57 protein-coding genes and 1 pseudogene (1 of these 58 only partly in view) are annotated in these 56,371 nt (G+C 70.3%); 40 read left to right on the plus strand and 18 right to left on the minus strand.

The window, feature by feature from the left end; genetic code table 11:
• Both AC069I_RS34915 and AC069I_RS34920 read right to left on the minus strand, forming a co-directional pair.
• Window positions 1–267, minus strand: the beginning of a protein-coding gene (locus AC069I_RS34915) for a TetR/AcrR family transcriptional regulator (RefSeq protein ID WP_478227911.1). The gene continues 414 nt to the left of window position 1, outside the view; only the first 267 of its 681 coding nucleotides appear in the window; the start codon lies at window positions 265–267; its stop codon lies beyond the left edge, outside the window.
• A 17-nt stretch (window positions 268–284) separates the two neighbouring features.
• Window positions 285–707: a hypothetical protein gene (locus AC069I_RS34920; protein WP_478233814.1), complete on the minus strand. Its 423-nt coding sequence runs from the start codon at window positions 705–707 to the stop codon at window positions 285–287.
• Window positions 708–846: 139 nt separating this feature from the next.
• Here AC069I_RS34920 and AC069I_RS34925 point away from each other — a divergent pair, with 139 nt between their 5' ends.
• Window positions 847–2,046, plus strand: a complete 1,200-nt coding sequence (locus AC069I_RS34925; protein WP_478267303.1) for an endonuclease/exonuclease/phosphatase family protein — start codon at window positions 847–849, stop codon at window positions 2,044–2,046.
• A 3-nt stretch (window positions 2,047–2,049) separates the two neighbouring features.
• On the opposite strand, the gene AC069I_RS34930 is transcribed toward AC069I_RS34925, so the two are convergent.
• Window positions 2,050–2,679 carry a maleylpyruvate isomerase family mycothiol-dependent enzyme gene (locus AC069I_RS34930; RefSeq protein ID WP_478267304.1) on the minus strand — a complete coding sequence of 210 codons (630 nt, stop codon included), beginning with the start codon at window positions 2,677–2,679 and terminating at the stop codon, window positions 2,050–2,052.
• Window positions 2,680–2,915: 236 nt separating this feature from the next.
• Between AC069I_RS34930 and AC069I_RS34935 the strand changes: the two genes are divergently transcribed.
• Window positions 2,916–3,857: a D-2-hydroxyacid dehydrogenase family protein gene (locus AC069I_RS34935; RefSeq protein ID WP_478227915.1), complete on the plus strand. Its 942-nt coding sequence runs from the start codon at window positions 2,916–2,918 to the stop codon at window positions 3,855–3,857.
• Here the strand turns inward: AC069I_RS34935 and AC069I_RS34940 are convergent.
• From AC069I_RS34940 to AC069I_RS34975, 8 genes are all read right to left on the minus strand, one after another.
• Window positions 3,847–6,237, minus strand: a complete 2,391-nt coding sequence (locus tag AC069I_RS34940) for an AMP-binding protein (RefSeq protein ID WP_478267305.1) — start codon at window positions 6,235–6,237, stop codon at window positions 3,847–3,849. The two genes, AC069I_RS34935 and AC069I_RS34940, sit on opposite strands and share 11 nt — an antisense overlap.
• Entirely contained in the window at window positions 6,234–7,250 is a 1,017-nt protein-coding gene (locus tag AC069I_RS34945; protein WP_478267306.1) for an ABC transporter ATP-binding protein, read from the minus strand. The genes AC069I_RS34940 and AC069I_RS34945 overlap by 4 nt, the downstream gene beginning before the upstream one ends.
• Complete coding sequence (locus tag AC069I_RS34950; protein WP_478267307.1) at window positions 7,247–8,686, minus strand: ABC transporter permease; 1,440 nt, start codon at window positions 8,684–8,686, stop codon at window positions 7,247–7,249. Before AC069I_RS34950 ends, AC069I_RS34945 begins: the two co-directional genes overlap by 4 nt.
• A 62-nt stretch (window positions 8,687–8,748) precedes the next feature.
• Window positions 8,749–9,768, minus strand: coding sequence for an iron ABC transporter substrate-binding protein (locus AC069I_RS34955; protein ID WP_478267308.1), 1,020 nt, complete (start codon window positions 9,766–9,768; stop codon window positions 8,749–8,751).
• A 479-nt stretch (window positions 9,769–10,247) separates the two neighbouring features.
• The gene (locus tag AC069I_RS34960) at window positions 10,248–11,072 is read right to left on the minus strand and encodes a serine hydrolase domain-containing protein (protein ID WP_478233821.1); all 825 of its coding nucleotides are present in this window, start codon (window positions 11,070–11,072) and stop codon (window positions 10,248–10,250) included.
• A gap of 236 nt (window positions 11,073–11,308) precedes the next feature.
• A complete protein-coding gene (locus AC069I_RS34965) occupies window positions 11,309–11,575 on the minus strand; it encodes an HPr family phosphocarrier protein (RefSeq protein ID WP_007031200.1) in 267 nt (88 codons plus the stop codon).
• Between the two features lie 40 nt (window positions 11,576–11,615).
• A complete protein-coding gene (locus AC069I_RS34970) occupies window positions 11,616–12,872 on the minus strand; it encodes a PTS transporter subunit EIIC (RefSeq protein ID WP_340683155.1) in 1,257 nt (418 codons plus the stop codon).
• The gene (locus tag AC069I_RS34975) at window positions 12,869–13,657 is read right to left on the minus strand and encodes a GntR family transcriptional regulator (protein ID WP_192745282.1); all 789 of its coding nucleotides are present in this window, start codon (window positions 13,655–13,657) and stop codon (window positions 12,869–12,871) included. The genes AC069I_RS34970 and AC069I_RS34975 overlap by 4 nt, the downstream gene beginning before the upstream one ends.
• 224 nt (window positions 13,658–13,881) lie before the next feature.
• Between AC069I_RS34975 and AC069I_RS34980 the strand changes: the two are divergent.
• Together AC069I_RS34980 and AC069I_RS34985 are read left to right on the plus strand one after the other, a co-directional pair.
• Window positions 13,882–14,127: pseudogene (locus AC069I_RS34980) on the plus strand (PTS sugar transporter subunit IIB); the annotation flags it as partial.
• The gene (locus tag AC069I_RS34985; RefSeq protein WP_016333082.1) at window positions 14,124–14,579 is read left to right on the plus strand and encodes a PTS sugar transporter subunit IIA; all 456 of its coding nucleotides are present in this window, start codon (window positions 14,124–14,126) and stop codon (window positions 14,577–14,579) included. The pseudogene AC069I_RS34980 and the gene AC069I_RS34985, both read left to right, overlap by 4 nt.
• Window positions 14,580–14,644: 65 nt before the next feature.
• Here the strand turns inward: AC069I_RS34985 and AC069I_RS34990 are convergent, their stop codons facing one another.
• A complete protein-coding gene (locus AC069I_RS34990; RefSeq protein WP_478267309.1) occupies window positions 14,645–15,088 on the minus strand; it encodes a QcrA and Rieske domain-containing protein in 444 nt (147 codons plus the stop codon).
• Window positions 15,089–15,219: 131 nt separating this feature from the next.
• Here AC069I_RS34990 and AC069I_RS34995 point away from each other — a divergent pair, with 131 nt between their 5' ends.
• From AC069I_RS34995 to AC069I_RS35045, 11 genes are all read left to right on the plus strand, one after another.
• Window positions 15,220–15,588, plus strand: coding sequence for a hypothetical protein (locus tag AC069I_RS34995; protein WP_478227922.1), 369 nt, complete (start codon window positions 15,220–15,222; stop codon window positions 15,586–15,588).
• Complete coding sequence (locus tag AC069I_RS35000) at window positions 15,585–16,097, plus strand: sigma-70 family RNA polymerase sigma factor (RefSeq protein ID WP_125675061.1); 513 nt, start codon at window positions 15,585–15,587, stop codon at window positions 16,095–16,097. The genes AC069I_RS34995 and AC069I_RS35000 overlap by 4 nt, the downstream gene beginning before the upstream one ends.
• A complete protein-coding gene (locus tag AC069I_RS35005) occupies window positions 16,094–16,723 on the plus strand; it encodes an anti-sigma factor family protein (RefSeq protein ID WP_478227923.1) in 630 nt (209 codons plus the stop codon). Before AC069I_RS35000 ends, AC069I_RS35005 begins: the two co-directional genes overlap by 4 nt.
• Window positions 16,724–17,401: 678 nt before the next feature.
• On the plus strand, window positions 17,402–18,013 hold the full coding sequence (locus AC069I_RS35010) for a prepilin peptidase (RefSeq protein ID WP_478227486.1): 612 nt from the start codon (window positions 17,402–17,404) through the stop codon (window positions 18,011–18,013).
• A gap of 47 nt (window positions 18,014–18,060) precedes the next feature.
• Window positions 18,061–19,248 carry a chorismate synthase gene (gene aroC, locus AC069I_RS35015; RefSeq protein WP_478227487.1) on the plus strand — a complete coding sequence of 396 codons (1,188 nt, stop codon included), beginning with the start codon at window positions 18,061–18,063 and terminating at the stop codon, window positions 19,246–19,248.
• Complete coding sequence (locus AC069I_RS35020; protein WP_478233823.1) at window positions 19,245–19,769, plus strand: shikimate kinase; 525 nt, start codon at window positions 19,245–19,247, stop codon at window positions 19,767–19,769. Before aroC ends, AC069I_RS35020 begins: the two co-directional genes overlap by 4 nt.
• Window positions 19,766–20,173 (plus strand): hypothetical protein, encoded by a 408-nt coding sequence (locus AC069I_RS35025; protein ID WP_478227489.1) that lies wholly within the window; start codon window positions 19,766–19,768, stop codon window positions 20,171–20,173. The genes AC069I_RS35020 and AC069I_RS35025 overlap by 4 nt, the downstream gene beginning before the upstream one ends.
• 9 nt (window positions 20,174–20,182) lie before the next feature.
• Window positions 20,183–21,292, plus strand: a complete 1,110-nt coding sequence (aroB, locus tag AC069I_RS35030; protein WP_478227490.1) for a 3-dehydroquinate synthase — start codon at window positions 20,183–20,185, stop codon at window positions 21,290–21,292.
• Window positions 21,289–21,720 carry a type II 3-dehydroquinate dehydratase gene (gene aroQ / locus AC069I_RS35035; protein ID WP_478233826.1) on the plus strand — a complete coding sequence of 144 codons (432 nt, stop codon included), beginning with the start codon at window positions 21,289–21,291 and terminating at the stop codon, window positions 21,718–21,720. The genes aroB and aroQ overlap by 4 nt, the downstream gene beginning before the upstream one ends.
• Window positions 21,717–22,643, plus strand: a complete 927-nt coding sequence (locus AC069I_RS35040; protein ID WP_478227492.1) for a GNAT family N-acetyltransferase — start codon at window positions 21,717–21,719, stop codon at window positions 22,641–22,643. Before aroQ ends, AC069I_RS35040 begins: the two co-directional genes overlap by 4 nt.
• 60 nt (window positions 22,644–22,703) lie before the next feature.
• Entirely contained in the window at window positions 22,704–24,188 is a 1,485-nt protein-coding gene (locus AC069I_RS35045) for a glycoside hydrolase family protein (protein ID WP_478227608.1), read from the plus strand.
• Here AC069I_RS35045 and AC069I_RS35050 read toward each other — a convergent pair.
• Complete coding sequence (locus AC069I_RS35050; protein WP_192745269.1) at window positions 24,143–24,580, minus strand: B-4DMT family transporter; 438 nt, start codon at window positions 24,578–24,580, stop codon at window positions 24,143–24,145. The genes AC069I_RS35045 and AC069I_RS35050 overlap by 46 nt on opposite strands.
• 194 nt (window positions 24,581–24,774) lie before the next feature.
• Between AC069I_RS35050 and AC069I_RS35055 the strand changes: the two genes are divergently transcribed.
• Genes AC069I_RS35055 through nusB form a run of 3 tightly spaced genes read left to right on the plus strand, consistent with a single transcriptional unit; the run spans window position 24,775 to window position 26,932 of the window.
• Window positions 24,775–25,866 carry a M24 family metallopeptidase gene (locus tag AC069I_RS35055; protein WP_478227493.1) on the plus strand — a complete coding sequence of 364 codons (1,092 nt, stop codon included), beginning with the start codon at window positions 24,775–24,777 and terminating at the stop codon, window positions 25,864–25,866.
• A gap of 38 nt (window positions 25,867–25,904) precedes the next feature.
• Complete coding sequence (gene efp / locus AC069I_RS35060) at window positions 25,905–26,468, plus strand: elongation factor P (RefSeq protein WP_005152384.1); 564 nt, start codon at window positions 25,905–25,907, stop codon at window positions 26,466–26,468.
• Window positions 26,468–26,932: a transcription antitermination factor NusB gene (nusB, locus tag AC069I_RS35065; protein WP_005152382.1), complete on the plus strand. Its 465-nt coding sequence runs from the start codon at window positions 26,468–26,470 to the stop codon at window positions 26,930–26,932. Before efp ends, nusB begins: the two co-directional genes overlap by 1 nt.
• A 109-nt stretch (window positions 26,933–27,041) precedes the next feature.
• Here nusB and bldD read toward each other — a convergent pair whose 3' ends face one another.
• Window positions 27,042–27,530: a transcriptional regulator BldD gene (gene bldD / locus AC069I_RS35070; protein ID WP_003096372.1), complete on the minus strand. Its 489-nt coding sequence runs from the start codon at window positions 27,528–27,530 to the stop codon at window positions 27,042–27,044.
• A 260-nt stretch (window positions 27,531–27,790) separates the two neighbouring features.
• On the opposite strand from bldD, the gene pyrR reads away from it, so the two are divergent.
• The 13 genes from pyrR to AC069I_RS35135 all read left to right on the plus strand — a co-directional run bounded on the left by pyrR (window position 27,791) and on the right by AC069I_RS35135 (window position 42,707).
• Complete coding sequence (pyrR, locus tag AC069I_RS35075) at window positions 27,791–28,387, plus strand: bifunctional pyr operon transcriptional regulator/uracil phosphoribosyltransferase PyrR (RefSeq protein ID WP_478227494.1); 597 nt, start codon at window positions 27,791–27,793, stop codon at window positions 28,385–28,387.
• Complete coding sequence (locus AC069I_RS35080; protein WP_478227495.1) at window positions 28,384–29,316, plus strand: aspartate carbamoyltransferase catalytic subunit; 933 nt, start codon at window positions 28,384–28,386, stop codon at window positions 29,314–29,316. The genes pyrR and AC069I_RS35080 overlap by 4 nt, the downstream gene beginning before the upstream one ends.
• An 82-nt stretch (window positions 29,317–29,398) precedes the next feature.
• The gene (locus tag AC069I_RS35085; protein WP_478267310.1) at window positions 29,399–30,691 is read left to right on the plus strand and encodes a dihydroorotase; all 1,293 of its coding nucleotides are present in this window, start codon (window positions 29,399–29,401) and stop codon (window positions 30,689–30,691) included.
• On the plus strand, window positions 30,688–31,197 hold the full coding sequence (locus AC069I_RS35090; RefSeq protein WP_478227497.1) for a PH-like domain-containing protein: 510 nt from the start codon (window positions 30,688–30,690) through the stop codon (window positions 31,195–31,197). The genes AC069I_RS35085 and AC069I_RS35090 overlap by 4 nt, the downstream gene beginning before the upstream one ends.
• A complete protein-coding gene (carA, locus tag AC069I_RS35095) occupies window positions 31,197–32,330 on the plus strand; it encodes a glutamine-hydrolyzing carbamoyl-phosphate synthase small subunit (RefSeq protein ID WP_478267311.1) in 1,134 nt (377 codons plus the stop codon). Before AC069I_RS35090 ends, carA begins: the two co-directional genes overlap by 1 nt.
• Window positions 32,330–35,644, plus strand: a complete 3,315-nt coding sequence (carB, locus tag AC069I_RS35100; RefSeq protein WP_478267312.1) for a carbamoyl-phosphate synthase large subunit — start codon at window positions 32,330–32,332, stop codon at window positions 35,642–35,644. Before carA ends, carB begins: the two co-directional genes overlap by 1 nt.
• The gene (pyrF, locus tag AC069I_RS35105) at window positions 35,641–36,480 is read left to right on the plus strand and encodes an orotidine-5'-phosphate decarboxylase (protein ID WP_478233833.1); all 840 of its coding nucleotides are present in this window, start codon (window positions 35,641–35,643) and stop codon (window positions 36,478–36,480) included. The genes carB and pyrF overlap by 4 nt, the downstream gene beginning before the upstream one ends.
• 107 nt (window positions 36,481–36,587) lie before the next feature.
• The gene (gene mihF / locus AC069I_RS35110; RefSeq protein WP_003096398.1) at window positions 36,588–36,905 is read left to right on the plus strand and encodes an integration host factor, actinobacterial type; all 318 of its coding nucleotides are present in this window, start codon (window positions 36,588–36,590) and stop codon (window positions 36,903–36,905) included.
• Window positions 36,902–37,531: a guanylate kinase gene (gene gmk / locus AC069I_RS35115; protein ID WP_478227501.1), complete on the plus strand. Its 630-nt coding sequence runs from the start codon at window positions 36,902–36,904 to the stop codon at window positions 37,529–37,531. The genes mihF and gmk overlap by 4 nt, the downstream gene beginning before the upstream one ends.
• A 23-nt stretch (window positions 37,532–37,554) precedes the next feature.
• Window positions 37,555–37,824 (plus strand): DNA-directed RNA polymerase subunit omega, encoded by a 270-nt coding sequence (gene rpoZ / locus AC069I_RS35120; protein WP_005152353.1) that lies wholly within the window; start codon window positions 37,555–37,557, stop codon window positions 37,822–37,824.
• A 59-nt stretch (window positions 37,825–37,883) separates the two neighbouring features.
• Window positions 37,884–39,104 carry a bifunctional phosphopantothenoylcysteine decarboxylase/phosphopantothenate--cysteine ligase CoaBC gene (gene coaBC, locus AC069I_RS35125; protein WP_478267313.1) on the plus strand — a complete coding sequence of 407 codons (1,221 nt, stop codon included), beginning with the start codon at window positions 37,884–37,886 and terminating at the stop codon, window positions 39,102–39,104.
• Between the two features lie 96 nt (window positions 39,105–39,200).
• The gene (metK, locus tag AC069I_RS35130) at window positions 39,201–40,403 is read left to right on the plus strand and encodes a methionine adenosyltransferase (RefSeq protein ID WP_478267320.1); all 1,203 of its coding nucleotides are present in this window, start codon (window positions 39,201–39,203) and stop codon (window positions 40,401–40,403) included.
• A gap of 213 nt (window positions 40,404–40,616) precedes the next feature.
• Window positions 40,617–42,707 (plus strand): primosomal protein N', encoded by a 2,091-nt coding sequence (locus tag AC069I_RS35135; RefSeq protein ID WP_478267314.1) that lies wholly within the window; start codon window positions 40,617–40,619, stop codon window positions 42,705–42,707.
• A gap of 73 nt (window positions 42,708–42,780) precedes the next feature.
• Here AC069I_RS35135 and AC069I_RS35140 read toward each other — a convergent pair whose 3' ends face one another.
• A complete protein-coding gene (locus tag AC069I_RS35140; protein ID WP_478267315.1) occupies window positions 42,781–44,160 on the minus strand; it encodes a hypothetical protein in 1,380 nt (459 codons plus the stop codon).
• Between the two features lie 97 nt (window positions 44,161–44,257).
• Here AC069I_RS35140 and ggt point away from each other — a divergent pair, with 97 nt between their 5' ends.
• The 4 genes from ggt to AC069I_RS35160 all read left to right on the plus strand — a co-directional run bounded on the left by ggt (window position 44,258) and on the right by AC069I_RS35160 (window position 49,137).
• On the plus strand, window positions 44,258–46,069 hold the full coding sequence (gene ggt, locus AC069I_RS35145; protein ID WP_478267316.1) for a gamma-glutamyltransferase: 1,812 nt from the start codon (window positions 44,258–44,260) through the stop codon (window positions 46,067–46,069).
• Window positions 46,070–46,274: 205 nt separating this feature from the next.
• A complete protein-coding gene (gene fmt, locus AC069I_RS35150; RefSeq protein WP_478227506.1) occupies window positions 46,275–47,201 on the plus strand; it encodes a methionyl-tRNA formyltransferase in 927 nt (308 codons plus the stop codon).
• Window positions 47,198–48,634, plus strand: a complete 1,437-nt coding sequence (locus tag AC069I_RS35155; protein WP_478227507.1) for an RsmB/NOP family class I SAM-dependent RNA methyltransferase — start codon at window positions 47,198–47,200, stop codon at window positions 48,632–48,634. Before fmt ends, AC069I_RS35155 begins: the two co-directional genes overlap by 4 nt.
• Window positions 48,631–49,137 carry a flavoprotein gene (locus AC069I_RS35160; protein WP_478267317.1) on the plus strand — a complete coding sequence of 169 codons (507 nt, stop codon included), beginning with the start codon at window positions 48,631–48,633 and terminating at the stop codon, window positions 49,135–49,137. The genes AC069I_RS35155 and AC069I_RS35160 overlap by 4 nt, the downstream gene beginning before the upstream one ends.
• Here the strand turns inward: AC069I_RS35160 and AC069I_RS35165 are convergent.
• The 3 genes from AC069I_RS35165 to AC069I_RS35175 form a co-directional block, all read right to left on the minus strand.
• A complete protein-coding gene (locus AC069I_RS35165; RefSeq protein WP_478227509.1) occupies window positions 49,134–50,258 on the minus strand; it encodes a serine hydrolase domain-containing protein in 1,125 nt (374 codons plus the stop codon). The two genes, AC069I_RS35160 and AC069I_RS35165, sit on opposite strands and share 4 nt — an antisense overlap.
• A 198-nt stretch (window positions 50,259–50,456) precedes the next feature.
• Window positions 50,457–51,116, minus strand: coding sequence for a response regulator transcription factor (locus AC069I_RS35170; protein ID WP_478227510.1), 660 nt, complete (start codon window positions 51,114–51,116; stop codon window positions 50,457–50,459).
• A complete protein-coding gene (locus AC069I_RS35175) occupies window positions 51,113–52,348 on the minus strand; it encodes a sensor histidine kinase (protein ID WP_478227511.1) in 1,236 nt (411 codons plus the stop codon). The genes AC069I_RS35170 and AC069I_RS35175 overlap by 4 nt, the downstream gene beginning before the upstream one ends.
• A gap of 145 nt (window positions 52,349–52,493) precedes the next feature.
• On the opposite strand from AC069I_RS35175, the gene rpe reads away from it, so the two are divergent.
• The 5 genes from rpe (at window position 52,494) to AC069I_RS35200 (ending at window position 56,191) form a co-directional block, all read left to right on the plus strand.
• Window positions 52,494–53,162, plus strand: a complete 669-nt coding sequence (gene rpe, locus AC069I_RS35180) for a ribulose-phosphate 3-epimerase (protein ID WP_478227610.1) — start codon at window positions 52,494–52,496, stop codon at window positions 53,160–53,162.
• A gap of 113 nt (window positions 53,163–53,275) precedes the next feature.
• Window positions 53,276–53,899, plus strand: a complete 624-nt coding sequence (locus AC069I_RS35185; RefSeq protein ID WP_016333119.1) for a riboflavin synthase — start codon at window positions 53,276–53,278, stop codon at window positions 53,897–53,899.
• Between the two features lie 53 nt (window positions 53,900–53,952).
• On the plus strand, window positions 53,953–55,227 hold the full coding sequence (locus tag AC069I_RS35190; protein ID WP_185927029.1) for a bifunctional 3,4-dihydroxy-2-butanone-4-phosphate synthase/GTP cyclohydrolase II: 1,275 nt from the start codon (window positions 53,953–53,955) through the stop codon (window positions 55,225–55,227).
• Window positions 55,224–55,730, plus strand: a complete 507-nt coding sequence (gene ribH / locus AC069I_RS35195; protein ID WP_340683130.1) for a 6,7-dimethyl-8-ribityllumazine synthase — start codon at window positions 55,224–55,226, stop codon at window positions 55,728–55,730. The genes AC069I_RS35190 and ribH overlap by 4 nt, the downstream gene beginning before the upstream one ends.
• A gap of 17 nt (window positions 55,731–55,747) precedes the next feature.
• A complete protein-coding gene (locus AC069I_RS35200) occupies window positions 55,748–56,191 on the plus strand; it encodes a PH domain-containing protein (RefSeq protein ID WP_125674999.1) in 444 nt (147 codons plus the stop codon).
• Window positions 56,192–56,371: the final 180 nt, after the last annotated feature.

Below are 56,371 nucleotides of genomic sequence, written 5' to 3' on the forward strand. Positions count from 1 at the left end.
GGTGAGCAGGACGGTCCTGAGCCGGGCACTGAAGTCCCGCTCACCTTCGATCGACTCGCGCGCGCTCGTCAGGTGCGCGTTGGCGATCTCGTCGTAGAAACCTTGGATCAGCTGGTCTTTCGAGGCGAAGTAGTAGTAGGCGTTTCCGACCGACACGCCCGCTTCGGCGGCGATGGCCCGCATGGTCGTGCGGTCGTAGCCGTTCTCGGCGAACAACCGCAACGCGGTCGCCACGATCAGTGACTTGGTTTCCTCACTCTTCGCCACCACTGCACGGTATCCGGTCAGGGCGCGGGGTGTGGAGCGGGCGCCGGGTAGCCGGGGTAGGGCGGCGGCACCGGCGCCGGCCGCGCGGTGGCGTGGTTGAGGTGCTTGCGCCGGATGCCGTTGAACACCAGCACGTTCCCGACGTGCATCACGCCGAGCACGAGCGCCACGGTGCCGACCTTGACCGACAGCATCTCGAAGACGTCGCGCGCGTCGAGGACGGTGTCGTCACTGGTCAGGAACAGGGTCACGAAACCCAGGCTCACCAGGTAGAACCCGACGACGAGCAACTGGTTGACCGAATGCGCCAGTGCTTGTTCGTCCTGGAAGACGTCTTCCAGGAACGTCTTGCCGTGTCTGCTCAGCGTGCGGGCGACCAGCACGGTCAGGGGGACGGTGATGGCCAGGTAGAGCGCGTAGGCCACGACTACGGGTTGCATGGGGACCTCCTTTTGAACGTGTTCAAGAAGAACGGTAGCCCAGATTTTGAACGCGTTCAAGAGACGCTGTTCACCTGAAGCTCACCCGTGCGGCCGCGCGGAGTGCGTAAGGTCGCACCGGACTCTGGGAGGTAAGACCGTGAAACGCATAGCCGCCGTGCTCACATCGGGCGCCTTGCTGGCCGGGACGCTGCTGGCCGCCACACCGGCGGAAGCGACCGTCGGGCAGAACATCCGCTTCGCGACGTACAACGCTTCGCTCAATCGCGGAGCCGCCGGTCAGCTGGTGACCGATCTGTCGCAGCCGGGCAACGCGCAGGCCGGCGAGGTCGCCGAGGTGATCCAGCGCAACCGGCCGGACGTGCTCCTGATCAACGAGTTCGACTACGTGCCCGGCAACCGCGCCGCGGACCTGTTCCGCGAGAACTACCTCGCGCGCGGCCAGAACGGCGCGGCGCCGATCGACTACCCGTACGCGTTCACCGCGCCGTCGAACACCGGTGTCGCGACCGGTTTCGACCTCGACCGCGACGGCCAGGTCGGCGGCGGCAACGACGCGCACGGCTTCGGCCTCTTCGAGGGCCAGTACGGCATGCTCGTGCTGTCCAAGTACCCGATCGACACCAAGAACGCGCGGACCTTCCAGAAGTTCCTCTGGAAGGACATGCCGGGCGCGCTGCTCCCGGACGACCCGGCCACCGGGGCGCCGAACGACTGGTACTCGCCGCAGGCGCTCGACGTGCTGCGCCTGTCGTCGAAGTCCCATTGGGACATTCCGATCCGAGCCGGCCGCTCGACCGTGCACTTCCTGGCCTCGCACCCGACGCCGCCCACCTTCGACGGCCCCGAAGACCGCAACGGCACCCGTAACCACGACGAGATCCGCTTCTGGGCGGACTACGTGACTCCGGGCAAGGGCCGCTACATCCACGACGACAACGGCCGCCGCGGCGGGCTGGGCGCGCACGAGAAGTTCGTCATCGCCGGCGACCAGAACTCCGACCCGCTCGACGGCGACAGCGTTCCCGGCGCCATCTCGCGTCTGCTGAACGCCCCGCGCGTCATCGAAACCCGGCCGGGCAGTGAAGGCGGCGTGCGGGCCGCGCAGGATCAGGCAGGCGCCAACATCGGCCAGAAGGGCGACCCGTACTTCGACACCGGCGACTTCAACGACAACGCGCCGGGGAACCTGCGGATCGACTACGTCCTGCCGTCGAAGGGCCTGTTCCCCTGGCGTGCCGAGGTCTTCTGGCCGCTGCCCGATTCACCGCTGGCCCGGCTCAACGACGCTTCGGACCACCACCTGGTGCGCGTCGACGTGTTAGTCCCGCGCCGGTAGGCCTCACCGGGCGCCGAGCAGCGCGACGCCCGGTCCGGTGAGCGTGGCCAGCCCGGTGCTTCGCCCGCTCACCGACAGGAGCAGGTCGACGAGCGGGCCCCGTACCTCTTCGGTGCCCGCTCCGCCGGCCCATTCGGCGTCGGTGGCGATCAGCCTGAGGTCCCGGCAGCGTTTCTTGGCGCCCCAGAACGGGCTGACGAGAAGGTGCTCCAGAGCCGCGATCGCCGGCTTCTCCGGCATGGGCCGGTCGATGCCGAGCGGGCGGGCGACGTCCTGGCCGTGGATGAGGACGTCGGCGAGCGGGTCGACCGGTTTGGCGCCGGGCGAGCGGCGGGCCGATCCGGCGTCCTCGCGGATCTGGGCGACGAGTTCGGCCGGGGTGAACCGCGCGGCGTAGGCGACGGCCTGGTCGACGTTCATCCGGTCCCAGTTCCCCTTGGCCTTCACTATGCCGACGAGGGTGTCCTTGAGCCGGTTCCTGGTGGTCTGCGCGAGATGGCCCGCCATCGCGTGGACCGTCCACTCCGTACACAGGGTCTTCGCCGACCAGTCCCGCTCGGCGAGGCTCTCCAGCAAATCCGCGAAGCTCAGTCGTTCGGCCTCGGTCCAGGCCAGGATCTCGCCCTCGTGCATACCTGCTCCTCGTCTCCGGTCATCGTCGTCCGAGCGCCTTGACCGCTCTCGATCCGCGAGACGATCGCCTCGCGACGACCCGCGGCCCCGCGCGCTCCAGCAGGGGACGGACTCTTCGGTCATCACACGGAGGAATTCCTCGCTCGTCCCCGGCTTCAGCCGGTAGGGTGCGGAAACTCCAGGATCACGGTGGCCTCCCCAGGCATGGCTTCGGCGCCGACTCTAGCCTGGGGAGCATGAAGATCGCGATTCTCGACGACTACCAGGAAGTGGCGCTCGGCTTCGGGGACTGGGACTCCCTCGACGCGGAGATCGAGGTGTTCACGAAGCCGTTCGCGGACCCCGCCGACGTGGTCGCCCGCCTCCGTGACTTCGAGGTCGTGGTCGCGATGCGCGAGCGCACCCGCTTCCCCGCCGAAGTCCTCGACCGGCTGCCCGCGCTCAAGCTGCTGGTGAGCACCGGCCACCGCAACGCCGCGATCGACGTGGCCGCCGCCCGGCGCAACGGCGTGGTCGTCTGCTCCACCGGGTACATCGCGGCCCCGGCGGCCGAGCACACCTGGGCGCTGATCCTCGCCGCCGCGCGGAACGTGCCGGTGGAGTCGCGGAACATGCGCGAGGGCGGCTGGCAGACCACCGTCGGCACGATCCTGTCCGGCAAGACCCTCGGACTGCTCGGGCTCGGCAGGCTCGGCGCCGGCGCGGCCAAGATCGGGCAGGCGTTCGGCATGGAGACCATCGCCTGGAGCCAGAACCTGACCCAGGAGAAGGCCGGCCCCCACGGTGTCACGGCGGTGTCGAAGGACGAACTGTTCGCCCGCGCGGACGTCCTTTCGGTCCACCTGGTGCTCAGCGACCGAAGCCGCGGGCTGGTCGGTGAGGCCGAACTCGCCGCGATGAAGCCGACGGCGATGCTGGTCAACACCTCGCGCGGCCCGATCGTGGACGAAGTCGCGCTGGTGGACGCCTTGCGCCGCAAGGAGATCGCGGTCGCCGCGCTGGACGTGTACGACGTCGAGCCGCTGCCCGCGGAGCATCCGCTACGGACGCTGGACAACGTCGTGCTCACCCCGCACATCGGCTACGTCACCCGTGAGGCCTACGAGATCTTCTACCGCGACGCGGTCGAGGACATCGCGGCCTTCCAGGCGGGCTCACCGATCCGGGTCATGGAGTGAGCCTGCGCGTGGCGAGCTGCACGGCCCACCACACGGCCGTGCCCGCCGCCACGCTGAGCACCAGCACGAGTGGTGCCGGAAGGTGTGGGAGCAGGGCGGGGAAGACCGTCCAGTGCGTCAGATAGATGTAGAGCGACGCGCTCGCGACCAGCCCGAGGACGCCGACCGCCGCCCTCGGCACCGGGACATGGACCTGGAGCAGCACCAGCACCAGCCCGCCCAGCACCACGGCCTCCCACAACGGGTCGCCGACCATCCCCGGGACCAGCAGGAAACCGAACGCCGGCACGATCGCCCGCTGCGTGCCCGTCCGCGCCTTGTGGGCCAGCCATCCGAGCGCGAAGAACCAGACCGTGCCGAGCGTCGTCCAGTGCAGTTCGGGGAACGACGGCGCCTCGCCGAGGCTCACCCGGAGCAGGAGACCGGCGCCGAGCGCCACCAAGGCCGTGGCGAATCCGTGTTCCCGCTCGGCGCGACGCACGGCCGGGATCGCGAACACCAGTGACAACGCCAGGAACGCGTGCACGAGGACCTCGACGAACCAGTACCCGTAGGCGCCGGTGAGGGTGAAGTTGTTGATCAGCAGCACGTTCGTCCACGACACGTCGTCGGTGACGGCGAGCCGGTAGCCGAGCCAGGCGATCGCGGGCACGGCGATGGGGAGCGCCGCGCGGGCGATCCGTGACGCCGGGCCGGGCAGCACGAACCGGGCGAAGTTCCAGCCCGCCACGATGAGCAGCAGATGCGCCCCGCCGTGGACGGTGAACAACTCCATGTGCGTGCTCACGATGAGGATGATCGCCAGCGCGCGCAGGAGGACGTTGGTCTCCAGCGTCGCCCACCGCGAGGGTCTCGTGCGCAGGCGCTCGAGTGCCGAGACCGGCATGGCCGGCCAGTCGTCGGGAAGCCGTCCGAGCACGCGTTCCAGCGCGATCGACATCCTGACGTAGGAGAGCGAATCACCGCCGAGCCCGACGAAGGTCGCGTCGCCGGGAATGTCCCGGCGGCCGAAGACGGTGGCGAACGCCCGGCGCACGGAACCCGGTTCCGCATCGTCCGGTTCCCCCGCGGCGGCGATCGCCGGATAGTCGGGCTTTCCGTTGGGCAGCAAGGGGAATTCACGCATGCGGCGGACGACGACGCTCGACGGTGGCAAACCGAACCGGGTGCGGACGAGGGCGGTAGCCCGTTCGGAGGACCGGTGGACGGCGATCACCACCCGCGTGTCGTCGCCCGCGCATACCGCCTCGATCCCGGCCTCGGCGAGGACGCGTTCCACCCGGTCGAGATCGACGCGCAGCCCGAACGGCTTGACGAACCGGCTCTTGCGGCCGGTCACCTCGTACAGCCCGGCGGGGTTGCGGCGTCCGAGGTCGCCGGTCGGGAGTTCGTGGACGGTCCTGCCCGAAGCCAGGTCCGCGGTGGTGTGCGCGTAGCCGAGCATCACGTTCGGGCCGCGATAGATCAGCTCGCCGTCTTCGGCGAGGCCGAAATCGCCGCCCCGGACGGGCACGCCGATCGCGGCGGGGTGGGCGGCCGCCAGGTCCGGCGGCAGATAGGCCATCCGCGCGGTGGCCTCGGTCTGGCCGTACATCACGAAGAACCGCCAGCCGCGCCGCCGTCCGAGTTCGGCGTACTCGGTCACCTTCGCGGGATCGAGCCGTCCGCCCGCCTGCGTGACGTAGCGGAGATCGGGGAGGTCGAGCCGATCGAACCCGACCTGGTCGAGCAGGGCGAAAGTGTGCGGGACGCCGTGCAGGCTCGTCGCGCGCCGCTCCTTCACCAGCGTCCAGAACGCGGGCTCGAGGACCGAGTGTTCGGTCAGCAGCAGGCACGCGCCGCGCAGGAGGTTGCTGTTCACCACGGAAAGCCCGTAGCAGTACGGCAACGGCAGCGAGGCGACGGCGCGGTCGGTGGCCCGGATTTCGAGGTACTCGGCGATGGCCGAGGCATTGGCCCGCAGGCCGTCGGCGGACAGGCGCACCAGCTTGGGGGAAGCGGTCGACCCCGAGGTCGAAAGCAGCAGCGCCAGTTCGGGATGCAGATCGTGTGCGGTACCCGGCCGCCGCTCGGTCAGGACGCCGTCGATGACGACGTCCGGGTCGTAACTTTCGGTCAGCGCGCCCGCCTGGCCACGGGGGACCAGCAGCACCGGATGCCCGCCGCGGAGCGCCGCCAGGTAGGCGACCAGGGAGCCGGTGTCGTTGGCGGCGGCCAGCAGGACCAGCCTGCGCACCGGGCCGAGCCGATCGGCCACAGTGGACACTCGCTGGTCCAGTTCCCGGTAGCTCAGCGCGGAGCCGTCCGGGGCGACCAGCGCGGTCCGGTCGCCGTGGACCGCCAGATCGCCGAGGAAGCCGAGGTCGGCGGCCCTGGTCATGCCGGTTTCCCGGCGAAGAACAGGGCGGGGCCGGACACGCGCACGCGAACCCCGTCACCACGGGAAACCCCGAGCGGACCTTGGACGCGTTGGCGCACCTGCCCACCGTCGGCGAGCCGCAGCAGCACCGTCGCGTCGTGCCCGTGGAACAGGACATCCTCCACGGTGGCCGGTACGCCGTCGGCGTCCACGTGCAGTTGTTCCGGGCGCAGCAGGACGGTGCCGGTCCCGCTGCCCTGGACGGGAAGCCTGCCCAGGGGCGTGTCCACCGTCCCGTTTTCCGCGTCACCGGGAAAAGTGACCGCCTCGCCGACGAAGAGCGCGACCCCGAGATCGGCGGGCCTGCCGTAGATCTCTTGCGGTGTCCCGAGTTGCGCGACGACACCGCCACGCAGCACCGCGACCAGGTCGGCCATGCCGAGCGCCTCCTCCTGGTCGTGCGTCACGAGCAACGCCGTCGCGCCGAACGCGCGCAGCGCCGCGCGGACGTCCACGCGGAGTTCTTCGCGCAGACTCGCGTCGAGCGAGGAGAACGGCTCGTCCATCAGCACGACACCCGGTCGTGGCGCGAGCGTGCGGGCGAGCGCGACCCGGCGTTGCTGCCCACCGGACAGCTCACCGGGTTTCCTTGCCTCGTAACCGGAAAGCCCGACCAGATCGAGGAGCTCGCCGATCCGGCCGTCGCGTCGTCCGGCGCGCGACAACCCGAAACCCACGTTGCCCGCGACGCTCAGATGCGGGAACAGCGCGCCTTCCTGCGGCACGATCCCGATGCCGCGGCGTTCCGGCGGCACGTGCGTGGATCCGCCGGCGAGCAGCCTGCCGCCGAGGCGCACCTCGCCGTCACGGACCGGATGGAACCCGGCGAGCACCCGCAGCAGAGTCGTCTTCCCGCAGCCGGACGGCCCGAGCACCGCCACGAGCCCGCCTTCGGGAACCCGCAGATCCAGCCCGCGCAGTACCGGTTCCGGTCCGTATCCGGCGATCAGGCCCTTCACGTCCAAGCCGCTCATCGCGTCACTCCTCGCAGAAACCGGTCGAGGACGACGGCCGGGATGGCCGCCACCACCAGCAGGACCGCCGCGTAGGGCGCGGCCGCGGCGTAGGCGCCGATCTCGGTCTTCGTCCACAGTTCGGTGGCCAGCGTGTCCACCCCGGTCGGCCGGAGCAGCAGGGTCGCGGGCAGTTCCTTGGCGCAGGTGAGGAAGACGAGCGCCGCGCCCGCCAAGATGCCCGGAGCGGCCAGCGGCACGGTCACCAGCAGCCGCGTGGCCGTGCGGCCCTTCCCGAGCGACCGCGACACGTCCTCCAGCACCGGTGGGGCATGCGCGACGGCGGTCCGCACGGCGCTCACCGCCAGCGGAAGGAAGAGCACCGCGTAGGCGAAGGCCAGCATCGACGTCGTCTGATAGAGCTCCGGCAGCACGCGGATCCCGAAGAACACCAGCGCGAGCCCGACCGTGATACCCGGCAGGGCGTGCCCGGCGAAGCTCGCCAGTTCCATCCCGCGGACGAGCGGTCCCCGGTGCCGCGCCGCGAGGATGCCGACCGGCAGGGCGAACAAAACGGTGAGGAGCGCGCCGGAGGCCGCCACCGCAACGGTGTTCCCGGTCGTCGAGAGCAGGTTGCCGCCCGCCGCCGAACTGCCCGCGACCAGCCACCGGACGAGGCTCGCCACCGGCACGCCGAGGGCGAGCAGGAGTACCACCGCCGTCCCGGTCACCGCCAGGATCTTCGCCCCGCCGAGGGGAACGCGGACGGGCTCGCGTTCCCCTCGGCCGCCGGCCGCGCCTCGCGCGCGCCGTTCGCCGATGGTCAGCAGGATCGCGAGGACGACCAGGACGCAGCCGAGGATGGCGGCGGGCGTCCGGTCGAAGGTCCCGCGATAGCTGGTGTAGATGCCGAGGGTGAACGCCTCGAACCGCATCAGCGACACCGCGCCGAAGTCACTCAGCACGTACAGCGCGACCAGGAGTCCGCCCGCGGTGGCCGCGGGCCGGATCTGCCGCAGGGTCACCGAGAAGAACGTCCGCGTGCTCGTACGGCCCAGCGACCGCGCGACCTCTTCGACCGCCGGGTCCGCGGTGCGCAGCGCCGCCGCGACGGGAAGCAGGACGTACGGGTACGACACCAGCGTCAGCACCAGGAACGCGCCCCAGAACCCGGTCAGCCCAGGGGTCAGCGCCAGCCACGTGAACCCGGCGACGTACGACGGCACGGCCAGCGGCAGTACCAGGAGGATCCCGGTGAACCGGCGCCCCGGCAGGTCGCTGCGCACGACGAGCCAGGCGGAGAGCACGCCGAGCACCAGGCAGGCCGCGGTGACCGCGGTCGCGAGCGCGACGCTGCGCACGGCGAGATCGAAGGTGCGGGACCGCCACAGGACACGCCACACCTCGCCCGCCCCGTGGTCGAACGAGCGGACCGCGAGGTAGCCGAGCGGCGTCACCGCCGCGGCCGCGACCAGCGCACCGAGCGTCGTCAGTGCGGGGGCGGCCCGGAAGACGCCTTTCAGGACAGGCCCGTTTCCTGGAGCAGCGCGACGGTCTGCTGCAGCGACGACAGCCGCGAGAGATCGATGTCGGGGCCGTGCAGCCCGGTGAGCGGCGGCAACTGGTGCTTCGACGACTTCACCGCCGGAACGACCGGATATTCCGCGGTGACGTCGGCGAAATGCCGTTGCGTCTCCTCGGAGAGCAGGAACCGGACGGCCTTCAGCGCGGCGTCCCACCGGTCGGTCCCCTCGACGACACCCGCACCGGCGACGTTCACCAGACCGAGCGGGTCGCCGCCGGGGACGTAGTGCAGTTTCGCCCGCACCGCGTCCGTGCCCGCCTCGGCGACCTTGGCGTACCAGTAGTAGTGATTGATCAACCCGGCGGGCAGCTGGCCGTCGTTGACGGCGTTGAGGATCGCGACGTTGTTGTCGAACCGCTTCGGCTCGTTCGCGGCGAACCGGCGCAGCCAGTCCCGCGCGAAGTCCTCGCCCTTGAGGACCCGCACCGAGGTCACGAACGCCTGCCAGGAGCCGTTGGTCGGGGCGAACCCCAGCCTGCCCTTCCACTTCGGGTCGACGATGTCGTCGAGGCTCTTCGGCAGCTCCGCTTCGGTGACGGCGCGCGGGTCGTAGGCGACGACCCGGACCCGGGCCGAGGTAGCGACCCAGCGGCCGTCGTCGGCGCGGTAGCCGGCGGGTACGAGGCCGAGGACCTCGGCGGGGAGCGGGGAGAGCCTGCCCTGGCCGGCGACCGCGCCGAGCGCGCCCGCGTCCTGGGCGAAGAAGACGTCCGCTTGGGTGCGCTCACCCTCTTCGAGCAGCTGCGCGGCCATTTCCCCGCTGCCGCCGTAGCGCACCTCGACCGGGGTCCCGGTAGCCTGCTTCAGCCGGTCGAGAAGCCCGCCGACCAGCTCCTTGTTGCGTCCGGAGTAGATCACCAGCGCGTCGGATTCCTCCGCGCTGTCGCAGGCGACGACAGAGGTCGTCAGCAACGCCGCGACGAACAGAACCACAGCTATCCGGCCCACAGCCACGGGGCCCTCCTTCGGTCAGCCCCCACGGTTGTGCCGCGGCTAAGGTAAAGCTCACCTAAGGGGCTGGCAAGGCATCGTGGCCGTTACGTGATGCAACCTCGGTCACGTCACTCATTCGAGTGGTAACCGGGTTTCCTGTGGGTTCTTGCCCAGCTCGGCTGCGGGGCGCCGAAAAGGGACGGGACGGAGCTGTCTGCCCGCTTCGGTTCAGGTGGTCGTGCCGGCCTGAAGTACATGAAGGTCGAGTTCCCTCGGCTGAGTCGAGGGAAGGGGTCCTTCACGCGCGGCCGCTGTGCCTGCTGTGGTCGCTGGTGTACCTGGGACGAGAGCGGCGACCCTGAAGGTCCGTGAAGGCCTCCTTCACTACCTTCAGGGTAGGCAAGGAGGCCTTCACGGACACATGATCAGCCGCGGCCAAATTCAGCAGACACCCGTGGCCCTGACCCGAATCGCCACTCACGACCCACCGGGTCACCTGGTCACCCGCCACGTTTACCCAGCTCGGCCAGCACGGCGTCGGTGTAGGGCGGCCACACCTCGGCCGCCCACGGGCCGAAAGCCCGGTCGGTGAGCGCGACGCAGGCGGCACCGGCATCGGGATCGACCCAGAGGAACGTGCCGGACTGCCCGAAGTGACCGAAGGTCCGCGGCGAACTCGACGAGCCGGTCCAATGTGGACTCTTGTGGTCGCGGATTTCGAATCCGAGCCCCCAGTCGTTCGGCTTCTGGTGGCCGAAGCCGGGCAGGACGCCGGAAAGTCCGGGGAAGACCACGGAAGTCGCCTCGCGCACCGTTTCGGCGGCGATGAGCTTCGGTGCCTGCAGTTCGGCGGCGAACGCCACCAGATCGTCCACAGTGGACTCGGCGCCCGAAGCGGGGGAGCCGGTCAGCTTGGTCGCCTTCATGCCCAGCGGCTGGAAGAGCGCCTCCGCCTGATAATCGGCGAAGGGGATGCCGGAATGCTCGGCGAGCGCGTCGGCGAGCTGTTCGAAGCCGGCGTTGGAGTACAGGCGCCGGTTGCCCGGCGCGGTCATCGGCTTGTGCTCGTTGAAGGCCAAGCCCGAGGTGTGCGCGAGCAGATGCCGGATCGTGGAGCCCTCCGGCCCGGCGGGGGTGTCGAGTTCGACGACGCCCTCTTCGATCGCGATCAACACGGCGTAGGCGGTGAGCGGCTTGGTCACCGACGCGAGCCGGTACACCTTCTTCGTGTCGCCGTGCGTGCCCAGCACGTCACCGGCGGCGGTCACCACGGCCGTGGCGGCGTTGTCCACCGGCCACTGTTCGATCCCACGCACGCTTTCCATGCCCAACACCCTACGAAGCCCGGGCCGGTCGGGGCGGCCCGGGCTTCGCAGGATCCTGTCGGCGGAGCTGAAGGTGCACCTGTAGAGGTGACCGTACGCGTGAACCCGCCCGGCCGAAGGGCCCCGCTATCGCGGTGGCAGGGCGCCCAGTCCGCATCCGTGACGTGGATGACCGGATGGCGCCCTGCCGACGTCGATCGCGGTCGCGGGTTCACCACGGACACGCAGCGGTCGGATCAGGCGTCGAGGTCGGTCGCCACCAGCTCGGCGATGGCGTCGACGGCCGCCTCGGCCCCCTCACCCTCGGCACTGATGATGACCTCGTCGCCGTAACCGGCGGCGAGCGTCATCAGGTTCAGCACGCTGCCGGCCGCGACCGGGTCACCGCCCGCCTTGGCGATGTGCACCGCGACGGGCTGCGCCGCGGCCGCCTTGGCGACCGTCGCCGCGGGCCTGGCGTGCAGGCCCACCTTGCTGGCCACGGTGACGCGTTTCTCCGGCATGTTCTTTCCCTTTCGTGCCTTCGGTTCTGCTGAGCTGAAACTACTTGACGGGCTTCGCCGCGGTGGCTTCGAGATCGGCCTCGATCGCGTCGTCCTCGCGGCCGGGGGTCCGCAGGTTCCACTTCTTGATCACGAAACGGAAGATCACGTAGTAGACGACCGCGTAGGCGAGACCGATCGGGATGAGCAGCCAGACGTTGCCGCTCGCCGCCGGGAGGGAGCTGTTGAGCGCGAAGTCGATCGCACCGGCGGAGAAGCCGAAGCCGAGGTGGATGTCGAGCGCGTTCACCAGTGCCATCGACGTACCGGTCAGGATCGCGTGGATCAGGTACAGCGGCCACGCGACGAACATGAACGAGAACTCGATCGGCTCGGTGATACCGGTCAGGAACGAGGTCAGCGCGCCGGCGATCATCACACCGCCGACGATCTTCTTCTGGCTGGGCTTCGCGCTCTGCCAGATCGCCAGCGCCGCGGCGGGGATGGCGAACATGAAGATCGGGAAGAACCCGGTCATGAACGTGCCGCGGGTGGGGTCACCCTTGAAGAACTCGGTCAGGTCGCCACCGTCGAAGATGAACCAGACCGGCACGTTCAGCAGCTGGTGCAGACCGACCGGGATCAGCAGCCGGTTCAGCACACCGTAGATGCCGCCACCGACGACCGGTGCGCCCGTGACCGCCTCGCCCGCGGCCTGGATGCCTTCGTTGACCCAGTGGAAGACCAGGCCGAAGGGCACCGCGAGGAGCATCAGCGTCAGGGCGGTGATGATCGGCACGAACCGGCGCCCGCCGAAGAAGGCCAGGTACGGCGGCAGTTTGATGCGGTAGAACTTCTGCCACAGCAAGGCGGTGACCAGACCGACGATCACACCGGCCAGCACACTGTAGGACCACTTCATCGGGTTGAGCATCAGGCCGGCGGGCTTCTCGGGGTTCCAGCCCGGCAGCTCGGAGAACGGCGTGAACACCTGGAGGACGCTGGTGAACACGAAGAAGCCGACCACGGCGGCCAGCGCGGTCGCGCCGTCGCTCTTCCGGGCGAAGCCGACGGCGATACCCACCGCGAACAGGAGCGGCAGCCAGTTGAACAGCGAGTTGCCTGCCGCGCCGAGGACTTCGGCGACCTTGTCCCAGCCGAGGCCGTCCTTGCCGAGCAGGTCGGGTTGGCCGAACCTGTTCAGGAGCGCGGCGGCGGGCAGGGCGGCGATGGGGAGCATGAGGCTGCGGCCGAAGCGCTGAAGCCCGGCCAGTCCCTTGCCTTTGCCCTTCGCCCCCTCCGCGGTGGTGGAGCTCATCGGGTACCTCCGTAGTGAGGATGATGACCGGAATCCGGGGTGTTCCGGTCCAGCTGCATGGTGACCTGGTAGTGATCGCCCCGGTACCAGGAAGTCATGTCTTCGATCGGTTCCCCGTTGACGCTGGAGACCCGGCGGAAGACAAGAAGCGGACTGCCGGCGCGCATGCCGAGCAGGCGTGCCGTTTCGCGGTCCGCGGATTCGGCCCAGACCGTCTGCCACGCGTGGTCCGGGCGCAGGTCGTACGACTGGGCGAGTTGGACGTACAACGATCGGGTGAGATCGAGGTCGAGCAGACCGGGCATCCGGCCCGCGTGATACCAGCCGCGTTCGACCGCCAGCGGCACCCCGTCGGCACGGCGGAGCCGGACGATGCGGTGTGCCGGAGTTCCGGCGGCCAGACCGAGCGCGTGCGCCGAGGGGGCGGGCGGGACCTCGGTGGCGGTCTTGACGACCTCCGTGGTCGGGGTCATCCCGCGACGGCGCATGTCCTCGGTGAAGGACATCAGGTAGAGCTGCAGTTCCATCCGCCTCGCGGCGGTGAACGTCCCCTTGCCGCGCACTCGCGACAAGAGCCCTTCTTCGACCAGCTTGCCGATCGCCGAGCGGACCGTGAGTCTCGACACCTGGTAGGTCTCGGCGAGGTCACGTTCCGAGGGGATAGGAGAGCCGGGGGGTAGCTCACGCTCCACCGTGCGGCGCAGAATCTCCCGCAGCTGGGCGTGCTTGGGCGTCGGTCCGTTGATCACACGGTCGGACGGCGGCAGCTGCGCCGAAGCGCTCATGACGGTCACCGTCCTTTCGGGCCGGTCGGTCGGGGAACCCGTACTCGCATCTGGTCCGGAAGATTGGTACGTTCCGGTCTAGACCAATGATCCGATGGGGCAGGATGCTCCGTCGCACGAGCGGGTGTCAACCACCGTTACGCGTTCGTGGCCAGGGATCACGTGCGAGTCGGCGAACGGCGTAGTACAGCTGGTTCGCATGTGGGAAACCGACAGGGAACAGGGAGACCGCGATGGCGGATGACAGGGCGGAAAAGATCCTCGCGGGGCTCGGCGGTGCCGAGAACGTCATCGAGGTCGAGGGGTGCATCACCCGGCTCCGCTGTGAGCTCGAAGACATGAGCCTGCTCGACGAGGCGGCGCTGAAGGCCGCCGGTGCGATGGGCGTCGTGCGCATGGGGGCCGGTGTCCAGGTCATCGTGGGCCCCGAGGCCGACAACATCGCCAGCGACATCGAGGATCTGCTGTGAGTCTCGAGATCCTCAGCCCGGTGAGCGGTAAGACGACCGCTATGACCGAAGTGCCCGATCCGGTCTTCGCGCAGGCGATGGTCGGCCCCGGCATCGCGGTCCTGCCCTCGGGCGGACGCCAGGACGCGGTCGCCCCGGTGGACGGGACGGTCGTGACCCTGCACCCGCACGCGTTCGTGGTGGCCACCGAAGACGGCCGCGGCGTGCTGGTCCACCTGGGGATCGACACCGTGAAGCAGAAGGGCGAGGGGTTCACCCTCCACGTCGTCAAGGGCGAGGCCGTCCGCGCCGGGCAGCCGGTGGTCGGCTGGGACCCCGACGCGGTCAAGGCCGCCGGCTACTCGCCGATCGTGCCCGTGGTGGCGCTGGACGCGAAGGCGGAAGTCCTTTCCGGGCTGCTCACCGGTGGCGACGTCGAGGCAGGCGACCCGATTTTCACCTGGGACAGCTGAAAGCTTGCCGAAAGGGTCCCTTTAGGACGGAATTCCCGTCCTAAAGGGACCCTTTCCGCGTTTTCTCAGGCCGTGACGACCTGGCCGTTCGTGACCTTGACCGCGATCGAGGGCAGCGGCTGGTCCGCCGGTCCCTTTTTGACCGCGCCGGTCACGGCGTCGAAGATCGAGTTGTGGCAGGGACATTTCAGCTCCGCGCCCTCGGGCACGACCGCGCACCCCTGGTGCGTGCAGATCGCGCTGAACGCGGCCGCCGTGCCTTCGGCGGTCCTGGTGACGATGACGTCCTTGCCGTCGGCGGTCTTGGCGGCCTTCGCCTTGCCGACCTCGATGTCGGAGAGCGCGGTCAGGGTCTCACCCGGCGCGGCGGCGGGCGGTGCGGCGGTCGAACCGGACGGCGGGTTGCTGTCGCTTCCGCAGGCCGTGAGGGCCACGGCACCGACGGCCGCGCCGGCGACGGCGGCCCCGGTGGTCAGGACGGTGCGGCGGGAGTGGAGTTCGGCAGTCATGCCCCTACACACGGTCCAGACGGCCATCCGGTTCAATTTCGGCGGCCATCGGGAGCGAGATTGAACCGCGAGGCCCGTTTTTCCGTGTTCAAAGGCATAGAGGAACCGAACACGCGGAAAGAGATACGGACATGATCCGGTGGTTGTTGCGGGCGGTGGTGGCGGCGGGCCTCCTCGGCTCGGCGTGGGTGCATTACGTCGTATGGCAGGACTGGGCCTCGGAAACGGATGTGGTCGGCCCGCTCTTTCTGGTGAACGTGGTGGCGGGCGTGGTCATCGCGGTCGCCGTCCTGGTCTGGCGCCACTGGCTTCCCGCGCTCGCGGCCATCGGTTTCGGCTTGGCGACACTGGGCGCGTACGTGCTCTCGCTGACCACAGGGTTCTTCGGCGTCTCGGAACGCTTCACCACCCAGGCCGAGCTGTGGGGCCTGATCACCGAAGTGGCTTGCGTGGTCTTCGCGCTCCCGCTGCTCCTGAACCGGGAAAGCACGGATCGGTGAAGGAATTCGCGGAGGACCGGCTGATGCGGGCTTTGCACGATGAGCACGCGGCGGCACTCTGGTCCTACGCGCTGCACCTCACCAGCGGCGACCGGGTCCGCGCGGAGGACGTCGTCCAGGAGACGCTGCTGCGGGCCTGGCGCAACGCCAAGGTGCTGGACCAGTCCGAAGGGTCGGCGCGGGGCTGGCTGTTCACCGTCGCGAGACGGATCGCCATCGACGACTGGCGCGCTTCCGAGGCCCATCCCGAGGTGGTGACCGGCCAACCACCCGAAACGGCGGTCACCGACGGCACCGAACGGGCCGTCCAGGGCTGGCTGGTCGCCGAAGCCCTCGGCGAACTGTCGCCGAGACATCGGGACGTCCTCGTCTTGTGCTATTTCCAGGGTTACTCCGTCGCCGACGCCGCGAAACGGCTGGGTGTGGCCGAAGGGACGATCAAGTCGCGGACGCACTACGCGTTGCGGGCGCTGCGGCTGATATTGGAGGAAAGAGGGGTGACTCAATGACCGACCCCTTCGCCACCTACGACGCGGCCTACGTGCTCGGGGCGTTGTCCCCGGAAGACCGGTCCGCCTACGAGAAACACCTTCGCGTCTGCGACCGGTGCGCGGAATCCGTGCGCGACCTGGCCGGGATCCCCGGACTGCTCGCCCAGGCCGGTGCCCCGGCGCTGCTGGAGGACGAACCGGCGCCCTCGCCGGACCTGCTGCCGACCGTGCTCAAACGGGTCCGCCGGGGAAGGCGGATCCAACGGGCCATCACCACGACCGCGGCCGGGGCGGCCGTGGCCGCCGGTGTCGCGCTCGTGGTCGTCCTGACCGGGCCGGTCGTGGCGGCAGGCGACCCGATGACCCCGCTCGGCGACTACCCGGTAACCGCCGAAGTCGCCATGTCCGCCACGGAGACCGGCACGAAGGTCGACATGACCTGCAGCTACGGCGGCAACCGCAGCGGGGACTACATCCTGGTCGCCGTCGGCGCCGACGGCGGCACCAGCGAGCTGGCGTCCTGGCGCGCGATGCCCAAGGACACCGCGCATATCGTGGTCGGCACCGCGATGCGCACCGGGGACATCAAGGCGCTGGAGATCCGCACGCCCTCGGGTCTCCCGCTGCTGCGGATGACCCCCTGATCCCGGTGTCATGACAGGCCTTCGACACCGGACGCGAGGCGGATTGCCTTCGATCGCGGAAAACTATCGGGGTCTGTGGCGCATCGGTTGCTGCTGGTGGCCCGTGACCACAGTGACGCCGCCGGGCAAGGCCGTCCGCGCGAGCCGAACCCACCACGGAGCCCGGACACTTCCTCGACTGTCCACAAGGGACTATTCCTGGGGTGACAGTGCCCGATTTGAGGCATTTGCGAGAGTCTGGATAGGGGTCGTGAGTGGCAAAGAGGGTTAGAACCCTCTTTGCCGCTCACGACCCCCATTGGAATCGGTCACAGGTACATAAATCGGGCATTCGGTCGGCGGAAAGCCGCTCGTGAGGACACTCAGGGCTCTGCGGGCCCCGTCCGCGCCCTTGCGGCAGAATCCGAATCGCACTCAGGTGAGCGGCCATACCGCACGCTGCCGCCGACCGGGGCCGAAGGACGCTTTCACCACGCGTCATGCGGCGAAAGCTCCCTTCACCACATGCGACGCGGTGAAGGGCCCCTTCAGCCCACGCCCGCCGCGACGCGCCCACGTCCCTGAACGGCCCGTTCACGACTTCAGCACCCGCGCCCGGCCTGCCGAAAGTGCGTGAAAGTTCCTGTCACGAAAAGAAATTCTTGTCTCACCGAGCGCGACGGGCGCACTCTTGATCTTGTGTTCACGCCGATCGCCATCGCGGTGGCGGGCGCCGGATCGGCGCTCGCCACGCGCTCCTGCCTGCGCCGGGCGGGAGCGCCGGTCACGGCGTGGGCGGCCGCCATCGCCGCGGCGGCGCTCGTCGTGGTCTGGCTGCGGTACGACGCCGGTGCCTGGCCGTCGTGGTGGCTCGCCGTCCCGGCCGTGCTGACCGTCTTCGCCGTCCCGCTGGCGCTCGCCGACCTGAAGTACCGCCGCCTGCCCGACGTTTTGACCCTGCCCGCGTACCCGGCACTGGCCGCCGCCCTCGCGATCGCCGCGCACGGGGGAGGGGCCGCCATCGCGTGGCGGGCCGTGCTCGGCGCGCTGGTCTTCGGCGGGGCGCACGCGCTCGTCCACGCGTTGTCGCCGCGCTCGCTCGGCGCCGGAGACGTGAAGCTCGCGGGCAGCCTGGGCGCGGTCCTGGCCGCGACGGGCTGGCCGTCGATCGTGCTCGGCGCCGTCGCCGCCGCGTTACTGAGCGTGGCGCTCGCGGTGGGCGGCCCCCGGCATCCCACGGTGCCGCACGGGCCCGGTCTCCTGGTCGCGGCGTGGGCGCTCGCCGTCTTCGCCGGACCCGGTCCGGGATAGCCCGGCCTGTACCGGGACAGAGAGGAGGTTGTGACAGGATCTGTCAGGTGTTGCGCTGGATAACCGCAGGGGAATCGCACGGACCCGCCCTCGCCGCCATCCTGGAAGGGATGCCCGCCGGGGTCGAGGTCACCACCGCCGAAGTGGGCGAGCAGCTCGCGCGCCGGAGGCTCGGCTTCGGCCGTAGCCCCCGGATGGGCTTCGAGACCGACCACATCGAGTTCACCGGCGGCGTCCGGCACGGGCTCACCCAGGGCGGCCCCGTCGCGGTCCAGATCGAGAACGCCGAGTGGCCCAAATGGGAGAAGGTCATGTCGGCCGATCCCGTGCCCGCCGAGGAGCTGGAAGGCCTCGCGCGCAACGAGCCGCTGACCCGTCCCCGGCCCGGCCACGCGGATCTGCCGGGGATGCAGAAGTACGGCTTCCCCGAGGCCCGTCCGGTGCTGGAGCGCGCGAGCGCCCGTGAGACGGCGTCCCGCACGGCGCTCGGCACGGTGGCCCGTGCGTACCTCAAGCAGCTGCTCGGGGTCGAGATCCTCAGCCACGTCGTGTCCATCGGCGGTGCGTCGGCCCCCGAGGGGCCGCTGCCGGTCCCGTCGGACCTGCCCGCCATCGACGAGAGCCCGGTCCGTGCCTTCGGCCAGGAGGGGACCGACGCGATGGTCGCCGAGGTCGACGCCGTGCGGAAGGCGGGTGACACCGTCGGCGGCGTGATCGAGGTGCTCGCCTACGGCCTGCCGCCGGGCCTCGGCTCGCACGTCCACTGGGACCGCAGGCTCGACGCCCGCCTCGCCGGCGCGCTCATGGGCGTCCAGGCGATGAAGGGCGTGGAGGTCGGCGACGGCTTCACCACGGCCAAGCGGTGGGGCAGCCAGGCTCACGACGAGATCGACCGCGGCACCGGCCCGGTCGGGGTGACCCGCCGGTCCAACCGCGCGGGCGGCCTCGAAGGCGGCATCACCAACGGCGAGCCGCTGCGCGTGCGCGTCGCCATGAAGCCGATCTCGACCGTCCCCAAAGCACTGTCCACTGTGGATGTCACCACCGGCGAACCCGCGGTGGCCATCCACCAGCGTTCCGACGTCTGCGCGGTGCCCCGGGCCGGGGTCGTGCTGGAGTCGGTGGTCGCGCTGGTGCTCGCGGACGCCGCACTGGAGAAGTTCGGCGGCGACTCGCTGGCCGAGGGCAAGCGCAACGCCGAGGCCTACCTGAAGGCGCTCGAGGAGCGCTGGTGACTCCTCGCGCGGTGATCATCGGACCGCCGGGCTCGGGCAAGAGCACGGTCGGCCCGGCGCTCGCCGCCCGGCTCGGTCTCGCCTTCCGCGACAGCGACGACGACATCGTCGCGAGCGCGGGCAAGCCCATCACCGACATCTTCGCCGAGGAGGGCGAGCCCGCCTTCCGCGCGCTGGAGGAGGAGATGGTCGCGAAGGCGCTGGCCGAGCACGAAGGCGTCCTCTCGCTGGGCGGGGGAGCGCCGATCACGCCGGGCACCCGCGAACGCCTCGCCGGGCACACCGTGGTCTTCCTCAACGTCGGGATGGCCGCGGGCGTCCAGCGCGCCGGGCTCTCGACCGCGCGCCCGCTTCTGGCCGGGGTGAACCCCCGCGCCACCTACAAGGCGCTCCTCGACGCGCGCCTGCCGGTGTACCGCGAGGTCGCCACGTTCGAGATCGAGACCGACCACCTGACCGCCGACGAGGTCGTCGAGGCCGCCCTCATCGGGCTGAACGAGATCAGCAAGGACCGAGCATGAAACGCACGACCGCAGGCGTCCTGCTCGCCGTCGTGGCCCTGACCCTGACCGCGTGTGGTGAGGAAAGGCAACCTCCCGGCGCGGACGTGATCCAGACGAGTGCGGCCACCAGCGCCGCGCCGGAGGCGGATGTCGCGGCCGACGTCAAGGTCACCAAATGCGACAGCGGCGGCTACACCCCGAAGATCACCATCGAGGTCACCAACAGCACCGCGGAAGACGCGCGGTACGCCGTCACCATCGCGATCAAGGACGCCGACGGCAAGGCCTCCGGGGAGGCGTTGTTCGCGAAGAACCGGATGACGCCCGGCCAGACGGTGACCGAAGAGATCCCGGGGGACACCCCGGTCAAGGGCAAGATCACCTGCGAGGTCGCGAGGGCCAAGCGGCTTCCGCCGAAGTGAAGGGGAACGATGACCGAGCCGGTCCGCATCACCGTCAACACCGCCAAGCCCTACGACGTCGTCATCGGCCGAGGCCTGCTGGGCGAGCTCACCGAGCAGCTCGCCGACGCCTCCAAGGTCGCGCTGATCCACCCGCCGACGCTGACGACCACCGCCGAGGCCATCCGCGACGAGCTGGCCGAGGCCGGGATCGACGCGCACCGGGTCGAGATCCCCGACGCCGAGGACGGCAAGGCGCTCACCGTCGCCAGCTTCTGCTGGGAGGTCCTCGGCCGCATCGGCCTCGACCGCCAGGGCGTGGTCGTCGGGCTCGGTGGCGGCGCCGTGACCGACCTCGCCGGGTTCGTCGCCGCCACCTGGATGCGCGGCGTCCGCCTGGTCAACGTGCCCACCACGCTGCTGGGCATGGTCGACGCCTCCCTCGGCGGGAAGACGGGCATCAACACCGAGGCGGGCAAGAACCTGGTCGGCGTCTTCCACGAGCCGAGCGCGGTCCTCGTCGACCTCGCGACGCTGGAAACGTTGCCCCCCAACGAACTCGTCGCCGGAATGGCCGAGGTGGTCAAGGCCGGGTTCATCGCCGACCCGCGGATCGTCGAACTCGTCGAGCAGGATCCCGCCGTGGCGCTGGACACCACCGGCGAAGTCCTCGGCGAGCTGGTCCACCGCTCGATCCAGGTCAAGGCCGACGTCGTCGCCGCCGATCTGCGCGAGTCGGATCTGCGCGAGATCCTCAACTATGGCCACACGCTCGCCCACGCCATCGAGCGCCGCGAGCGGTACCGGTGGCGCCACGGCGCGGCGGTCAGCGTCGGCCTGGTGTTCGCCGCCGAACTCGCGCGCCTGGCCGGCCGTCTCGACGACGCCACCGCCGAGCGGCACTCGTCCGTGCTCAAGCTGCTGGGCCTGCCGACCACCTACGACCCGGACGCGCTCCCGCAGCTGCTGGAGACGATGAAAGGTGACAAGAAGACCCGTTCGGGTGTGCTGCGTTTCGTCGTCCTCGACGGGCTCGCCAAACCCGGCAGGCTGGAAGGCCCGGACCCGTCGCTGCTCGCCGCCGCGTACTCGGTGGTGGCCGGTGAAGCCCCCAAGCCCGGCGGGAGTGTGCTGCTGTGAAGGTGCTCGTCCTCAACGGCCCCAACCTCGGCAGGCTCGGCCTGCGCGAACCCGGTATCTACGGTTCGGCCACGCACGCGGATCTGGTCTCCATCTGTGTCGAAACCGGCAAGGAGCTGGGGATCGACGTCGAGGTCCGGCAGACCGACCACGAGGGCGAGATGGTCGGCTGGCTGCACGAGGCCGCCGACGCGGGGTGGCCGGTGGTGCTCAACGCCGCCGCGTGGACGCACTACTCGATCGCGGTCCGCGACGCCGCCGCCCAGCTCACGGCGCCGCTGATCGAGCTGCACATCTCCAACGTGCACAAACGTGAGCAGTTCCGGCACCACAGCGTGCTGTCGGATATCGCCACCGCCGTGATCGCCGGGCTCGGGGTCGACGGGTACCCGCTGGCCCTGCGCTGGATGGCCGCGAACGCGGCATGAACAACCCTCCCACGCTCGAAACCGCGAGGCTGCGGTTACGCGCGCTGACGGAGGCGGACACCGACGCGATCGTCAAGCTCTTCGCCGACCCGGCGATGAGCTCGCATTTCGCGGTGCCTCTCACCGAGCCGGACCGTGTCCGCGAAATGGTCGGCCGCAGGTTGTCCTACGACGGCCCGGCGGGGATGGGGCACTGGGCGATCGAACGCGACGACGAGGTGATCGGCCTCGCGCATCTGCGGCCGTCGCAGGAACTGCCCGGCGACGTGCCGGAGATCGGCTACTACCTGGCCCGTGCGCACGGCGGGCAAGGCCTCGCGACCGAGGCCGCGAAGGCCCTGCTGGAGCACGGACTCGTCGGACTCGGCCTGTCGTCGGTGTGGGCGCTGGTCGGCGAGTCCAATGTGGCCAGTCAGAACCTGGTGCGGCGCTTGGGTTTCCTCGACGTCGGCGGTGGAGACCACTACGGCAGCGGGCCGCACCGGGTCTTCGTCGCGCTGCCTTCGGACCACGGCCGCGCGCACCACATCGAGCTGTGGGTGCCCGATCTCGGCCGCGCGGAGGAGAGCTGGGGCTGGCTGCTCGGCGAACTCGGCTGGCGCGAGTTCCAGCGCTGGCCCGCCGGGGTCAGCTGGAAACACGGCGCGACCTATCTCGTCGTCGAGCGCTCTCCCGCGCTCAGCGGCGAAAAGCACGAGCGCACCGCCCCGGGCCTGAACCATCTCGCCCTGCACGTCGAGTCCCGCGAACGGGTGAACGAACTGGCCGCGAAGGCCCTCGAACACGGCTGGTCGCCGATGTTCGCGGACAAGTATCCGTATGCGGGCGGTGATCACCACTACGCCGCCTACCTCGAAAACGCCGATGGCTTCGAAGTGGAATTGGTCGCTCTCCCGGGTACTGACGTCACTCGACAGGGCTAAGCCTCGCTACACTCGGCCATCATGCGCCTTTTTCGTGGGGGTCGGCGACCCGCCCGTGCCGTGGTGGCCCTCTTCGCGGCCGGCGCGGTCCTCGTGGCGTGCAGCGACGGCACGGTGCAGTCCCAGGCCGACGGCAAGGGCGGCGGGATCGGCGGAGCCCAGCAGGCGCCCAAGGAAAAGCCGCGCCGGATGAACGTCGAGCTCGTGACGAGCGATCCGCGAGCCAGCGGCGGCGTGGTGGCCGCGGGCGATCAGGACGCGGTCTACAACTACAGCCCGACCGTGATGCGGGACGGCGGCAAACTCAAGATGTGGTGGTGCAGCCAGTACGGCAGCGCCCAGCCGCCCGGCGACGACGTCCTCTACGCGCAGTCGCCCTCGCTCGACGGTCCGTTCACCGGCCCGTCCGGTGGTGGCCCAGCGGCGGTGTTCTCGGGCGCGCCCGGCGGTTTCGACGGCATGCACACCTGCGATCCGTCGGTGATCAAGGTCGGCTCGACCTACTACATGTACTACACCGGCGCGGCGGGCGACCACGCGCTCGGCAACTCGATCGGCCTCGCGACCAGCCCGGACGGGCTCACGTGGACGCGGGCGGCCGGCGGGAAGCCGATCATCGGGCCGTCGCACGACGTGCACCGCGACAACGTTTACGGCGCGGGCCAGCCCTCGGCGGTGTACCTCGACGGTTGGTTCTACGTGCTCTTCACCGACACCACAGCGAAGGGCGCCGGATGGAACGGCGCCGGGCAGTTCCTGCTCCGCGCCAAGGACGCGGCGTTCACCCGGAACGTGGAAACGCTGGGGGAGCAGGGCTTCCTCGCCAAGCCCAGCACGACCTCGCCGCGCACCCGTTCGCTGGTCGACGGGTTCAGCACCGACCTGATGTGGGTCGGTTCGCTCGACGCCTTCGTGATCGCGCACGAGACCGAAAAGGGCACCAGCCTCACGTTCTGGACCAGAGACTTCTCCGCGCAGCCGTACCGGCAGGCGATCATCCCCGGCGTGTGGAAGGAAGGCCCGGGGCTGGTCCGGCGGCCCGACGGGCACGCGCCGCTCTCCTCGGGCGACGTCTGCGATCGGGTCCCGTTCGACGTCGTCCGCGCCACCGTCATCGGCGGCGCGGGGGCGCCGACCGACCTCAAGCACTTCGGCCTGGACGTCCGCGGTTCGCGGGCGTGCGAGGACGAGGCCCGGATCCGGACCTCGTTCGAAGGCGTCGCGATGCCGTCGCCGCAGCGGACCATCGACCTGGTGGCCGACGGCACCCTGGTCCGGGTCGACCGGCGCTCGGTGGCGGCGGCGCTCGCGGGCGAGGTGCTGAACGAGCGGCTCAAGGCCGTCGACAACCTCCCGCGGGCGGCACGGTTGAGCGCCGGGGCGAGGGTGGTGCACGCGCCAGGCCGGGGGTTCGGCGTGGTGCTCGACGGCAAGCTCTTCGCGCTGCCGGACGGCGGGGCGGCGGCGCTGAACGACTCGGCCGTCGAGAAGATCGCCGATCAGGCCTGGGACGGCTTCCCGGCGGGTTTCTCGCTCGCGGGCTGATCGGCCTTGGTGATGCGGCCGCCGACGAACAGGCCGAGCCCGGCCGGGATGAGCACCAGCAGGGCCGAGAAGGCGGCGCCGCCGGTGAGCGCGCCGCCGAGCTCCGAAGCGCCGGTCTGATCGACGAATACCGCGCGGCCGATCACGTACAGCACGCCCGAGACCGGACCGGCGATCAGCGCCGCGATGAACCAGTTCTTGCCGCGTTCGGGTTTGCCCTGCCAGGCGTCCACCGCGCCCCAGCCCGCGGCCGCGCCGACCAGGACGGCGAGAGTGAGGGCGGTGACGAGGGTCTTGTCGGTGGGGTTGAAGACCTCGTACTTGGCCAGCACGGTGACGGCCGCGCCGTGCAGCAGCGCCATCACGAGTCCACGAGTCAGCCACGGTGCCATTGGGGGAGTTTAACTCGCCAGTAGCGATGGTCACGCCCGCGCGGCCCTTGATAGCGGGCGAAAGGTCCGTGAAGGCCTCCTTCCCTACCCTCAAAGTAGGGAAGGAGGCCTTCACGGCCCACCGGACACCACACCCGGCGCAAGTGGTCGGCGAAACGCGTGCCACCGGCAGCGAACCCCCTAAACTCCATCACGTGCGTGAATACTTCTCTCGCCGCCGCGCGGCGCTGCGTTCCCTGCTGGCCGACTCCGGGGTGGACGCGCTGCTGGTCACGGACCTGCTCAACATCAGGTACCTGACCGGCTTCACCGGGTCCAACGCCGCTCTCCTCGTCCACGGGAGCGGCGACGACAAGACGATCTTCTGCACCGACGGCCGCTACACGGTCCAGTCGGCGACGGAGGTGCCCGACCTCGAGCGGGTGCTCGACCGCGCGAGCGCGGCGAAGCTCGCCGATCTGGCGGCCGGAAAACACTTCGGCAAGACAGGGTTCGAGAGCCAGCACGTCAGTGTCGAGCAGCACGAGGACCTCAAGGTCCGCTTCGACCGCGTCGAGCTGGTGCGGACGCCCGGGCTCGTCGAGCGGCTGCGGCTGGTCAAGGACGAGCAGGAGATCGAGGCGCTGCGCCAGGCGTGCGCGGCGGCCGACCGGGCGCTGGAGGACCTGGTGTCCGCCGGCGGGCTCCGGCCGGGCCGGACCGAGCTGGACGTCGCCCGTGACCTCGAGAATCGCATGCTCGGCCACGGGTCGACCGGGCCTTCCTTCGACACGATCGTCGCGGCGGGCGCCAACTCCGCGATCCCGCATCACCGGCCCACCTCGGCCGTGCTGGCGACCGGCGACTTCGTCAAGATCGATTTCGGCGCCACGGTCGACGGCTACCACTCCGACATGACCCGCACGTTCGTCCTCGGCAAGCCCGCGGCCTGGCAGGAGGAGATCTACGAGCTGGTCCAGCGCGCGCAGGCGGCGGGCTGTGACGCCGTCCTCCCCGGCGCCGAAGTGTCCGAAGTGGACAAGGCGGCCCGTGGCGTGATCGTGGGCGCGGGGCGCGGCGAGGAGTTCGGCCACGGGCTCGGCCACGGCGTCGGGCTGCAGGTGCACGAGGCGCCCAGCCTCGCCGCGACCGGCGTCGGTACACTGTCCGCCGGTATGGCCGTCACCGTCGAGCCTGGTGTGTATCTGCCCGGACGCGGAGGCGTGCGCATCGAGGACACGCTGGTCGTGCGGGAAGGTACGCCCGAACTCCTCACGCTGAGCACCAAGGAACTCGTGGTCGTCTGACGGCGGCCCGGAAGATCGACACAGGAGACTGCACACTCGTGGCCACCACCAACGACCTGAAGAACGGGCTCGTCCTCAACCTCGACGGCCAGCTCTGGACCGTCACCGCGTTCCAGCACGTCAAGCCGGGCAAGGGCGGCGCGTTCGTCCGCACGACGCTCAAGCACGTGCTGACCGGCAAGGTCGTCGACAAGACCTTCAACGCGGGGACGAAGGTCGACACGGCCACCGTCGACCGCCGCAACATGACGTACCTGTACAAGGACGGCGCGGACTTCGTGTTCATGGACGCGGAGACCTACGACCAGATCACCGTCCTGGCCGAGACCGTCGGCGACAACGCGAACTACCTCCTCGAGAACTTCGAGGTCCAGGTCGCGGTGCACGAGGGCGTCCCGCTGTACATCGAGCTGCCGACCTCGGTCGAGCTGATCGTCCAGCACACCGACCCCGGCCTGCAGGGCGACCGTTCCACCGGTGGCACCAAGCCCGCCACCCTGGAGACCGGCGCCGAGATCCAGGTGCCGCTGTTCCTCACCACCGGCGAGAAGATCAAGGTCGACACCCGTGACGGCCGCTACCTGGGCCGCGTCTCCAGCTGATGGCCGGTTCAGACAAGTCCGGCAAGTCGCCGAACCGCGGTGGGCCGATCAGCCGTCGCCAGGCCCGCAAGCGGGCGGTCGAGATGATGTACGAAGCCGCCCAGCGCGGTGCCGACGCGGTGACGCTGCTGGCGGACCGGGTCGGTTCGGTCGAGGTCGACCCGATCGCGGACTACACGATCTCGCTGGTCGAGGGCGTCACGGGCCGCAAGACCCAGATCGACGAGCTGCTCTCCGAGCACGCTCAGGGCTGGACGCTGGACCGGATGCCGCCGGTGGACCTGGCGGTGCTCCGCGTCGGCGTGTACGAACTGCTGTGGGCCGAGGACGTGCCGGACCCGGTCGCCATCGACGAGGCCGTCGGGCTGGCGAAGGAGCTGTCGACCGACGACTCGCCGCGCTTCGTGAACGGCGTGCTCGGCCGGATCGGTACGATCGCCGACCGGCTGCGCGCGGTCCTCTAGAAGACGTACGACAACGGGCCGTGTCCTCTGCCGAGGGCACGGCCCGTTCTCGTGCTCGGTGGTGCCGGTTGGCGTTTCCGGTCCCCCCGGACCGAAAACGTCGCCATCTCTAGTCCTCTTTGGACGGTCGAGCCTCGGGCGGCAGCACACCCCAGTCGATCAGCTGCTCGGTGAGCTCGCCGGGGGTCATGTCGTAGATGATCGCCAGCGAACGGAGGTCCTCGGTGCGGATCGAGAGCACCTTGCCGTTGTAGTCGCCGCGCTGGCTCTGGATGGTGGCCGCGTAGCGGGCGAGTGGACCGACCTTCTCCGCCGGGAGCTGCTGGAGACGCTCCAGGTTGATGACGATCTTCGTAGCGGGTTCCGCGCCCGACGGCACCCGGCCCTCCGGCAGCAGCTCGACCACCGGGACGCCGTAGAAATCGGCGAGCTCGGCGAGCTTCTGCACGGTGACGGCGCGGTCCCCGCGCTCGTACGAACCGACGACGACGGCCTTCCAGCGGCCTCCGGACTTCTGCTCGACCCCGTGCAGGGACAGACCCTGCTGCTGGCGGATCCCGCGGAGCTTGGCCCCGAGCGCCTTGGCGTAATCGCCCATCTGGTGGTTCTCCGTTTCCTCACCCCCAACCGGTCGGGGTGACCGGTCCAGGGGACTCCTAGAGTCGAATACTCAGAGTAATGGTTACGCATAGTTGTCACCAGGTCAAGCGGGTGCTTTCGAGAGGCCTTCGTCACCTGGGGCGCGCCACTCGCAAGAATGAGCGATCGCTCCTGCTAGTGTCGGGGAGATTTCCTCGCTACGCAGGAAGTCGACGTCCTTTAAGGACCCGTCCAGAGAGGCGGGGAAGGAGGTCCGCCTTGTCGTCACGCCCGCGTGGCGCGGCGGAACCGGCGGGAGAGCGCGAGCTGCTCTCGTCCGGCGATGTCGCGCGCACGATCGCCCGAATGGCCCACCAGGTCATCGAGAAGACCGCTCTCGGTGCCGGTGGCTCGACTCCGCCCGTGTTGCTGGGCATCCCCACCAGGGGAACCCCGCTCGCCCTGCGGCTCGCGGACAAGATCGCCGAGTTCTCCGGCGTCCGTCCGCCGACCGGCGCGCTGGACATCACGCTCTACCGTGATGATCTCCGCCGCCGCCCGCCCCGCGCGCTCGAACATTCGCAGCTGCCGCCGACCGGTATCGACGACGCGGTGGTGATCCTGGTCGACGACGTGCTGTTCTCCGGCCGCACCATCCGCGCCGCCCTCGACGCCCTGCGCGACCACGGCCGCCCGCGCGCGGTCCAGCTGGCCGTGCTGGTCGACCGCGGCCACCGCGAACTGCCGATCCGCGCCGACTACGTGGGCAAGAACGTGCCCACCTCGCGCGCCGAGGGGATCGAGGTCCTGCTGTCCGAAGTGGACGGACGGGACTCGGTTCTGCTTCGCGCGCAACCAGAAGGAGATCGATCGTGAAGCACCTGCTCGCCACCGACGGGCTCGACCCGGCGCTCGCGACAGCCGTGCTGGACACCGCCGAAGAGCTCAAGCACACCTTGCTGGGCCGCGAGGTCCGCAAACTGCCGACGTTGCGCGGCCGCACCGTCATCACGCTGTTCTACGAGAACTCGACCCGCACCCGCGTCTCGTTCGAGATCGCGGGGAAGTGGATGAGCGCCGACGTGATCAACGTCTCCGCGTCCAGTTCCTCGGTCAACAAGGGCGAATCGCTGCGCGACACCGCGCTGACGTTGGCCGCGGCCGGCGCCGACTGCGTGATCATCCGGCACCCCGCCTCCGGTGCGGCGCAGCGGCTTTCGGGCTGGCTCGCCGAAGCGGGGACGGCGGTGGTCAACGCCGGGGACGGCACCCATGAGCATCCGACGCAGGCGTTGCTCGACGCGGCCACGCTGCGGGAGCGCCTCGGCTCGTTCGAGGGCCGCCGCATCGGGATCGTCGGCGACGTCCTGCACAGCCGGGTCGCGCGGTCGAACATCCACCTGCTGTCCTCGCTGGGCGCGGAGGTGGTGCTCGTCGCGCCGCCGACGCTGCTGCCCGCCGGCGTGGAGAGTCTGCCGGTGACGGTGTCGCACGAACTCGACGCCGAACTGCCCGCGCTCGACGCGGTCATGATGCTGCGGGTCCAGGCTGAACGCATGCACGGGGGCTTCTTCCCCTCCGCGCGCGAGTACTCGATCGCTTACGGCCTCAACGAACGGCGGATGAAGCTCCTGCCCGAGCACGCCGTCGTCCTGCACCCCGGCCCGATGCTGCGCGGGATGGAGATCGCCTCGGCGGTCGCCGACTCCCCGGCCTCGGCCATCACCGAACAGGTCCGCAACGGCGTCCACGTGCGCATGGCGGTCCTCTACCACCTGCTCGCCAGCGAAGGGGGCGACGCATGAAGTCGAGGACTTCGCGGTTCGCGAATCGCCCCGAGAGCGCACAGGCGCACGAACGTGCGCAGACCGGCAAAGGAGTAGCCGCGTGACCACCGTCCTGATCAAGGGCGCCCGCCCCTACGGCGAGGGCGATCCGGTCGACGTACTCGTCGAGGACGGGGTCATCACCGACATCGGATCCCTCGACACCCCGGACGACGCCGAAGTCATCGAGGCGGGCGGCCAGGTGCTGCTCCCCGGTTTCGTCGACCTGCACACCCACCTGCGCGAACCCGGCCGCGAGGACACCGAGACCATCGCCACCGGTTCGGCCGCGGCGGCGCTCGGCGGCTACACCGCGGTGTTCGCCATGGCCAACACCGACCCGGTGGCCGACAACGCGGTGATCGTCGACCACGTGTGGCGCCGCGGCCAGGAGGCCGGGCTGGTCGACGTGCACCCGGTCGGCGCGGTCACCGTGGGGCTCAACGGCGAGAAGCTCGCCGAACTGGGCACCATGGCGAAGTCCGAAGCCCAGGTGAAGGTCTTCTCCGACGACGGTCTCTGCGTCGCGGATCCGCTGCTCATGCGCCGCGCGCTGGAGTACTCGACGGCGCTCGGCGTGGTCATCGCCCAGCACGCCGAGGAGCCGCGGCTGACCGTCGGCGCGCAGGCGCACGAAGGCGAGCAGGCCGCGCGCCTGGGTTACACCGGCTGGCCCGCCTCGGCGGAGGAGTCGATCGTCGCCCGCGACTGCCTGCTCGCCGAGCACGCGAACGCGCGGCTGCACGTCTGCCATGTTTCGACCGCGGGCACCGCGGACATCCTCAATTGGGCCAAGGACCGCGGCACCAAGGTCTCGGCCGAGGTCACCCCGCACCATCTGCTGCTGACCGACGAGCGGCTCGCGACCTACGACCCGGTCAACAAGGTCAACCCGCCGCTGCGCACCGAGTCCGACGCCGAGAAGCTGCGCGCCGCACTGGCCGAGGGCGTCATCGACTGCGTCGCCACGGACCACGCGCCGCACGCGGTCCAGGACAAGGACTGCGAGTGGAGCTCTGCCCGGCCGGGCATGCTCGGTCTGCAGACCGCGCTGTCGATCGTGGTCGAGACCATGGTCCGCACCGGCCTGCTGGACTGGCGGGGCGTCGCGCGGGTGATGAGCGAGCGGCCCGCCGAGATCGGCAACCTGTCCGACCACGGCCGCCCGATCGAGGTCGGCGAACCCGCCAACCTGACGCTGGTGGACCCGGACACCGAATGGACCGTGCGAGGGGCCGAGTTCGCGAGCATCGCGGCCAACACCCCGTACGAAGGTATGCGGCTCCCCGGCGTGGTGACGGCGACGTTGCTGCGCGGGCGGATCACCGCGCGGGAAGGGAAGATCGCGCAATGAGTGACCGGATCCTGCTGACCCTGGCGGTCTTCGCCTTCTTCCTCTTCTGCGTGTTCCTGATGTGGCGCGGCTGGCGGCGCAAGTCCCGGGCGCAGAGCGTGCAGGTGCCGCCGTTCCCGCAGATCCCCGCGGAGCCGGGCGAAGCACTGCTCGAATCGACCGGCCTCTACGTCAGCACGACGACCGCCGGGCACTGGCAGGACCGCGTCGTCACCCGCGGCGCCGGCCTGCGCACCGGCGCGGTGTGGCGCCTGCACGACGACGGCATCGCCATCGAACGCGGCGGCGCCCCGGACTTCTGGATCCCGCGCGCGTCCGTCACCGGCGTCCGCAAGGACAAGGGGATGGCCGGGAAGGTGATGGGCATCGACGCGCTGCTCGTCATCACCTGGCTGGCCGGGGACGTCGAACTGGACACCGGATTCCGCGGCGACGACGTCGACGACTATCCACAGTGGATCGAAGCTTTGCAAGACACTCGCAACGACATCAAGGGAGGTGCCTGATGAGCACCGTGAACAGCACCAGGACCCCCGCCGCACTGGTCCTCGAAGACGGCCGCGTGTTCCGCGGCTCGGCCTACGGCGCCCGCGGCCGGAGCCTGGGCGAGGCGGTGTTCTGCACCGGCATGACCGGCTACCAGGAGACGCTGACCGACCCCTCCTACCACCGGCAGATCGTGGTCCAGACCGCGCCGCAGATCGGCAACACCGGCTGGAACGACGAAGACGACGAGTCCTCGCGCATCTGGGTCTCGGGCTACGTCGTCCGCGACCCGGCGCGTACCCCCTCCAACTGGCGTTCCAAGCGCACGCTGGACGAGGAACTGGAGCGCCAGGGCGTCGTCGGGATCTCCGAAGTGGACACCCGCACGCTGACCCGGCACCTGCGCGAGCAGGGCGCCATGCGGTCCGGTGTCTTCTCGGGTGACGCGCTCGGCACCGACGAGGAGATGCTCGCGCAGGTACAGGCGAGCCCGCAGATGAAGGGCGCCGACCTCGCCGGCGAAGTCACCACGAAGCAGGCGTACGTCGTCGAGGCGCAGGGTGAGCGGAAGTTCCGCGTGGCCGCGCTGGACCTGGGCATCAAGTCCAACACCCCGCGCCTGATGGCCGCCCGCGGCATCGAGGTGCACGTGCTGCCCTCGTCATCCACTGTGGACGAACTGCTCGCCGTGGAGCCGGACGGGGTGTTCCTGTCCAACGGTCCCGGCGACCCGGCGACCACCGCGCATGCCACGGAGCTGACGAAATCGGTGCTGCAGCGGGAGATCCCGCTGTTCGGCATCTGCTTCGGCAACCAGATCCTCGGCCGCGCGCTGGGACTGGGCACCTACAAGATGCGCTACGGCCACCGCGGGATCAACATCCCGGTGATCGACGTGGCCACCAAACGGGTCGCGATCACCGCGCAGAACCACGGTTTCGCCCTCGAAGGCGAGCCGGGCCAGCGGTTCGAGACGCCGTTCGGCGCCGCGCAGATCTCGCACTACTGCCCGAACGACGACACCGTCGAAGGTGTCCGCGCGTTCGACGTCCCCGCGTTCTCGGTGCAGTACCACCCCGAGGCCGCCGCCGGCCCGCACGACGCGGCCCCCCTGTTCGATGAGTTCGTGAGCTTGATGGAGAAGGCCAAGTAATGCCGAAGAGGACAGACATCCAGCACGTGCTGGTGATCGGCTCCGGGCCGATCGTGATCGGCCAGGCGGCGGAGTTCGACTACTCCGGCACCCAGGCCTGCCGCGTACTCCGCGAAGAGGGACTGCGCGTCTCGCTGGTGAACTCGAACCCGGCGACCATCATGACCGACCCCGAGTTCGCCGACTCCACCTACATCGAGCCGGTCACCCCGGAATTCGTCGAGAAGGTCATCGCCGAGGAACGCCCCGACGCGATCCTGGCGACGCTCGGCGGGCAGACGGCGCTGAACTGCGCCGTCGCCCTGCACGAGCGCGGTGTCCTGGAGAAGTACGGCGTCGAACTGATCGGCGCGGACGTCGAGGCCATCCAGCGCGGCGAGGACCGGCAGAAGTTCAAGGACATCGTCCGCACGATCGGCGCCGAGGTGCCGCGGTCGCGGGTCTGCCACGACATGGACGAGGTCCGCGCGACCGTCGCCGAGGTCGGCCTCCCGGTGGTCATCCGGCCGTCGTTCACCATGGGCGGGCTCGGCTCGGGCATGGCGCACACCGACGAGGAACTGGAGCGCCTCGCCTCCACCGGCCTCACCGAGTCGCCGGTCACCGAGGTGCTCATCGAGGAGAGCGTCCTCGGCTGGAAGGAGTTCGAACTCGAGCTCATGCGCGACCGGCACGACAACGTGGTGGTCGTCTGCTCGATCGAGAACATCGACGCGATGGGCGTGCACACCGGCGACTCGGTCACCGTCGCGCCCGCGATGACCCTGACCGACCGCGAGTACCAGCACATGCGCGACGTCGGCATCGCCGTGCTGCGCGAGGTCGGCGTCGACACCGGTGGCTGCAACATCCAGTTCGCGATCAACCCCGAGGACGGCCGCATGGTCGTCATCGAGATGAACCCCCGCGTGTCGCGGTCGAGCGCGCTGGCGTCGAAGGCGACCGGTTTCCCGATCGCCAAGATCGCCGCGAAGCTCGCCATCGGCTACACCCTCGACGAGATCCGCAACGACATCACCGGCGAGACCCCGGCGGCCTTCGAGCCGACGCTGGACTACGTCGTGGTGAAGGTGCCGCGGTTCGCCTTCGAGAAGTTCCCCGGCGCGGACCCGACGCTGACCACGACGATGAAGAGCGTCGGCGAGGCGATGTCGTTCGGCCGCAGCTTCCCCGAGGCGCTCGGCAAGGCCCTGCGGTCCATCGACACCAAGGCCACCGGCTTCTGGACCCGCCCCGACCCCGAAGGCGCGACGCTGGACTCCGTACTGGAGTCCCTGCGCACGCCGCACGACGGGCGCCTCTACGAGGTCGAGCGGGCGCTGCGGTTCGGCGCCACCGTCCAGCAGGTGCACGAGGCGTCCGGGATCGACCCCTGGTTCATCGACCAGATCGCCCTCATCGGCGAGGTCGGCGCCGAGGTCCGCGACGCCCAGGTGCTCGACGAGCCGCTGCTGCGGCGCGCCAAGCGGATCGGCCTCTCCGACCGCCAGATCGCCTCGCTGCGGCCGGAACTGGCGGGGGAGGACGGCGTCCGCGCGCTGCGCCGCCGTCTCGGGGTGCGGCCGGTGTACAAGACCGTCGACACCTGCGCGGCCGAGTTCGCGGCCAAGACGCCGTACCACTACTCGGCTTACGAGACCGACCCCGCGGCGCAGTCGGAGATCACCGCGCAGACCGACAAGCCGAAGGTGCTGATCCTCGGCTCCGGGCCGAACCGCATCGGGCAGGGCATCGAGTTCGACTACTCGTGCGTGCACGCCGCGATCGCCCTGCGCGAGGCCGGTTTCGAGGCCGTCATGGTCAACTGCAACCCCGAGACCGTCTCCACCGACTACGACACCTCGGACAGGCTCTACTTCGAGCCGCTGTCGTTCGAGGACGTCCTCGAAGTGGTCAACGCCGAGCAGGAGTCGGGCACCGTCGCCGGGGTCATCGTGCAGCTGGGCGGCCAGACCCCGCTCTCGCTCGCGAAGCGCCTCGCCGACGCCGGTGTCCCGGTGATCGGCACCTCCCCGGACGCGATCCACCTCGCCGAGGACCGCGGCGCGTTCGGCGAGGTCCTCACCGACGCCGGGCTGCCCGCGCCGAAGTACGGCACGGCGACCTCGTTCGAGGGCGCGAAGCGGATCGCCGACCAGATCGGCTACCCGGTCCTCGTGCGGCCGTCCTACGTGCTCGGCGGGCGCGGCATGGAGATCGTCTACGACGAGGAATCCCTCGCCGGCTACATCCACCGCGCCACCGAGGTCACCCCCGAGCACCCGGTGCTGGTGGACCGGTTCCTCGACGACGCCATCGAGATCGACGTCGACGCGCTGTTCGACGGCGACGAGCTCTTCCTCGGCGGCGTCATGGAGCACATCGAGGAGGCCGGGATCCACTCCGGCGACTCCTCGTGCGCGCTGCCGCCGATCACGCTGGGCCGGACCGACATCGAGACGGTGCGCCGCTCGACCGAGGCCATCGCGCGCGGCGTCGGCGTCCGCGGGCTCCTGAACGTCCAGTACGCGCTCAAGGACGACGTCCTGTACGTCCTGGAGGCCAACCCGCGCGCGTCGCGGACGGTGCCGTTCGTGTCGAAGGCGACCGCGGTGCCGCTGGCGAAGGCCGCGGCGCTGATCATGACCGGCTCGTCGATCAAGGATCTGCGCGAGTCCGGCGTCCTCCCGGCCGAGGGTGACGGCGGCCACATGCCCGCCGATTCGCCGGTCGCGGTCAAGGAGGCGGTCCTGCCGTTCCACCGGTTCCGCACGCCCGAGGGCCACGGCGTCGACTCGCTGCTCGGCCCGGAGATGAAGTCCACCGGCGAGGTCATGGGCGTGGACGTCTCCTTCGGCAAGGCGTTCGCCAAGTCGCAGGCCGGTGCCTACGGTTCGCTGCCGACGTCGGGCAAGGTATTCGTCTCCGTCGCCAACCGCGACAAGCGTTCGCTGGTGTTCCCGGTGAAGCGGCTGGCGGACCTCGGCTTCGAGATCCTCGCCACGTCCGGCACCGCGGAAGTGTTGCGGCGCAACGGGATCGCCTGCACCGTCGTGCGCAAGCACTACGAAGGTTCGGCTGAAGGCGAACAAAACGTCGTGGACGTCATCCTCAGCGGCGAAGTGCAGATGGTGATCAACACCCCGTACGGCAACAGCGGTCCCCGCATCGACGGCTACGAGATCCGCACCGCCGCGGTGTCGCGGGACATCCCCTGCATCACCACGGTGCAGGGCGCGGCGGCGGCCGTGCACGGGATAGAGGCCGTCATCAAGGGCGACATCGGTGTGCGGTCGCTGCAGAGCCTGCAGGCGGCGCTGAAGGCCAAGGCATGAGCGAACGGTTCGGGGCGAGGCTGGCGCTGGCGGTCGCGGAGAAGGGGCCGCTCTGCGCCGGGATCGACCCCCATCCCGGGCTGCTCCAGGCGTGGGGGCTCCCGGCGGACGCGGGCGGACTGGAGAAATTCGCGCTCACGGCCGCTGAGACGCTCGCGCCCGAGGTCGCGGTGATCAAACCCCAGTCGGCCTTTTTCGAGGCCTACGGGCCGCCTGGGGTCGCCGTTCTGGCCAAGACGATCAAGGTGTGCCGGGAGGCGGGCGCGCTCGTCCTGCTGGACGTCAAACGCGGCGACATCGGCTCGACGATGGCGGCGTACACGGCGGCGTTCCTGCCCGGCGGCGCGGAACTCGAGGCGGACGCCATCACGGTGTCGCCGTACCTCGGATTCGGCTCGCTCGCCCCCGCGATCGATGTCGCGCAGGCACAGGGCAAGGGGCTCTTCGTCCTCGCGCGCACCTCGAACCCGGAGGCGCAGGGATTGCAGAACGCCTTGCTGTCCAACGGAAAAACCGTCGCGCAGGACATCGTCGACACCGCGGCCGCGTACAACGCGGGTGTCGGGCCCTTGGGTGACATCGGTGTCGTCGTCGGCGCCACCATCGCGCCGGGAGAGCTCGATCTGGGCAAGCTGAACGGTCCCGTCCTGGCGCCCGGTTTCGGGGCACAGGGGGCCACTCCGGCCGATTTGCGGGCCCTTTTCGGGCCGGGACTGCCGGGTGTGCTGCCCGCGTCGTCCCGCGACGTCCTCAGGCACGGGCCGGACCCCGAAGCTCTGCGTGCGGCCGTTCGGCGGACCCGGGATTCCCTCGGTCCCCTGGAAAATGGCCAATAGCAGGCTCGGGAATCCGTCATGACCAGCCACCCCCGCATTGTGGGCCGAGGTAACGGGTGGGTACCGTCGCCACACCCACCCAGATTTGAGAACTACCGGAGGAAAACGTGGCACTTCCCCAGCTGACAGAGGAACAGCGCGCTGCGGCGCTGGAGAAGGCCGCCGCCGCCCGCCGCATCCGTGCTGAGCTGAAGGAGCGGCTGAAGCGGGGCGGTACCACTCTGGTCGACGTGTTGAAGCAGGCCGAGGAGAACGAAGTCCTCGGCAAGATGAAGGTCTCGGCTCTGCTCGAGGCTCTTCCGGGCGTCGGCAAGGTCCGTGCCCAGCAGACCATGGAACGACTGGAGATCGCACCCAGCCGTCGTCTTCGCGGCCTCGGCGACCGGCAGCGCAAGGCGCTGCTGGCCGAATTCAGCGGCGAGTGAGCGGCACCGGTCAGGACCACCCGGTGAACCCGGGCGCTGACCGCGGCGGTGAGCCGGTGGCGGGAGTTGCATCCCGGCACCGGCTCACGGTCGTATCGGGGCCTTCGGGAGTCGGGAAGTCGAGCGTGGCCAAGGAGCTGCGCAAGCTGGATCCGGAGATCTATTTCAGCGTCTCGGTGACCACCAGGAAGCCGAGGCCGGGTGAGGTGGACGGCGAGCACTACCACTTCATCGACCGGGCCGAGTTCGACCGCATGGTCGCCGACGGCGAACTGCTGGAACACGCCGAGTTCGCGGGCAACTGCTACGGCACCCCGCGCGGGCCCGTCGAGCGGGTGCTCGCCGAGGGCCGCAACGCGATCCTGGAGATCGAACTCCAGGGCGCGCGGCAGGTCCGCAAGGCGATGCCGGAGGCCCGGCTGGTGATGCTGATGCCGCCGTCGTGGGAAGAACTGGTCGGCAGGCTGACCGGCCGCGGCACCGAGAACGAAGCCGCGGTGAAGACCAGGCTGGCCGAGGCCGAACGCGAACTCGCCGCCGCCGGGGAGTTCGACGAGCGCGTTGTCAACGCCGACGTGCGAGAGGCCGCTGAGCAGTTGCTAAACTTGATAACCGGCGACAAATAACCCGTAGATTCGGAGCACCACGAGTGACGACTCAGGCCACGCTGCACGAAGAGCTCGAAGGCATCACCAACCCGCCCATCGACGACCTCCTCGAGAAGGTCAGCTCGAAGTACGCGCTGGTGATCTACTCGGCCAAGCGCGCTCGCCAGATCAACGACTACTACGCCCAGCTGGGCGAGGGCCTGCTGGAGTACGTCGGCCCGCTCGTCGAGCCGGGCCCGCGCGAGAAGCCGCTCTCCATCGCCCTGCGTGAGATCCACGGCGGCCTGCTCGAGCACACCGAGGGTGAGTAGGGACTCGATGGCCACGGCGGCTGTCAAGGTGACCCGGCGCGACTCTGCCGAGAACACCGTTGAGTAAACCCAAGGTCGTCCTGGGCGTAGGTGGCGGGATCGCCGCCTACAAGGCCTGTGAGGTCCTGCGCGGACTGACCGAATCCGGTCACGACGTCCGCGTGGTCCCCACCGAAGCCGCGCTGAACTTCGTCGGCGCGGCCACCTTCGAGGCACTGTCCGGGAACCCGGTGAACACCGGCGTGTTCACCGAAGTGCCCGAGGTCCAGCACGTCCGCGTCGGCAAGGAAGCCGATCTGGTGATCGTCGTGCCCGCCACGGCGAACCTGCTCGCCAAGGCCGCGCATGGCATCGCGGACGACCTGCTGACCAACACCCTGCTCACCGCCCGGTGCCCGGTCGCCTTCTTCCCGGCGATGCACACCGAGATGTGGGAGCACCCGGCCACCCGCGACAACGTGGCGCTGCTGCGCTCGCGCGGCCTGGTCGTCGCCGAACCCGCCGCCGGCAGGCTGACCGGCAAGGACACCGGCAAGGGACGGCTCGCCGACCCCGCCGAGATCGTCGACCTCGCCCGGCTCCTGCTGGCCGTGCCGAAGGCGCTCCCGCGTGACCTCGAAGGCGTGCGCGTGGCCATTTCGGCGGGCGGCACCCGCGAGCCACTGGATCCGGTCCGGTATCTGGGCAACCGCTCGTCGGGCAAGCAGGGCTACGCGCTCGCCCGGGTCGCCGCCCAGCGCGGCGCCGAGGTCACCCTGGTCGCCGCGCACACCATCGCGCTGCCGGAGCCCGCGGGCGCGAAGGTCGTCCACGTGTCGACCGCCGAGGAACTGCGCCAGGCGATGCACGCCGAGGCCGCCACCGCCGACGTCGTGGTGATGGCCGCGGCCGTCGCCGATTTCCGGCCATCGAACCGGGCGGACCACAAGATCAAGAAGTCCGACGACGCGCCGGATCCCGTGGTCGAGCTCGCGCGCAACGCGGACATCCTGGCCGAACTGGTGCGGAACCGGACAAACGGCCAGGTGGTCGTCGGTTTCGCCGCGGAAACCGGGGACGACAAGGGTGGCGTCCTTGATCACGCCAGGGTCAAACTGAAGCGCAAGGGTGCGGACCTGCTGGTGGTGAACGCCGTCGGTGAGGGGAAGGCCTTCGGGACCGAGGACAACTCGGGCTGGCTGCTCGGGGCCGACGGCACCGAAATCCCGATCCCCCTCGGCGCCAAGGCCGAACTCGCGTCCACATTGTGGGATGCTGTTGTGACCTTGATGAAGCGTTGAGAGTCCCCCAAGCGATAGTCAGTAGGCTTGATTGCAAGCTGAGGGGTGCCTAACTTACTGGGCATCAGACGTCTAGGTGAGGGAGTGACGGCCACCGTGAGCGCGTCCACGAGCAGACTGTTCACGTCGGAATCGGTGACCGAAGGTCATCCCGACAAAATTTGCGATGCCATCAGCGACTCGATCCTGGACGGTCTGCTGGCTAAAGACCCGCGCAGCCGGGTCGCGGTCGAAACCCTCATCACCACCGGGCAGGTGCACGTCGCCGGCGAGGTGACCACCGAGGCCTACGCGGACATCCCGACCATCGTCCGCGACGTGATCCTGAAGATCGGCTACGACTCTTCGGCCAAGGGCTTCGACGGCAACTCCTGCGGCGTCAACGTCGCGATCGGCTCCCAGTCGCCGGACATCGCGCAGGGCGTCGACACGGCGTACGAGTCCCGCGTCGAGTCCGACGAGGACGAGATCAACCGTCAGGGCGCGGGCGACCAGGGCCTGATGTTCGGCTACGCCTGCTCGGACACCCCCGAGCTGATGCCGCTGCCGATCGCGCTGGCGCACCGGCTCTCGCAGTGCCTGACCAGGGTCCGCAAGGAAGGCGTGCTGCCGTACCTGCGCCCGGACGGCAAGACCCAGGTCACCATCGAGTACGCCGGCGACCAGCCGGTGCGGCTCGACACGGTGGTCGTGTCCACCCAGCACGCCGACGGCATCGACCTCGAGCAGATGCTCGGCGTCGACGTCCGCGAGCACGTGGTCGCCCCGGAGATCGCCGAGCTCGGTCTCGACACCTCCAACGTGCGGCTGCTGGTCAACCCGACCGGCCGCTTCGTCATCGGCGGTCCGATGGGTGACGCGGGCCTGACCGGCCGCAAGATCATCGTCGACACCTACGGCGGCATGGCCCGTCACGGTGGCGGCGCGTTCTCCGGCAAGGACCCCTCCAAGGTGGACCGCTCGGCCGCGTACGCGATGCGCTGGGTGGCGAAGAACGTCATCGCCGCCGGTCTCGCCTCGCGTGCCGAGGTGCAGGTGGCGTACGCGATCGGCAAGGCGGCCCCGGTGGGCCTCTTCGTCGAGACCTTCGGCACCGAGACGGTCGACCCGTCGAAGATCCAGGCCGCCATCCAGGAGGTCTTCGACCTGCGTCCGGCCGCGATCATCCGCGACCTCGACCTGCTCCGCCCGATTTACGCGCCGACGGCCGCGTACGGCCACTTCGGCCGTCCCGAGCTGGAGCTCCCGTGGGAGAGCACGGCGCGGGCCACGGACCTGAAGTCGGCCGCAGGCGCCTGATCCGTCCGTGAAGGCCTCCTTGCCTACCTTGAGGGTAGGGAAGGAGGCCTTCACTACGTCACCGGCTGATGTGGCGAGCACCCTGACCCGCGCGACACGTGCCCCAGCAGCGTGTGCGATGAACGGTCCGTTGCTTGCAAAATTCGCAAGTAACGGACCGTTCATCGCACGCGGTGACAGGCAGTGGCGACGGAGTCTGGTAGAGATCACCGGGTGAGCAGCAGTCCCGAACCGACCCCGCTGTGGGACCTTCCGGAGCCGAAAGCCGAGCCGTCGCGGAAGGCCAAGCCGGCGCGCGCGAAAACGGCCAGCCGTCGCGGCGCGCAGAACCCCGCGCCCGAGAACCCGGTCGCGCGGATCGTCGTGGACATCCCGCTCACGCACCTCGACCGGACCTTCGACTACCGGATCCCGGAGAAGTTGCACGAAGCCGCCGTGCCCGGCTGCCGGGTACGCGTCCGGTTCGCGGGCCAGCTCGTCGACGGGTACCTCGTCGAGCGCACCGACACCACGGAGTTCACCGGCAAGCTCGCGTACATCGACCGGGTGACCTCCAGCGAGCCGGTGCTGCCTCCGGCGCTGCACACCCTCTGCCGGTCCGTCGCGGACCGGTACGGCGGCACGCTCAGCGACGTTCTGCGGCTCGCGATCCCGTCCCGGCACGCGAAGGTCGAGGCCGAACCGCCCGCCGAACCCGCGCAGACGCCGGAGCCACCCGAAACGACCGCCTGGGAGAAGTACCAGAGCGGTCCGGCGTTCCTGGAAGCCGTCGCGGAACGGCGGCCGGCCAACGCCGTCTGGCAGGCGCTACCGGGCGAGGACTGGCCTCGCCGCCTCGCCGAAGCCGCCGCCGTCGCGGCCGCCGCGGGCCGGGGTGTCGTCATGGTCGTTCCCGACCACCGCGACCTGACGCGGCTCCACGACGCGTGCGTTTCCTTGCTGGGCGCCGATTCCGTGGTCGCGCTGATCGCCGGGCTCGGCCCCGCCGAGCGCTATCGCCGGTGGCTCGCGGTGCTGCGCGGCGCGGTGCGCGTCGTCGTCGGCACGCGCGCGGCGATGTTCGCGCCGGTCGCCGATCCGGGCCTCTTCGTGGTGTGGGACGACGGCGACGACGTCCACCTCGACCAGCACGCGCCGTACCCCCATGTTCGCGACGTGCTGATGGATCGCGCGCACGCCGCGAAGGGCTCCATGCTCGTCGCGGGTTTCGCGCGCACCGCCGAGGCGCAGTTCCTGGTGGAATCAGGCTGGGCGCAGCCTCTCGTGGCGGCCCGCCCCGAGCTGCGGGCGGCCGCGCCGAGGGTCACGCCGGTCGGTGAGGACTTCGACGTCGCCCGGGACGAAGCGGCGAAGGCCGCGCGGCTCCCATCGGTCGCGTTCGAGGCGGCGCGGCAGTCGTTGGCCGGCGGATTCCCTGTGCTGGTCCAGGTTCCGCGTCGCGGTTACGTTCCGGGGCTCGCTTGCGGCAACTGCCGGACGTCGGCGCACTGCCGTCGTTGCGCGGGTCCGCTTTCCTTGCCGGGCGGGCTGATCGACGGCGCGCCGAGGCCGCCGGCCTGCCGGTGGTGCGGCGTCCCCGAGACGAACTTCCATTGCGCGGCTTGCGGTTCGGTACGGCTGCGGGCGGTCGTCGTGGGCTCCAAGCGCACCGCGGAGGAGCTGGGCCGCGCGTTCTCCGGATTCCCCGTGCGTACTTCGGGTGCGACGGAGGTTTTGGCTTCGGTACCCGGGAAACCGGCGCTGGTGGTGTGCACGCCGGGCGCCGAGCCGGTCGCGGAAGGCGGCTACGGCGCGGCGCTGCTGCTGGACGGCTGGGCGCTGCTGGGGCGGCAGGACCTGCGCGCGGGGGAGGAGACCCTGCGCCGCTGGATGGCGGCGGCGGCCCTGGTGCGACCGGGGACCGAAGGCGGTCGCGTGTTCGTCGGCGCGGAAGCGGGCCTTTCGGTGGTGCAGGCGCTGGTGCGCTGGGACCCGGGCTGGCACGCGAGCCTGGAGCTTGCCGAGCGGCGCGAACTCGGGTTCCCGCCCGCGATGCGGATGGCGAGCGTCGAGGGCACGCCGGACGCGGTCGCCGGATTGCTCGACGACCTCGCCCTCCCGGAGACCGGCGAGGTGCTGGGCCCGGTGCCGCTCGGAGACGTCAACGAGGACGGCAACGCCGAACGCGAACGCGCACTGGTGCGCGTCGCGCGTCCGGACGGGAAGGCGCTCGCCGCCGCGATCCACGCGGCCGCCGCCCGCCGGGACGCGCGCAAGGCGTCCGAGCCCATCCGGATCCAGCTGGACCCTCTGGAGCTCATCTAACCTCCGCGTTTCGTCCTCTGGATGCGGTAGTTCGGCCTCGAACTACCGCATCCAGAGGACTAATTGCGCGGGGTCAGAGCGTCGTGCCGGGGGTGGCGAGGACGTCGGCGCGGGCCGAAGAGCCCGGAGCGGGCGTAGCCGGCTTCGCGGCTGAGCCACCGAGAGCGGCGGTGAGCAGGGTGACGATCTGCGAAGAGATCGCCGCCCGCCGCGCCTCGAAGCCGGCGTCGGTCAGCGCCGACGGATCGGCGGGCGTGCCGAGAACGGGCGTGTGCAGATGCCCGCCCGCGATCCCGGCCAAGCCGAGCCCCGTCCGCAACCGGTTACTCCTGAACATCGATTCATTGCTGAGGTAGTTGCCGCCGCCACCGGAAGCGGCGACCTCACCGGGCTTCGGCGCGTCCGTCCGGCACACCGCGGTGCCGGTCCCCGGCTTCGAGCTGTCCGGCCAGACGCAGAACGCCTGGTTGTACAGCACCTGGTACGCCCCGGCGGGCGCGGCGAGCATCTTTTCGTAGGGCAGCGTGGTTTCGATGAACTGGACGTCCGGCTGCGGCCAGCCGCCGGCGGGCGGGACCGGGCCGCGGACGGGCTCGTCGAGGTTGTCCGGCGAGCCACCGCGCCACGCACCGGCCCAGCGTTCGATGTCGAACCGGCCCGGGCGGCCCTGGCTGATCGTCATGATCAGCTCCGGGCGGCGGAAGCGGTCCGTGAACGCCCGACCGTAGGCCGCTTCGACGATGCCGGCGTCGAAGTAGCTCCACACCACCGGGAACGAGACGGCCTGCACCTGCGCGGGACCGGTCGGGGTCTGGATCACCTTGCCGTCGAGGTGCAGCGCGGCCGCGCCCGACGGGTTCGCGATGCGGACTCCCGCGCCGTTGAGGGTGAACGGGTCGAATCCGCTCACCAGCACCCGGCGCAGCTTCGGGCCGGACGGGAAACGGGAGTCGTCGAGTCCGCGCGCGCCGAGGTCGAACGTCTTCAGCAGCTCCGCGCGGGCGGGTGCGGACAGCGGGAAGCTCGGCGTCCACTGCCGCAGCGCTTTGCTCATCCGCAGGCGTGCCCAATAGAGCGGGCGGTCGTCGGCCTTGTCGATGGTGCCGAGATCGGGACGGCGGCCCTGCGCGCGGTCGACCGCGGTCCGCCAGAGCCCGTCACCGGCGGTCCCGGCGAGCTTCCCGGCGCGCAAAGCGGTCTTGGTCGCGCAAAGACGGGCCGTGAAGTCGGAGACGAGCTTGTCGAATCCGGCGAGCCGGACGAGCTCCGGACCGACCGCCGGGCCACCCGAAGGCAGGGTCGCGGTGAGCCGCTTCTCCTCGACGGTGATCGCGGCGGACTCGTCGAAGCAGGCACGGGCGCCTTCGGCTCGGGCGACGCCGGGGACAGCGAGGACGGGGAGTGCGATGAGCAGCGGGAGGAGCGCGCTCCGCCGCCTGCCGGGTGTCTTCATGGGCCGCATTCTTCTCATCGAGGCCTGCCCGCACTACCGACGTTCGCAGGTCCGGCCGGGTCTTGTCCGAGGTGGACAGGCGGGGCAGACTCGCGCCATGGCCGCGCACAGAAGCACTCTGGGACGCATCACCGCAGTCACCGCGATCGCCGCACTGGTCGGCACGGCCGCGCCGGGTACCGCGGCCGCGGCACCACCGACCCCCAAGTCGCCGACCGCCGTCGGCTATCTGGGCGCGGTGTCGAGTATCGACGCGGACGCGACCGCGATCGGCACGAAGATCCTGCGCGAGGGCGGCAACGCCGTCGATGCCGCCGTCGCGACGGCGGCCGCGCTGGGCGTCACCGACCCGTTCTCCGCGGGCTTCGGCGGTGGCGGCTTCTTCGTCTACTACGACGCGCGCACCGGCAAGGTGCACACCCTCGACGGCCGCGAGACCGCGCCGTCGACGGCGAACGAGAACCTCTTCGTCGAGAACGGCAAGGCGATCCCGTTCCCGGAGGCCGTCACCAGCGGGTTGGGCGTCGGCGTGCCCGGCACGCCCGCCACCTGGGACGAAGCCCTGCGCAAGTGGGGGACCAGGTCGCTGGCGAAGGCGGTCAAGCCCGCCGAACTCCTCGCCCGCAAGGGCTTCACCGTCGACCAGACCTTCACCACCCAGATCGCGAACAACGCCGCCCGCTTCTCGGCGTTCCCGTCGACCAGGTCGCTGTACCTGCCCGGCGGCGCGCCGCCCGCGGTCGGCACGACGTTCAAGAACCCGGACCTCGCCGGCACGTACGCGCAGCTCGCCGCCAAGGGCACCGACGTGCTCTACCGCGGCCCGATCGGCGCGGACGTCGTCGACACCGTCCGGAAGCCGCCGGTGGACCCGGCGTCGACGCTGAACGTCCGGCCCGGTGACATGACGGCGGCCGACCTCGCGAAGTACCGCGTCGTCGAGCGGAAGCCGACCAAGACCCGGTACCGCGGCCTCGACGTCTACGGCATGCCCGCGCCGTCGTCCGGCGGGTTGACCGTCGGCGAGGCGCTGAACATCCTCGAGAACACGAAGCTCTCCAAACGGGACAAGGCCGACTACCTGCACTACTTCCTGGAGTCGACGCGGTACGCCTTCGCCGATCGCAACCGGTGGATCGGCGACCCGGCCTTCGTCGACGTCCCGGCGAAGGAACTGATCAGCCAGAAGTTCGCCGACAGCCGCGCGTGCCTGATCGACCCCGCGAAGGCCGGGACGAGCCCGGTCGCACCGGCCGACCCGCGCAAGCACACGCCGTGTGTGGCGGGGACGAACGCCGCGCCGACGCCGTACGAGGGCGAGAACACCACGCATCTCACGGTCGCCGACCGGTGGGGCAACGTCGTCGCGTACACGCTGACCATCGAGCAGGAGGGCGGCAGCGGCATCGTCGTGCCGGGCCGCGGGTTCCTGCTCAACAACGAACTGACCGACTTCTCCTTCACTCCGGTGACGCCGGGTGTGCCCGACCCGAACCTGCCGGGCCCGGCGAAGCGGCCGCGTTCGTCGATGGCGCCGACCATCGTGCTCGACCACGGCAAGGCGTTCCTCGCCGTGGGCTCGCCCGGTGGCGCGTCGATCATCACCACGGTGCTGCAGATCCTCACCGGCCGTATCGACCGCGGGCTGAAGCTCGCCGACGCGATCGCCGAACCGCGCGCTTCGCAGCGGAACTCCGCGGCCGCGCAGGTCGAGCGGGTGTTCCTGGATCAGACCGAGGTGCTCAAGGCGCTGAAGGCCAAGGGGCAGGGCTTCTCGGCGACGCCCGCGGAGATCGGGGCGGCGACCGGTGTCGAACGGCTGCGGGACGGCCGGTGGCTCGCCGCCGCCGAACCCACGCGCCGGGGTGGCGGCTCGGCGGCCGTCGTGCTGCCCTGGCCGCCGCGGTAGGGAGCGGGCTCGCGAAGGCCTCTTTCAGCTCTCTCGAGTGCTAGGAACGGTCCTTTCCTTGCAAATTTTGCAAGGAAAGGACCGTTCATGGCGCTCGACGGAGGGGACGGGGAGAGCGAGCGCGCCCCGGCGGCGGGGCCCTTCTAGACTGAGCGGCGATGTTCGCCCAGTCAGAGGTACCCGTCCCCCCGGCGGAGGTGCGTTGATGCGCCTCGTCTTCGCCGGCACCCCCGAGCCCGCCGTCCCGTCGCTGCGCGCGCTCCTCGCGTCCGAGCGGCACGAGGTCGTCGCCGTCGTCACCCGCCCGGACGCACAGGCCGGCCGCGGCCGCCGGGTCGTCCGGTCCCCGATCGGCGCGCTGGCCGACGAGCACGGGATCGAGGTGCTGACCCCGCCGAAAGCGAGCGACCCCGCGTTCCTCGCCCGGCTCGCGGAGATCGCGCCCGACGCGTGCCCGGTGGTCGCGTACGGGGCGTTGCTGCCCCAGGCCGCGCTGGACATCCCGGCGCACGGCTGGGTCAACCTGCACTTCTCGCTGCTGCCCGCGTGGCGTGGCGCCGCGCCGGTCCAGGCCGCGATCCGCGCCGGGGACGAGATCACCGGCGCCTCGACCTTCCGCATCGTCAAGGAACTCGACGCGGGCCCGGTCTTCGGCGTGGTCACCGAGCAGATCGCCGACACCGACACCGCCGGGGAACTGCTCGCCAGGCTGGCGGAGTCCGGGGCGAAGCTGCTCGTGTCCACGATGGACGGGATCGCCGACGGAACGCTGCGTGCGGTGGAGCAGACCGGCGACGGAGTGACCTACGCGCCCAAGGTGACCGTCGAGGACGCACGCGTGTCGTTCGCCGACCCGGCCACCGCGGTCGACCGGCAGATCCGCGCGGTCACGCCGGAACCGGGCGCTTGGGCGGAGTTCCGGGGCGAGCGGTTGAAGCTCGGCCCGGTGACGGTCGTCGACGAGCCGGGGCCCCCGCCCGGTGAACTGGTCGTGGAGCGCAAGCGGGTCCTGGTCGGCACGGCGTCGAAGCCGGTGCGGCTGGGCGAGGTGCAGGCGCAGGGGAAGAAGCGGATGGCGGCCACCGACTGGGCGCGCGGTACGAGGATCGAACAAGGAGAGCGCCTGCAGTGAACGAGCGTAGGGAACGCCGGCCGTCGAGGCCGGATCGCGGCCGTCCGGGCCAGCGTAAAGAGGGGCCGAGCCGCCCGCCGCAGATCGACCCGGCTCGCCAGGTCGCCTTCGACGTCCTGCGCGCGGTCCGGGAGGACGACGCATACGCGAACTTGGTGCTGCCGCAACTGCTGCGCACCCGCCGGATCTCCGGTCGTGACGCGGCGCTGGCCACCGAACTGACCTACGGCACCTGCCGCGCGGTCGGCATGCTGGACGCCGTCATCGAGGCCTGCCTCGACCGGCCGCTGGCCAAGGTGGACGCCATCGTGCTGGACGGGCTGCGGCTCGGCGCGTACCAGCTGCTGCGCACCCGCATCCCCCAGCACGCCGCCGTCGGGTCCACTGTGGACCTCGTCCGCGCCGAAGTCGGTTCCTGGATCGCGGGTTTCGTGAACGCCGTGCTGCGCTCGGTGTCCGAAAAGGACGAAGAGACCTGGCTGAACGAGCTGGCGCCCGACGAGGCCGCCGACCCGATCGGGGCCTACGCCCTGCGGACGGCGCATCCGCGCTGGGTCGCCCGGTCGTTCGCGGAAGCCTTGGGGGACAAGGGGCCTGAGCTGAAGGCGGCCCTGGAGGCCGACGACGACCGCCCCGACGTCCATCTGGTCGCCCGGCCCGGCGAGATCAGCGCCGAGGAGCTGGCCGCCATCACCGGTGGCGACGTCGCGCCGTACTCGCCCTACGGCGTCCGGCTGCCCGCGGGCTCCGGCGACCCCGGCGACCTCGAACCGATCAAGGAAAAGCTGGCCGCGGTCCAGGACGAGGGCAGCCAGCTGTGCGCCTACGCCGTCACGAGAGTCCCGGTCTCCGGCACCGACGTGCGGTGGCTGGACCTGTGCGCCGGCCCGGGTGGCAAGGCCGCGCTGCTCGGCGCGCTGGCGGTGGCCGCCGGCGCGACCGTCGACGCCGTCGAGAAGGCCCCGCACCGGGCGAAGCTGATCGAGAAGGCCGTCCAGGACCTGCCGGTGACCGTGCACGTCGCCGACGGCCGCGAGACCGGTCTCGAACCGGGCTACGACCGCGTCCTGGTCGACGCGCCGTGCAGTGGACTCGGCTCACTGCGGCGCCGCCCCGAGGCACGCTGGCGCCGTCAGCCCAGCGACATCTCGGACTTGACGAAACTGCAGGGCCAGCTGATCACCGCGGCGCTGGACCTGGTCCGGCCCGGCGGCATCGTCACCTACGTCGTCTGCTCGCCGCATCTGGCCGAGACCGAAGGCGTCGTGGGGGAGACCGCACGCCGCGCCGGCGCCCAGATCGTCGACGCGCGGGAGTTCTTCCCGGGTGTCCCGCAGCTCGGCAACGGCCCGTACGTCCAGTTGTGGCCGCACCGCCATGGCACGGACGCGATGTTCTGCGCCGTCCTGCGGAAGCCGGAATCCGCCGGGTGAGCAGGGTCCTCGGCCTGGTCGCGAGCTCGTGCGGCGGACTGGACACCCGGTTCGCCGCGCAGCTCGCGAAACCGGCCGCGGACCGCGGCTGGGAGCTCGCGATCACGCTGACCCCCACCGCGGCCCGCTGGCTGGAGGAGACAGGCGGGTTCGGTGCCCTCGAAAAGTGCACCGAGCTGCCGGTCCGCAGTACCTCCCGGCTGCCGGGCGAACCCCGGCCGCATCCGGATCCCGAGGTGTTCCTCTTCGCGCCCGCGTCCGCGAACTCCGTCGCGAAATTGGCGCTGGGCATCGCCGACAACCAGGCGCTCACCCTGCTCGGCGACGTCCTCGGCACGCCGGGCATCACGATCGTGCTGGGCTACCAGATCCAGGACACGCGGATCCACCATCCGGCGTGGCAACGCCATCTCGACACGCTCGCCTCCGCCGGGGTCACCACCGCGAGGCTCAGCCCGGAGGCCTCGTGGACCTCCGTGCTGGACCTGCTGCCGTCGGTTTAGCGGGCGCAGAACCCGGTGTCCAGCGCCTTGGCGAGGTCGTCGGCCACCTTGGGCGGCGCGGGATTCAGATTCACCACGACGTTCACCCGCCTGCCGTGCGGGACGGCGCCCGACAGGTTCGCGTAGCCGACGATGTTCCCACCGTGCCCCCAGAACCTGCCGCCGCACGACAGCGGGACGGACGCGATCCCGAGGCCGTACTCCCCGCCCGGGAGCCCGACGGGCGCAGGAACAGTCCGCTGCATCTCCGCCAGCTGTGCACGCGGCAGGAGGCGGCCGTCGACGAGCGCGCCGTAGAACCGGTTCAGGTCCGCGCCGGTCGAGATGAGCCCGCCGGAGGCCCCGGCGGCCGACGGATCGAATTCGGTGTAGTCGGTGTGGCCGGCGGGGCCCGGTGCGTAGCCCCTGGCGTGCGGATACGGCAAGTCTTCGTCGCCGCGCGACGGCAGGGAGGTGTCGCGCAGGCCGAGCGGTTCGGTGATCCTGCTCCGGATTTCGGTGGCGACGGAACGACCGGTGAGCTTCTCGATCAGCATCCCGGCGATGATGTAGTTCGTGTTGGAGTACGACCAGCTCGTGCCGGGCGCGAACAACGGCGGATGCGCGAGACCGATCGCCACCAGCTCCTCGGGTTCGGCACCGCGATGGCGCCACTCCTCGAGGTCGAGGTCACGGAGATAGTCGTAGAGCCCGCTGGTGTGCTGGAGCAGCTGGCGCACGGTGATCTTCGTGCCGTCGTTGCCGTTCCCGCTGACGAGCCCCGGCAGGTACCGGTCGATCGGCGTGTCCAGCCGGACCTTTCCCTCGGCGACCAGTTGCAGCACGACGACGGCGACGAACGTCTTCGTGATACTGGCCGCCCGGAACTTCGAGCCGTGTGGGAACGGTGTCCCGGTCTCGACGTTCCCGACGCCTTCGCGCTCCGACCACGTCCGCCCGGACGGGTTCGTCACCGTCGCCTGCGCGCCGGGAACTCCGTCCAGCACCAGCGTTTTCAGCGCTTTGTCGACGTCGTGATGGGCCCCGGTCACGGCGAGCGCCGGGGTGGCCGTCGTCGCGGCGAGCAGCGCGACCAGGGAACCGGTGGCGATGATCTTCTTGCCTGGCAAGGATTTTCGCATGGATACCAAGCTAGGGGCGCTCGGGCGCGGTAGCCATGGGGCAGGCCCCACGCCGGACCGGGGGTCTGCCCCACCTCGCCGTGAAGGCCTCCTTCCCTACCCTCAAAGTAGGGAAGGAGGCCTTCACGGACTCTCGGGTGCAAGGCGCCGCGGCCACTTTCGCGACACGGCCGGGCGTGGGGCCGCGCGAGGAGAGGCCTAGCGCAGGCTGTGCCCCGGTGCGACGATGCCGGTCTCGTAGGCGAACACCACCGCCTGGCTCCGGTTGGCCGCGCCCAGCTTCCCGAAGATGTTGCCCACATGGGTCTTGACGGTTTCGAGACTGATCACCAACTCGGCTGCTATGTCCACATTGGACATCCCCGTGGCGATGAGCCGCAGCACCTCGGTCTCCCGTTTCGTCAGCGAGGAAGGCCGCGGAGCGAGGCCGGACGGCGTCGGGCGCGCGGTGACCATCCGCCGGATGGCGTCGGGGAACAGCAGTGTCTCCCCGGCGGCGATGGTCCGGATGGCGTGCGCGAACTCCTCCTTGCGGGCCCGCTTCAGCAGGAATCCGCTCGCCCCGGCCAGCAGCGCGTCGTAGACGTAGTCGTCGTTGTCGAACGTCGTGATCACGAGGACCTTCGGCGGTTCGGGGATTTCGGCCAGTACCCGCCGGGTCGCCTCGATCCCGTCCACCCCGGGCATCCGTACGTCCATCAGGACCACGTCGGGATGCGTCCGCCGCACCAGATCGACCACTTCGCCGCCGTCGCCGGCCTCCCCGGCCACGGTCAGATCGGGCTGGTTGTCCAGCAGCGAGCGCAAACCGGCACGCAGCAAGGGTTCGTCGTCGACGATCAGGACACGCAGGGTCATGGGCGCGACCGTAGCGGGATCGTGGTCACCAGCCGCCACAGCGGCTCCCCGTCGACGGCGGGGCCGGCGACGAGCTCGCCGCGCAGCGCTTCGACGCGTTCGGTGAGACCCGGCAGTCCGTTGCCGCCGCGGCCGGAAGCGGCCGTGTGCTCCACGAGCGGGTTCACGATCTCGATCCGCAACGCGTCGGCGAGCACCGCGACCCGCACGGTCACCGGGCCGGGATGAGCGTGCCGCAGCGCGTTCGTCAGTCCTTCTTGGACGATCCGGTACGCCTCCCGCGAAAGGGTCGCGGGAAGTTCCGCGGCGGGCCCGCTCAGCTCGTAGTCGATCACCGCGCCACCAGCGCGAGCCCGTTCGGCCAGCGTGCCGACCTCGATCAGCCGTCGTTCGGGTTCGCGGGAGGACCGGTCGTCCCGCAGCAGGCCCAGTACGTGGTCGAGGTCTTCGAGCGCCGCACGGGACGACTCCTCGATGGTGCCCAGCGCCCGGCGCACCAGCTGCGGTTCGGAATCGACCAGTTCGGCGGCCGCGGCCGCCTGGATGGTCGACGTCGTCAGCGTGTGGCCGATGGAATCGTGCAGTTCGCGGGCCAGCCGGTTGCGCTGTTCGAAGTGGTTCGCCCGGACTTCGGCGGCGGCGACGCGTTCGGCGGCCGAGGGACCCAGCAGCGCGACCGCGCTGTACTGGAACAGTTTGGTGAAACCTGCGAGGACGTAGGCGATGACGACGAGCGTGACCAGCGCGATCGGCAGTGTCCACAGCCCGCCGGTGCCCGATTCGATCGTCACCCGTTCCCCGAAGAACTCGATGGGGCTGCCGCCGCCTCCAGCCCACACGATGGCGAACACGAAGCCGAGCATCAGGAAACAGCCGAGGCCGAACAGCACCCAGCCGAGCGCGGTGTGCACGAGCAGCCAGGCCGCCGAACGCCAGCGCTCGGCCCAGGCGACCTTCGTGTTCGGCAAGGGCTGCGCGATCCGGGTGCCCAGCATCTGGTTGGAGAACCAGATCCCGACCCGCCGCATCGGCCCCGGCAAACCGGCCAGCACGACCAGCACGCCCATGGCGAGCATCCCGTAGACGAACTTCAGCCGCACGTCGCCGGGAATCAGCACGGCGGGGATGAGCGCGATCGGGAACGGCACCGCCGTCATCACCATGCCGAGGAGCCCGAACGGCATGCTGCGGTAGCCGCCGATCCGCACGAGGGGTTTCAGGGGGTTGACCATGACCGGAACGCTATTCGGCGGCGCGTGCGCGCACCTCCCACTGCGGTGCCATTTCGCGTCATACTGCAGACCGGGTCGCCGGTCACAGCCGGTTAGCGGGCGTTAGCGGCGCCCTCCTACACTCGGGCGCGTGGCTCACCGACCTTTGATCGCACCCAGCATCCTCTCCGCGGACTTCGCCCGCCTCGGCGAAGAGATCCGCGCCGTCGCGGGGGAGGGGGAAACCCGCGCGGACTGGGTCCACGTCGACGTCATGGACGCGCATTTCGTGCCGAACCTGACCCTGGGCCTGCCCGTGGTGCGGTCCCTGCTCAAGGCCACCGACGTGCCGATCGACTGCCACCTGATGATCGAGAACCCCGACAAGTGGGCCATCGGGTACGCCGAGGCGGGCGCCTACAACGTCACCGTGCACGTCGAGGCCGCGCACGACCCGATCGCGCTGGCGAAGAACCTGCGCGCCGCCGGGGCGAAGGCCGGTCTGTCGATCAAGCCGAACACGCCGATCGAGGACCACCTCGAGACGCTCAAGCACTACGACACGCTGCTGGTGATGTCGGTCGAGCCCGGTTTCGGCGGTCAGTCGTTCATCGAGGGCGTCCTCGACAAGGTGCGCACCGCGCGGCGCCTCGTCGACACCGGCCACCTCAAGCTCGTCGTCGAGATCGACGGCGGGATCAACGCCGACACCATCGAGCAGGCCGCCGAAGCCGGTGTGGACTGCTTCGTCGCCGGTTCCGCCGTCTACGGTGCCGAAGACCCTGGTAAGGCGGTCGCGGCGCTGCGCGAGCAGGCGGCCCGCGTCCGCGGCTGATCCCGCCTCGGTGATCCGCCGTCGGGTCAGGAGAAGGAATCGGCCCCGATGGGTGTTGGATGTGGGGAGCACCGTTCCCAGCGACGGTGCGAGCCAGGAGGAGGGCAGCAGGAGTGTTCACCGGCATTGTCGAGGAACTCGGCGAGGTCACCGCGGTCGAGCAGGTCCCGAACGCCGCGAGACTGACCGTTCGGGGGCCGCTGGTGACCAGCGACGCCGGGCACGGCGACTCCATCGCGGTGAGTGGCGTGTGCCTCACCGTGGTCGCGGTGGCGGGCGGTGAGTTTACCGTCGATGTCGTGCACGAGACCCTGCAGCGCTCCAGCCTCGCGAAGGTGCAGGTCGGCGACGTCGTCAACCTCGAACGCGCGACGCCGGCGGGCGGCAGGCTCGGCGGGCACATCATGCAGGGCCATGTCGACGGCACCGGCGTCTTCCTCAAACGCGACGAGCAGGGACTCACCACGTTCGCGCTGCCGAAGAAGCTGTCCCGGTACGTGGTCGAGAAGGGGTCGATCGCGGTCGACGGCGTCTCCCTCACGGTCGCTTCGGTGACCGACGAGGAGTTCTCCGTCGCCCTGATCCCGACCACCCTCGAACTCACCACGCTCGGCCGGAACACCCCGGGTGACCTGGTGAACCTCGAGGTCGACGTGGTCGCCAAGTACGTCGAGAAGCTGGCCATGCCGCACCTGCGCGCGCAGGGGGACAATGGCGGTACGGAGGAGCGGGCGTGAGCGAGACGAGTGCGATTCCGGGGTCGGCGGATCTGACCCCCTGTGGAGGCGGGGTGGCCGTGAACGCCGATGCCATCGAGGCGGCCATCGCCGACATCAAGGCCGGCCGTCCGGTCGTCGTGGTGGACGACGAGGACCGCGAGAACGAGGGTGACCTGATCTTCGCGGCGGAGAAGGCCACGCCGGAACTGATGGCCTTCATGGTGCGCTACACCTCGGGGTACGTCTGCGTGGCGCTGACCGAACCCGAGGCGGACAGGCTCGACCTGCCGCCGATGTACCACACGAACCAGGACCAGCGCGGCACCGCGTACAGCGTCACGGTCGACGCCGCGGAGGGCATCACCACCGGTATCTCCGCGGCCGACCGGTCGCACACCGTCCGGCTGCTCGCCGACCCGGCGTCCAAGGCGTCGGACTTCCGGCGGCCCGGCCACGTGGTCCCGCTGCGCGCCAAGCAGGGCGGTGTCCTGCGGCGCCCGGGGCACACCGAAGCCGCCGTCGACCTGGCCCGGCTCGCCGGGCTTTCCCCGTCCGGCGTGCTCTGCGAGATCGTTTCGCAGAAGGACGAGGGCGACATGGCCCGCCGCGACGAACTCGAGGTCTTCGCCGCGGACCACGACCTCAAGATGATCACCATCGCCGACCTGATCGCGTACCGGCGGCGCACCGAGAAGCAGGTCGAGCGGGTCGCCGAGGCGCGTATCCCGCTGGCCGCGGGCACGTTCCGGGCGGTCGGCTACGACAGCCTGCTCGACGGGATCGAGCACATCGCGTTCGTCTACGGCGAGATCGGCGACGGCGAGGACATCCTGGTCCGCGTGCACTCCGAGTGCCTGACCGGTGACGTCTTCGGTTCGCTGCGCTGCGACTGCGGCCCGCAGCTGGAGGCCGCGCTGGAAGCGGTCGCCAAGGAAGGGCGCGGGATCGTGCTCTACATCCGCGGCCACGAGGGCCGCGGCATCGGGCTGCTGCACAAACTGCAGGCCTACCAGCTGCAGGACGCCGGCGCGGACACCGTCGACGCGAACCTGCAGCTCGGCGTCCCCGCCGACGCGCGGGACTACGGCACCGGCGCGCAGATCCTGTGCGACCTCGGCGTCCGCTCGATGCGGCTGCTGACGAACAACCCGGCCAAGCGTGTCGGGCTGGAGGGCTACGGCCTGCGGGTGAGCGGGCGGGTGTCGCTGCCGATCTCGCCGAACCCGGAGAACCTGCGCTACCTCAAGACCAAACGGGACCGGATGGGGCACGACCTGTCCCAGCTGGAGCATTTCGACCAGGTCGGCGCCGAGGTCGACCAGGGCAACGGAGGTGGCACGCGGTGAGCGGCGAGGGCCGTCCGGACGTCGAACTCGACCTGTCCGACTGTAAGAACATCCGGCTCGGGATCGTGGCCACGCGCTGGCACACGAAGATCACGAGCGCGCTGCTGGAACGCGCCCTCGAGGCGGCCAAGGCGGCCGACCTGGAGGAGGAGCCGACGGTCGTGCGCGTCGCGGGCGCCGTCGAACTGCCCGTCGCCGCGCAGGCGCTGGCCCGCACGCACGACGCGGTCGTCGCGCTGGGCGTGGTCATCCGGGGCGGGACGCCGCACTTCGAGTACGTCTGCGACGCGGTCACCGCGGGCCTGACCAGGGTCGCGCTCGACGAGAGCACCCCGGTCGGCAACGGCGTCCTCACCTGCGACACCGAGCAGCAGGCCCTCGACCGGTCGGGGCTGCCCGGCTCCGCCGAGGACAAAGGCTACGAAGCGACGGTCGCCGCGCTGGACGCCGCGCACGCGTTGCGGAACCTGCGCCAGCCGTGGACCGAGCGGGGCTTCGTGTGAGCGTCGAGGCGGATGTGATGACGGAATCCGAGGTCGTGGTGGTGCGGCCCCGCCGTGCCCTGGTGATGTGCTCGGTGCTGGCGGTGATCATGCTGGCGACGTTCGTGGTCGTCGCGGTCCTGCTGCGCGGCTCGGACACCGGCGTGATCTTCCAGCCGTCCGACCAGGCGGCGATGATCGGTATCGGGGTCCTGCTCGCCGCGGGCACGATGCTGTTCGCGACCGCGCGCGTGAAGGCCGACGCCGACGGCATCGAGGTCCGGAACGTGCTGATGACCAAGAAGTTCGCGTGGAGCGAGGTGCTCTCGGTGAGCTTCCCGGACGGGGCCTCGTGGGCGCGGCTGGAACTGCCGGACGACGAGTACTACTCGGTCATGGCGGTGCAGGCGGTGGACCGGGAACGCGCGGTGGCCGCGGTGCGGGCGCTGCGGCGGCTGCACAAGGCCGCCTGGGAAGGCTGACGCGCTCTTCGTGTTCCTAGCGTTCGGGGTGGCCATGTCCCGCGGGCGGCCAAAGACGCCGGAAAGGTGTTGGGTCGGGGTGGTCGTGGGGGGGGGGGGGGGGGGGGAAACAAACCCCCCCCCCCCCCCCCCCCCCACAAAGACGGGAAGAAAAACACCCCGGCTCCCCTCCGCCTGGTG

This window comes from Amycolatopsis sp. NPDC043885, assembly GCF_056435685.1.

Bases quoted from the DNA above. Each gene is read 5' to 3' on its own strand.
- AC069I_RS35200 (WP_125674999.1), top strand. From the start codon at position 55,748: ATGACGGAATCCGAGGTCGTGGTGGTGCGGCCCCGCCGTGCCCTGGTG.
- fmt (WP_478227506.1), top strand. From the start codon at position 46,275: ATGCGCCTCGTCTTCGCCGGCACCCCCGAGCCCGCCGTCCCGTCGCTG.
- bldD (WP_003096372.1), bottom strand. From the start codon at position 27,530: ATGGGCGATTACGCCAAGGCGCTCGGGGCCAAGCTCCGCGGGATCCGC.
- nusB (WP_005152382.1), top strand. From the start codon at position 26,468: ATGGCCGGTTCAGACAAGTCCGGCAAGTCGCCGAACCGCGGTGGGCCG.
- AC069I_RS34995 (WP_478227922.1), top strand. From the start codon at position 15,220: ATGATCCGGTGGTTGTTGCGGGCGGTGGTGGCGGCGGGCCTCCTCGGC.
- AC069I_RS34935 (WP_478227915.1), top strand. From the start codon at position 2,916: ATGAAGATCGCGATTCTCGACGACTACCAGGAAGTGGCGCTCGGCTTC.
- AC069I_RS34975 (WP_192745282.1), bottom strand. From the start codon at position 13,657: ATGAGCGCTTCGGCGCAGCTGCCGCCGTCCGACCGTGTGATCAACGGA.
- AC069I_RS35025 (WP_478227489.1), top strand. From the start codon at position 19,766: ATGAAACGCACGACCGCAGGCGTCCTGCTCGCCGTCGTGGCCCTGACC.
- carB (WP_478267312.1), top strand. From the start codon at position 32,330: ATGCCGAAGAGGACAGACATCCAGCACGTGCTGGTGATCGGCTCCGGG.
- AC069I_RS35005 (WP_478227923.1), top strand. From the start codon at position 16,094: ATGACCGACCCCTTCGCCACCTACGACGCGGCCTACGTGCTCGGGGCG.
- AC069I_RS34930 (WP_478267304.1), bottom strand. From the start codon at position 2,679: ATGCACGAGGGCGAGATCCTGGCCTGGACCGAGGCCGAACGACTGAGC.
- AC069I_RS35165 (WP_478227509.1), bottom strand. From the start codon at position 50,258: ATGCGAAAATCCTTGCCAGGCAAGAAGATCATCGCCACCGGTTCCCTG.
- AC069I_RS34940 (WP_478267305.1), bottom strand. From the start codon at position 6,237: ATGACCAGGGCCGCCGACCTCGGCTTCCTCGGCGATCTGGCGGTCCAC.
- AC069I_RS34960 (WP_478233821.1), bottom strand. From the start codon at position 11,072: ATGGAAAGCGTGCGTGGGATCGAACAGTGGCCGGTGGACAACGCCGCC.
- ggt (WP_478267316.1), top strand. From the start codon at position 44,258: ATGGCCGCGCACAGAAGCACTCTGGGACGCATCACCGCAGTCACCGCG.
- AC069I_RS35090 (WP_478227497.1), top strand. From the start codon at position 30,688: ATGAGTGACCGGATCCTGCTGACCCTGGCGGTCTTCGCCTTCTTCCTC.
- AC069I_RS34970 (WP_340683155.1), bottom strand. From the start codon at position 12,872: ATGAGCTCCACCACCGCGGAGGGGGCGAAGGGCAAAGGCAAGGGACTG.
- pyrF (WP_478233833.1), top strand. From the start codon at position 35,641: ATGAGCGAACGGTTCGGGGCGAGGCTGGCGCTGGCGGTCGCGGAGAAG.
- AC069I_RS34990 (WP_478267309.1), bottom strand. From the start codon at position 15,088: ATGACTGCCGAACTCCACTCCCGCCGCACCGTCCTGACCACCGGGGCC.
- AC069I_RS34945 (WP_478267306.1), bottom strand. From the start codon at position 7,250: ATGAGCGGCTTGGACGTGAAGGGCCTGATCGCCGGATACGGACCGGAA.
- AC069I_RS35040 (WP_478227492.1), top strand. From the start codon at position 21,717: ATGAACAACCCTCCCACGCTCGAAACCGCGAGGCTGCGGTTACGCGCG.
- carA (WP_478267311.1), top strand. From the start codon at position 31,197: ATGAGCACCGTGAACAGCACCAGGACCCCCGCCGCACTGGTCCTCGAA.
- AC069I_RS35050 (WP_192745269.1), bottom strand. From the start codon at position 24,580: ATGGCACCGTGGCTGACTCGTGGACTCGTGATGGCGCTGCTGCACGGC.
- aroB (WP_478227490.1), top strand. From the start codon at position 20,183: ATGACCGAGCCGGTCCGCATCACCGTCAACACCGCCAAGCCCTACGAC.
- AC069I_RS35140 (WP_478267315.1), bottom strand. From the start codon at position 44,160: ATGAAGACACCCGGCAGGCGGCGGAGCGCGCTCCTCCCGCTGCTCATC.
- AC069I_RS35170 (WP_478227510.1), bottom strand. From the start codon at position 51,116: ATGACCCTGCGTGTCCTGATCGTCGACGACGAACCCTTGCTGCGTGCC.
- AC069I_RS34965 (WP_007031200.1), bottom strand. From the start codon at position 11,575: ATGCCGGAGAAACGCGTCACCGTGGCCAGCAAGGTGGGCCTGCACGCC.
- AC069I_RS34920 (WP_478233814.1), bottom strand. From the start codon at position 707: ATGCAACCCGTAGTCGTGGCCTACGCGCTCTACCTGGCCATCACCGTC.
- AC069I_RS35175 (WP_478227511.1), bottom strand. From the start codon at position 52,348: ATGGTCAACCCCCTGAAACCCCTCGTGCGGATCGGCGGCTACCGCAGC.